The 57,671-nt window shown below is 42.8% G+C and carries 39 protein-coding genes and 1 pseudogene (2 of these 40 running past the window's edge); 24 read left to right on the plus strand and 16 right to left on the minus strand.

What is annotated here, in order from left to right:
* The 5 genes and pseudogenes from MgSA37_RS09535 to MgSA37_RS09545 all read left to right on the plus strand — a co-directional run.
* A protein-coding gene (locus MgSA37_RS09535; protein ID WP_096351494.1) for a SusD/RagB family nutrient-binding outer membrane lipoprotein crosses the window boundary here: on the plus strand, window positions 1-475 show its 3' end. Its footprint begins 1,124 nt before the window's first position; only the last 475 of its 1,599 coding nucleotides appear in the window; the start codon falls outside the window, past its left edge; it ends in the stop codon at window positions 473-475.
* 98 nt (window positions 476-573) lie between these two features.
* Window positions 574-990 (plus strand): annotated as a pseudogene (locus MgSA37_RS29715) (FG-GAP repeat domain-containing protein); the annotation flags it as partial.
* A 227-nt stretch (window positions 991-1,217) separates the two neighbouring features.
* On the plus strand, window positions 1,218-2,804 hold the full coding sequence (locus MgSA37_RS28770; protein WP_394365401.1) for a CRTAC1 family protein: 1,587 nt from the start codon (window positions 1,218-1,220) through the stop codon (window positions 2,802-2,804).
* Window positions 2,756-3,901, plus strand: coding sequence for an FG-GAP repeat domain-containing protein (locus MgSA37_RS28775; protein ID WP_232010875.1), 1,146 nt, complete (start codon window positions 2,756-2,758; stop codon window positions 3,899-3,901). Before MgSA37_RS28770 ends, MgSA37_RS28775 begins: the two co-directional genes overlap by 49 nt.
* Complete coding sequence (locus tag MgSA37_RS09545) at window positions 3,898-5,244, plus strand: vanadium-dependent haloperoxidase (RefSeq protein ID WP_096351495.1); 1,347 nt, start codon at window positions 3,898-3,900, stop codon at window positions 5,242-5,244. Before MgSA37_RS28775 ends, MgSA37_RS09545 begins: the two co-directional genes overlap by 4 nt.
* Window positions 5,245-5,391: 147 nt before the next feature.
* Here MgSA37_RS09545 and MgSA37_RS09550 read toward each other — a convergent pair whose 3' ends face one another.
* A complete protein-coding gene (locus MgSA37_RS09550) occupies window positions 5,392-8,094 on the minus strand; it encodes a bifunctional YncE family protein/alkaline phosphatase family protein (protein ID WP_096351497.1) in 2,703 nt (900 codons plus the stop codon).
* A 692-nt stretch (window positions 8,095-8,786) separates the two neighbouring features.
* Window positions 8,787-9,224: a hypothetical protein gene (locus tag MgSA37_RS09555; protein ID WP_096351498.1), complete on the minus strand. Its 438-nt coding sequence runs from the start codon at window positions 9,222-9,224 to the stop codon at window positions 8,787-8,789.
* Between the two features lie 574 nt (window positions 9,225-9,798).
* Here MgSA37_RS09555 and MgSA37_RS09565 point away from each other — a divergent pair.
* Window positions 9,799-10,467 (plus strand): O-methyltransferase, encoded by a 669-nt coding sequence (locus tag MgSA37_RS09565; RefSeq protein WP_096351501.1) that lies wholly within the window; start codon window positions 9,799-9,801, stop codon window positions 10,465-10,467.
* 260 nt (window positions 10,468-10,727) lie between these two features.
* Here MgSA37_RS09565 and MgSA37_RS09570 read toward each other — a convergent pair whose 3' ends face one another.
* The 8 genes from MgSA37_RS09570 to MgSA37_RS09610 form a co-directional block, all read right to left on the minus strand.
* On the minus strand, window positions 10,728-10,997 hold the full coding sequence (locus MgSA37_RS09570) for a hypothetical protein (protein WP_157750516.1): 270 nt from the start codon (window positions 10,995-10,997) through the stop codon (window positions 10,728-10,730).
* A 460-nt stretch (window positions 10,998-11,457) separates the two neighbouring features.
* Window positions 11,458-12,813, minus strand: coding sequence for an alkaline phosphatase family protein (locus tag MgSA37_RS09580; protein ID WP_096351506.1), 1,356 nt, complete (start codon window positions 12,811-12,813; stop codon window positions 11,458-11,460).
* A gap of 17 nt (window positions 12,814-12,830) precedes the next feature.
* Window positions 12,831-13,673, minus strand: a complete 843-nt coding sequence (locus MgSA37_RS09585) for a transposase (protein WP_096351507.1) — start codon at window positions 13,671-13,673, stop codon at window positions 12,831-12,833.
* The gene (locus tag MgSA37_RS28565; protein WP_096351509.1) at window positions 13,640-14,164 is read right to left on the minus strand and encodes a hypothetical protein; all 525 of its coding nucleotides are present in this window, start codon (window positions 14,162-14,164) and stop codon (window positions 13,640-13,642) included. Before MgSA37_RS28565 ends, MgSA37_RS09585 begins: the two co-directional genes overlap by 34 nt.
* A gap of 75 nt (window positions 14,165-14,239) precedes the next feature.
* Window positions 14,240-15,511: an alkaline phosphatase family protein gene (locus tag MgSA37_RS09595; protein WP_096351510.1), complete on the minus strand. Its 1,272-nt coding sequence runs from the start codon at window positions 15,509-15,511 to the stop codon at window positions 14,240-14,242.
* 279 nt (window positions 15,512-15,790) lie between these two features.
* Complete coding sequence (locus tag MgSA37_RS09600; RefSeq protein WP_096351512.1) at window positions 15,791-16,915, minus strand: TIGR03364 family FAD-dependent oxidoreductase; 1,125 nt, start codon at window positions 16,913-16,915, stop codon at window positions 15,791-15,793.
* Window positions 16,912-18,225, minus strand: a complete 1,314-nt coding sequence (locus MgSA37_RS09605) for a DUF5690 family protein (RefSeq protein ID WP_096351513.1) — start codon at window positions 18,223-18,225, stop codon at window positions 16,912-16,914. Before MgSA37_RS09605 ends, MgSA37_RS09600 begins: the two co-directional genes overlap by 4 nt.
* A 2-nt stretch (window positions 18,226-18,227) precedes the next feature.
* The gene (locus tag MgSA37_RS09610) at window positions 18,228-18,914 is read right to left on the minus strand and encodes an HAD hydrolase-like protein (RefSeq protein ID WP_096351515.1); all 687 of its coding nucleotides are present in this window, start codon (window positions 18,912-18,914) and stop codon (window positions 18,228-18,230) included.
* 348 nt (window positions 18,915-19,262) lie between these two features.
* Here MgSA37_RS09610 and MgSA37_RS09615 point away from each other — a divergent pair, with 348 nt between their 5' ends.
* From MgSA37_RS09615 to MgSA37_RS09640, 6 genes are all read left to right on the plus strand, one after another.
* The gene (locus MgSA37_RS09615; protein ID WP_096351516.1) at window positions 19,263-20,384 is read left to right on the plus strand and encodes a 4Fe-4S dicluster domain-containing protein; all 1,122 of its coding nucleotides are present in this window, start codon (window positions 19,263-19,265) and stop codon (window positions 20,382-20,384) included.
* A complete protein-coding gene (locus MgSA37_RS09620; RefSeq protein WP_096351518.1) occupies window positions 20,381-20,872 on the plus strand; it encodes a Crp/Fnr family transcriptional regulator in 492 nt (163 codons plus the stop codon). Before MgSA37_RS09615 ends, MgSA37_RS09620 begins: the two co-directional genes overlap by 4 nt.
* Window positions 20,853-21,737, plus strand: a complete 885-nt coding sequence (locus MgSA37_RS09625) for an FAD/NAD(P)-binding protein (RefSeq protein WP_197706112.1) — start codon at window positions 20,853-20,855, stop codon at window positions 21,735-21,737. Before MgSA37_RS09620 ends, MgSA37_RS09625 begins: the two co-directional genes overlap by 20 nt.
* A gap of 75 nt (window positions 21,738-21,812) precedes the next feature.
* Window positions 21,813-22,592 (plus strand): NADH-quinone oxidoreductase subunit B family protein, encoded by a 780-nt coding sequence (locus tag MgSA37_RS09630; protein WP_096351520.1) that lies wholly within the window; start codon window positions 21,813-21,815, stop codon window positions 22,590-22,592.
* Window positions 22,582-23,871 (plus strand): Ni/Fe hydrogenase subunit alpha, encoded by a 1,290-nt coding sequence (locus MgSA37_RS09635; RefSeq protein WP_197706113.1) that lies wholly within the window; start codon window positions 22,582-22,584, stop codon window positions 23,869-23,871. Before MgSA37_RS09630 ends, MgSA37_RS09635 begins: the two co-directional genes overlap by 11 nt.
* Before the next feature lie 15 nt (window positions 23,872-23,886).
* Window positions 23,887-24,357, plus strand: coding sequence for a hydrogenase maturation protease (locus tag MgSA37_RS09640; RefSeq protein WP_096351521.1), 471 nt, complete (start codon window positions 23,887-23,889; stop codon window positions 24,355-24,357).
* A gap of 34 nt (window positions 24,358-24,391) precedes the next feature.
* Here the strand turns inward: MgSA37_RS09640 and MgSA37_RS09645 are convergent, their stop codons facing one another.
* Complete coding sequence (locus MgSA37_RS09645) at window positions 24,392-24,847, minus strand: RrF2 family transcriptional regulator (RefSeq protein WP_096351523.1); 456 nt, start codon at window positions 24,845-24,847, stop codon at window positions 24,392-24,394.
* 70 nt (window positions 24,848-24,917) lie between these two features.
* Window positions 24,918-26,654, minus strand: a complete 1,737-nt coding sequence (locus MgSA37_RS09650) for a glycoside hydrolase family 13 protein (RefSeq protein ID WP_096351524.1) — start codon at window positions 26,652-26,654, stop codon at window positions 24,918-24,920.
* A gap of 260 nt (window positions 26,655-26,914) precedes the next feature.
* On the opposite strand from MgSA37_RS09650, the gene MgSA37_RS09655 reads away from it, so the two are divergent.
* The 7 genes from MgSA37_RS09655 (at window position 26,915) to MgSA37_RS09680 (ending at window position 40,963) form a co-directional block, all read left to right on the plus strand.
* A complete protein-coding gene (locus MgSA37_RS09655) occupies window positions 26,915-28,060 on the plus strand; it encodes a glycoside hydrolase family 32 protein (protein WP_172885307.1) in 1,146 nt (381 codons plus the stop codon).
* On the plus strand, window positions 28,036-28,404 hold the full coding sequence (locus MgSA37_RS28190) for a GH32 C-terminal domain-containing protein (protein ID WP_157750518.1): 369 nt from the start codon (window positions 28,036-28,038) through the stop codon (window positions 28,402-28,404). Before MgSA37_RS09655 ends, MgSA37_RS28190 begins: the two co-directional genes overlap by 25 nt.
* A gap of 588 nt (window positions 28,405-28,992) precedes the next feature.
* Window positions 28,993-30,558, plus strand: coding sequence for an alpha,alpha-trehalase TreF (treF, locus tag MgSA37_RS09660; protein WP_232010830.1), 1,566 nt, complete (start codon window positions 28,993-28,995; stop codon window positions 30,556-30,558).
* Window positions 30,559-30,675: 117 nt separating this feature from the next.
* Window positions 30,676-32,319 (plus strand): DUF6377 domain-containing protein, encoded by a 1,644-nt coding sequence (locus tag MgSA37_RS09665; RefSeq protein ID WP_157750519.1) that lies wholly within the window; start codon window positions 30,676-30,678, stop codon window positions 32,317-32,319.
* A 628-nt stretch (window positions 32,320-32,947) separates the two neighbouring features.
* Window positions 32,948-36,019 (plus strand): SusC/RagA family TonB-linked outer membrane protein, encoded by a 3,072-nt coding sequence (locus MgSA37_RS09670; RefSeq protein WP_096351528.1) that lies wholly within the window; start codon window positions 32,948-32,950, stop codon window positions 36,017-36,019.
* 16 nt (window positions 36,020-36,035) lie between these two features.
* Window positions 36,036-37,580: a RagB/SusD family nutrient uptake outer membrane protein gene (locus MgSA37_RS09675; RefSeq protein ID WP_096351530.1), complete on the plus strand. Its 1,545-nt coding sequence runs from the start codon at window positions 36,036-36,038 to the stop codon at window positions 37,578-37,580.
* 83 nt (window positions 37,581-37,663) lie between these two features.
* A complete protein-coding gene (locus MgSA37_RS09680; protein WP_096351532.1) occupies window positions 37,664-40,963 on the plus strand; it encodes a VCBS repeat-containing protein in 3,300 nt (1,099 codons plus the stop codon).
* 70 nt (window positions 40,964-41,033) lie between these two features.
* Here the strand turns inward: MgSA37_RS09680 and MgSA37_RS09685 are convergent, their stop codons facing one another.
* The gene (locus MgSA37_RS09685) at window positions 41,034-41,999 is read right to left on the minus strand and encodes a hypothetical protein (RefSeq protein ID WP_096351533.1); all 966 of its coding nucleotides are present in this window, start codon (window positions 41,997-41,999) and stop codon (window positions 41,034-41,036) included.
* Window positions 42,000-42,268: 269 nt separating this feature from the next.
* Between MgSA37_RS09685 and MgSA37_RS09690 the strand changes: the two genes are divergently transcribed.
* From MgSA37_RS09690 to MgSA37_RS09705, 4 genes are all read left to right on the plus strand, one after another.
* Entirely contained in the window at window positions 42,269-45,592 is a 3,324-nt protein-coding gene (locus tag MgSA37_RS09690; RefSeq protein ID WP_096351535.1) for a VCBS repeat-containing protein, read from the plus strand.
* Between the two features lie 2 nt (window positions 45,593-45,594).
* A complete protein-coding gene (locus tag MgSA37_RS09695; protein WP_096351536.1) occupies window positions 45,595-47,628 on the plus strand; it encodes a glycosyl hydrolase family 95 catalytic domain-containing protein in 2,034 nt (677 codons plus the stop codon).
* Between the two features lie 20 nt (window positions 47,629-47,648).
* A complete protein-coding gene (locus tag MgSA37_RS09700; RefSeq protein ID WP_096351538.1) occupies window positions 47,649-48,974 on the plus strand; it encodes a vanadium-dependent haloperoxidase in 1,326 nt (441 codons plus the stop codon).
* A gap of 449 nt (window positions 48,975-49,423) precedes the next feature.
* Window positions 49,424-51,985 carry a cation-translocating P-type ATPase gene (locus tag MgSA37_RS09705; RefSeq protein WP_232010831.1) on the plus strand — a complete coding sequence of 854 codons (2,562 nt, stop codon included), beginning with the start codon at window positions 49,424-49,426 and terminating at the stop codon, window positions 51,983-51,985.
* Between the two features lie 61 nt (window positions 51,986-52,046).
* Here MgSA37_RS09705 and MgSA37_RS09710 read toward each other — a convergent pair whose 3' ends face one another.
* Entirely contained in the window at window positions 52,047-53,117 is a 1,071-nt protein-coding gene (locus MgSA37_RS09710; RefSeq protein WP_096351539.1) for an AI-2E family transporter, read from the minus strand.
* A gap of 185 nt (window positions 53,118-53,302) precedes the next feature.
* Here MgSA37_RS09710 and mgtA point away from each other — a divergent pair, with 185 nt between their 5' ends.
* Window positions 53,303-55,855, plus strand: a complete 2,553-nt coding sequence (gene mgtA / locus MgSA37_RS09715) for a magnesium-translocating P-type ATPase (protein ID WP_096351541.1) — start codon at window positions 53,303-53,305, stop codon at window positions 55,853-55,855.
* Between the two features lie 30 nt (window positions 55,856-55,885).
* Here mgtA and hemA read toward each other — a convergent pair whose 3' ends face one another.
* Window positions 55,886-57,196 (minus strand): glutamyl-tRNA reductase, encoded by a 1,311-nt coding sequence (gene hemA, locus MgSA37_RS09720; protein ID WP_197706114.1) that lies wholly within the window; start codon window positions 57,194-57,196, stop codon window positions 55,886-55,888.
* A gap of 32 nt (window positions 57,197-57,228) precedes the next feature.
* Window positions 57,229-57,671, minus strand: partial view of a universal stress protein gene (locus tag MgSA37_RS09725; RefSeq protein ID WP_096351544.1) — the 3' portion only. Its footprint extends 418 nt past the window's final position; the window shows 443 of its 861 coding nt (coding positions 419-861); its start codon lies beyond the right edge, outside the window; the stop codon is at window positions 57,229-57,231.

Consider the following 57,671-nt stretch of genomic DNA (forward strand, 5'->3'; position numbering starts at 1 on the left):
GGTAAATATGTTGTTAACCTATGGCGAATCGGAATTGTTATTTGCCGAAGCAGCCAGCAGAGGTTGGAATACCGGCGTTGCAGCTACGCATTATGCAAATGCTTTAACCGCCGATATGGCTGAATTGGCTCAACTAAATGCTACTCCTACTGCTGTGGTTGCCGCATCGGATATTGCCGCTTATGTAGCAGCGCATCCATTAGTGGCAGCAACAGCGCTGGAACAAATAAATATGGAGTATTTTGTTGAAACATCCACAAGCTTTAACTTTAATGAAACTTGGGCCAACTGGAGGAGATCCGGGTACCCTGTTTTAACTCCTGTTGTTTATCCGTCACAATTTAGTACGGTTATACCGCGAAGAATGGAGTATCCCGTTACATTGCCTGCAACAAACGGCGTTAACTATGCTGCTGCTGTTGGCAAAATTACCGGAGGTGATCAATTCAGCTCCAGAGTATGGTGGGATAAATAATTTTCAATAATGTATTAATAACTAAAGGGGGATTTATAAAAGTCTCTCTTTAGTTATTTAATAATTTTAATCACTCTGGGTTTTTTCACATTTCCCTAATGCTCCGTATTAATTCCATATCCGTTAAAACCCCAAAACGATATTACAGTATTGCACTGGCGTTTGTTTGTTTTATTAATTGCGGTGCTGCTGCACAACAACCATTATTCAAACTTTTATCCCCAAAAGAAACCAATATTAAATTTAGTAATGATATTGATGAGACGGAATCACTCAACGTTTTATCTTATGAATATTTTTACAACGGCGGGGGCGTAGCTGTAGGTGATATAAATGATGATGGCCTGCAGGATTTAATGTTCACCGGCAATATGGGCTCAAATAAGCTGTATTTGAACCTGGGGCACATGAAGTTTAAGGACATTACAAAAGAGGCCTGTCCCGAATTGGAAGGAAGATCAGGCGGGTGGAAAACCGGGGTAACCATGGCGGACGTTAATGGCGATGGATTACTTGATATATACATTTGCTACTCCGGGAAAGTTGATGAGGCAACCCGCCGGAATCAATTGTTTATTAACCTGGGATCAGATAAAAACGGCGTCCCGCATTTTAAAGAAGAAGCTAAGGCCTATGGGCTTGATGACCCCGGTTATGGCACGCAGGCTGTTTTTTTGATTTTGATGGCGACGGCGATCTTGACATGTTCCTGCTGGACCACAACGTCAAAAAGATTGATAACATGGAGCTTGCCCGGTATAAAAGCCAGACTGACGAGCTTGCAAGCAATAAACTTTTCAGGAATGATAACGGCCATTTTACCGACGTATCAAAAACAGCCGGTATTGTTCAAAATCCGCTCACTTTTGGCCTTGGCGTTGCTATTGCCGATATTAATAATGACGGATGGCCTGACATTTATGTAACCAACGACTATAACGAACCAGATTATTTATATATCAATAATCACGACGGGACTTTTACCGAAAAATCGCAGCAGATGCTGCGGCATATGTCGCATTTTTCGATGGGTGTTGACATCGCCGATTTCAATAACGACGGCCTCAATGATATTTTATCATTGGATATGTTGCCGGAAGATAATCACCGGCAAAAATCACTTCAACTGGAAGAAAACTATGAGTCATTTGCATTGATGCAAAACCAGGGCTTGTATAAACAATATATGCGTAATATGCTGCAGCTGAATAATGGCGACGGCACATTCAGCGAAATAGGGCAATTAGCCGGGGTATCCAATACCGACTGGAGCTGGTGCCCGCTCATTGCTGATTTTGATAACGATGGCTATAAAGACATTTTTGTCAGCAACGGGTATTTAAGAGATTACACGAATAAAGATTTTTTGCGCTATTGGGGCGATTATAAAATAAAAAAGGCAATGGCTGCTGAACCATTCAGGTTGATGGACCTGGTTAACGCCATGCCATCAACATCTATACCGCACTATATTTTTCGTAATAATCATAACCTAACCTTTACCAACAAACAGGTGGAGTGGGGCCTGAGTCAGCCCGGCGTATCCAGCGGAGCGGTTTATGCTGACCTGGATAATGACGGCGACCTGGATCTTGTCATCAATAACATCAATCAACCGGCTTCTATTTACCAGAACATGAGCCGTGAAAATAACAATACCAATTACCTCGCTGTTAAATTGAAAGGGACAGGTAAAAACACAAATGCGATAGGGGCAAAGGTTTATGTTTACATACCTGGCAATATGCAATACCAGGAAGTAAATCCTAACCGGGGCTATTTGTCATGTGTTTCAACTACATTGAATTTTGGGTTAGGTGATAATAAAACAGTTGACTCTGTCAGGATTATCTGGCCCGATCAAACCACCCAAACCATGGCGTCGGTTAACGCAAACCAGTTATTAAACATTGCTTATCAAAGCGCTTTGAAACCGTATACGCCCGCAGTAGCCGTTAATAAACCGGTATTCAAACATGCGGACCCTGTTATTGATTTTAAGCCCGATGAAATAACGCTGAATGATTTTAAACGCCAATTGCTGATGCTGTTTATGTATTCAAAAACAGCGCCGGTAATTGCAAAAGCTGATGTGAATAAAGACAGACTGGAAGACTTGTTTGTAAGCGGTACGCAGGATAGCCCCGGTAAAATTTATCTTCAACAGCCCGGCGGTAAATTTCGTGAAGGCAGCATCGTTAGGGGAAGTACGGAAAATATCGGCACAACCGCAGCCGCTGTTTTTTTGATGCCAATGGTGATGGTTATCCCGACCTCTATATTGCAAAAGGCGGTTATTCGCTCTATGAACCCAATACCCCCGAACTAAAGGATGAATTATACCTGAACAATGGCAAAGGTGATTTTATATTATCACCCGGTGCGTTACCTGTGCTTAATGCCTGCAGCAAATCATGTGTAAAACCCTGTGACTTTGACGGGGATGGCGATATTGATCTTTTTGTAGGTGGCAGGGTAATCCCCGGTAAATACCCGCTGGCTCCAAATAGCTATTTATTAATTAATGACGGAAAGGGGCATTTTAAAGTTGATAGTACTTCTTTCGGTAAATTAGGCATGGTAACCGATGCCCAATGGATCGACCTGAATAATGATGGACGAAAAGACCTGGTGCTTTGCGGTGAATTTATGCCCATCACCATATTTATAAATACCCCCGAAGGTTTTAAGGATAAAACGAGCGATTATTTTGATACCCCGCAAAAAGGATTTTGGTTTAAGCTGGCTGTTGCTGATGTAAATGGTGATGGTAAACCTGATTTAATCGCCGGTAACCTGGGGCTCAACTCCCAGATACATGCATCAGACAAGGAACCCGCCGAATTGTATTTTGCCGACTTTGATAACAACGGCTCAATCGATCCATTTTTTAATTTTTATGTGCAGGGGAGAAGTTACCCTTTTGTAAGCCGCGACGAATTAAACGAGCAGATGTATTCCATGCGCCGGAAGTTTTCGTCGTACAAGGCTTATGCTGATGCAACTATTAATGATATTTTTAGTCCTGACGAGTTAAGCAAAGCGGGGAAATTAGTGGCCAATGAAACGAAGACTACACTGTTTATCAATCAAAACGGCAAGTTTATCGCGACCCCATTACCCGTCGAGGCGCAGTTTTCCCCGGTAACGCAGATATTGATAGGTGATTTTGATCACGACGGGCATATGGATATCCTTTTATTAGGTAACCACTCGGACAACCGGCTTAAACTGGGCAGTATGGATGCTAATTATGGTTGCTTGTTAAAGGGCGATGGTAAAGGCGGATTTGAATATGTTAGTCAGCCTTCATCCGGTTTGTCGGTTATCGGCGATGTTAAATCCTCTGTCGAAATAAATATCAATAATATTCCTTATTTGCTGATCGGTTTAAGCGACGCTCCGCTGCTTTTTTATAAAGAATGATGAAATATTTAAAGAAACTTATTTACCTGTTTTTTTTGCCGGTTGCTCATTGTTGTTTTGCTCAGCAGGAAAAGCCTTTCGCTGATTATTTACAGCCCGACCATGCCATTAATGCGGTAACGATGGTAATGATCCATGATGTGGCGAGTCCGCCGGCAGCGGCACGATATTACGCCTATTGTATGATGGGGGCCTATAATATCGTTCGGCAACATGATAAAACTATCCCGGAGATGCAAAGTTTACTGAAAAGTTATAAGCCCGACGGCGGGTTAGATTCGGTAAGTTATAAATATGACTACCGCGTTGCTGCTTATTACAGCATCCTGGAAACCGCAAGGCAATTGCTTCCCTCCGGTTTCATGCTTAAAGATGACGAAGATAATTTTATTGATCTGTTGCAAAAAACGGGGATGGCTCAGGCGGTTATTGATAACTCGGTAAAAGCGGCAAAACTAGCTACAGTAGCCACCGTTAATTTTTCAAAAATGGATCACTATAATAAACTCAGCACGCTTAAAAGGTACACGCCGTTAAAGGGCGATGCTTACTGGTACCCCACGCCTCCGGGTTATTTTGAAGCCGTTGAGCCAAACTGGAAAACCGTTCGCACAATGATCATTGATTCTGCCGGACAATTTAAACCTACAGGGTTAACTCCTTTCAGCAAGGATAGCACATCCACGTTCTATGCGCACGCCAAGGATGTTTACGACATCTCCAAACATTTAACCACCGAGCAAATTGATATAGCGCTTTTTTGGGATTGCAACCCCTTTGCTATTACCAGTTCGGGCCACATGATGATCGGCTATAAAAAGATAAGTCCCGGCGGGCATTGGATGTACATCACTGGCCTGGCCTGCAAGCAGGCCCGCTTAAGTTTCGACCGCTCGGTAATGATATTAACCATAGAAGGGTGTACCCTCAACGATGCTTTTATCAGTTGCTGGGACGAAAAATATCGCAGCAACCGCATCCGGCCCGAGACATTTATTAACAAGTATATCGATGTAAACTGGCGACCGGTTTTACAAACGCCGCCTTTCCCTGAATACACCAGCGGGCACTCCGTTGTTTCAAATGCCTCTGCCGAATTGCTCACCTATTTTTTTGGTGATAATTTTGCTTATAACGACGATACCGAGATTCCGTTTGGAAGCGGACAACGGGCTTTTAAATCTTTCAGGCAGGCAGCAGACGAAGCGTCCATTTCCAGGTTTTACGGCGGCATTCATTATATGGAAAGTATAGACAGCGGCGTAGTGGAAGGCAAAATGGTTGCCGCGGATATTATCTCAAAAATTAAAAAAGCAGGTATCCTGCCTCAATCAGCAAGGTAATTCTGAAAGTAAAGTAACCATTGGTCACAAAAAAGCTTTGGGCGGTGAGGTAGTCAGGGGCTTAGTTGAGGAGCGGTCCCGGTTGTGCCGGGACTTCCTTATTTATGTTGAAATATTTCTTTCAACCCAAAAAATCTTCGTTTGATGTCAATCATCATCCTTGCCGGTTAGTCTCGCAGGGTAAGCCTGTTTGCCTTTAGCTGCATACCATAAAATACGGTTGAGCAGGTCATCTTTGCCACCATCAACATGATCAAACTCCGGCCTTAACGATGCCCTGGCAAAATAGAGCGCTTTCCCATTAAGCACTGCAAGTTTTGGGTTGATTTGATCGAGCGCGATGTGATTGGGCACCGCCTGGTAGGTGAAATTTGATGGCTGGTCAGTAAAACAATTAAACATGGGCAGGGCAGTCGCATCAATTATATTCATCGGCGGTATACCCAAAATTTGTTCAATTGACCGCACCACACAGGTTTGATTATAATTTGTCGATACTGTTTTTTGCAAACGACTATATGGGCTAACGACAAACCCTGTGGTGCGATACGCCGATACATGGTCCCAGCCCGCTTGTGAATCATCTTCGGTTACAAAGATCACGGTGTTTTTCCAGAACTTGCTTTTGGTAACGGCTTCGATGATCCGGCCGAGGGCAAGGTCATTGTCGGCCACCATAGCTTCCGGCTTTGGGAAGCCGGGGCGTGTGCCTTCAGTATGGTCGAGCGAGAGGGCCATTACCATTAGTTCAGGCAGTTCGTCGCCGGGTTTTTGCTCGTATTCCTTCAATTCTTTTATGAAGGCCGATGCCCTGATCTGGTCAGTGATTTTCAGTTCATCAGAGCCGGGGTAGTTTTGCGACAGTATCGGCCTCACCCGCGAAATAGTGCTGGTGTTATAAAACTTAAAAGGCAAACCAGCCTGGTAATTGGCGTAAATATTTGACCAGGTTAAGCTTTCATCATAATTGGGTTTCGACGCCTCGCCGTAAATCCTGACCGTCTTGCCATGGTCTGCCGCATTGTTCCAGATAAAGCCATTGGCATCATAAACCAGCGCGTCTTCCTGCACGTGCGGGTAGCTGCGGAACCAGGCCCTGACATTCTTTTCAACATAATCTGTCACCATAGCGGCATCCGTCCATTGGTGCCCTTCTGCCGAACATTTTCCCGATGCATAATAGTTATCCAGCAACAAAAAGTTTTTAGCCAGTTGGTGCTGGTTAGGCGTAATGCTATCGCCATAAATACATAACGACGGCGCCCCATTTCCCTGCGTCATATCGCCTAAAACCTGGTCGTAGGTGCGGTTTTCTTTAATGATGTAAAGTACATGCTTAAATACCGATGGCTCGCCAATGCGTTCGGGAATAGGTTTTGGGGTGATGTTTTTGCGCGGCACCAGTTGGGCTATTTCTTCCCTGAAAGTTAAGTTGAGCGCTTTTACCTTGTCGGTATATTGCTTCAAAAGCGCCTGGCCGGGGATAGGGATAATGGATACGGTAGCCAGTTCATGATGCGAGTTATAAGCCGTTACATCAGCCGGTACATCCTTCGCTTTAAATTCCTTTGTGCTTACCCGCGAGCCTTCGCCCTCCAGGTTGGTTACAAACAAGGTGTTCCCATCAACCAGCAGTCCGCCGGGATAGGCTTCAGTTGGTATAAAGCCTTTGATTGTAGTTTTTCCCGAGCCTTTTACCGATGAATTAGCCCCCAGTTTAATTACCGCTACCGCATTATCAAGCCCGTTGGCCACATAAAGTGTGGTTCCGTAGGCATTGATGGCAAGTGCATTGGGCGAATCGCCGATATAGCCTTTTTGCCCGGGGATCAACCGAACCGGGATATTTTCCACTACCTGCAATGCGGCAACCGATATCACCGAAACATTATCGCTATTGGCATTGGCCACATATAAAAAGCGACCGTCTTTGGATGGGATGATCACATTCGGGTGCAGGCCAACCGCAATTTCTTTCACCATGTCCCCGGTAGCCGGGTCAATAACTTGTACACTGCCGGTAGCGGTGGCGCCGGTTTTTGGGTCGGTATAAGTGCTGCCGTAGGGTACGCCAGCGGTTTCTTTACCCGCCGTGTCTGTTGGCATAGGGCCGCCCCAGTTGGTGATGAACAGTTGGTTGCCAACCGGTGCAATGCCATAAGGGGCAACCCCGGTAGGTTTGGTCCATACGGTATTATTTGTGCTCAGGTTGATTTTTACGATCTGGTTATTGCCGTTTAATACCACATACAGGTAGTCCTTATAATTTTCGGTACGGATCAGCAGCTCATTAGGCAGGGCCAGGGGTGAGGGCGCGGCAGGCTTAAAGGCGAAGGCATTTTTAATGCTGATCTTCTTGCCTTCCCATACGGCCTGCATCACGTACGATTGATGGTTATCCCCGTTGGCCGCGCTCCAGAAGATCTGGGTTTCTGTGCCCGTTGTCCAGGTTTTTATGCCCGAATAGGTGCTCATCAGCCCTTTATATTGCTTGTCATCGGTATAGGTCCATTTGGCAATTACCTTGTTTTGTGTGGTATCAATCAGGGTAATGCCGTAACGGTCTTCCACGGCTAATACCGTTGTCTGCGGGATCAGCTTAACATCCAGGCTATGGTTTTCTACCTTCGGGTCGCCAAAGCGGACTACCTTGCCCGCCGGATCAATCAGCCGGTTATAGGGCATCATTACCGGCAGTATTTTATTGGTTAAAGTGCTGTCGTCATAAGCGCTGTGCATATTGGTTTGCTCCTGGTCGCCGGATAAGCCGTTCTTTTTGGCCGGGCTGCAGGCGACAATACACGCAGCCAGTAAAACAGCACCAAGGGCCGAAAATGGGTTTGTTTTCATACTATACAGAATGCGTTAAAGATAAAACTTTAGTGTTAACTGATGATGTTCGCCTATCAATTTGTTACTTCAGGACACAACATGCCTGAACAGGCCGAGAATACTTTTTAGCCCTGAAAGGGCGACAATACCCCAGCATAGGTCGAAGGCCTATGCTGAAAGGGCGATAATACCCCAGCATAGTTCGAAGGCCTATGACCCGAATAATGGAGAAATTATTTTGAAGCCCTGAAAGGGCGAAATATCGGATTGCCTTTTTGTTATGTGCATGGGTTGCATGGTGGTGCGATGGGCTATACCCATCGTTAACGTATTTTGCCCTTTCAGGGCTGAAGAACAGAAACAGGCAATGTGGTTTACTTAACACAGATACATTTTTTACCAATCGTTATTTCACTGTGGATCCGCTCATTTTGTAGCGTGCGCTACAAGTGCTACAATCTGCTACAAAGCGCTATAAAACTGAATATCAATATTTTAACTACTGACAAGATTTTGTCACTGACAAAATCTTGTCAGTAGTTTTACCGGCACTACGGCCTCGTATAACCAAAATGCCGGGCGGAACCTTAAAAAACGATATTAGCCGGCACATGCGGAAAATTCAGTAAGGGCTGGACGCATAGGTTCGGTGCATGAATATTGCATAGCAGGGCGAATGCCGTAAGTGCCGGGTAAAATTTTTTATTTACTCAAAGAGTCCTGGCAAAGTACTCCTGCATCTTATTACATATCGAGGCTGTGCTGCCGTCAATCCATTTTGTGGATATATTTAAATCATCGGTTCCATCAACCATCGCAAAGGTTATGGCAGAATAGTATCGCCCATAATCTTTTGAAATCTCTACTACATCTTTCCAATAAATAGTTGTTCCCGACAGATAGTGTTGCAATTTTTCTTCGTCGAGTTCTAAGGTAATTCGACCTTGAAGCATAGGGATAAAACACCATTTAACAAAGGCAATTAAACTCGCCAAAATTAATATCAGGGGAACGCATAGATACAGCCACTCTTCCGTTGTGTTAAGAAAGGAGATGCCGATGTATAATATGAACACGAGTAAGCCAGAAAAAAGCATAGTACCCGACCATGCAACGAACTTGCTAAAGCCAAAGGTTGTAGGTTTCATTTAATATAAAAATAAATCAAATATAATGTTCACGTTGCAGAAATACAATCATCACCCGCCCGCCGTGGAGCAGGCTAGGCGTAACAACGTTGTATAGCAGGACGAATCCCCCGCCCGCTAAAAATCATTTATTTTTTAAGTAGTATGCTTAAATTGTTGTGCGGCAAGGTAGTATTCATGGAAAGACAGAGGAGGTTTGCCTAACTTAAAACAGTTAAATAATCGTAAACACCTCTTTCTTTTAATATTTGTTTATACGCGATGACAATGTCATTTGTCTTATTGAAATTTGTCAACCTTGTTGCAATAATCTCTGTGCTTAAATGTTGAAACCGTTCTTTCAACTCATTAAGATGTTTAATATTACGTTGAGTTTTATTTGTTTTCATAAAGTGATGCCAAGATACAATGTCAGTGGGAAAATAAGCGATGCATGAAGTTAAATGAAAAAACTGATTCAGGCGCTAGTTTATGCATAGGCAAAAGCGGATAGGGAACTGGTCTCCACCGACAGGTAGCCGTATAAATCCTTTTCTTCTTGACAATTCCAATTTTTAAATCCTAATTTTATCTCATGAACCAGGAACTTTTTGAATCTGTAGATAAATACATCAGCGACCTTTTTGGTTATGAAGATGATGTGTTAAAAGGCGCCATCAAATCGATGGAGGAAGCCAATATTCCGGCCATCAGCGTATCGGCCAACCAGGGTAAATTTTTGCAGCTGATCGCCAGGATGAATGGCGCAAAAAGGATATTGGAGCTGGGCACTTTGGGTGGTTACAGCACCATCTGGCTCGGCCGGGCGCTGCCTTACGACGGCTACCTGCTCACGCTGGAACTGGAGCAGGCTCACGCCGATGTGGCCCTGCAAAATATCATCAAAGCAGGTTTGGACGAAATTGTTGAAATAAAGGTAGGCCCCGCGCTGGAGCTGCTGCCCCAACTGGTAGCCGGCGGCGAAGAGCCATTCGACATGATCTTTATCGACGCCGATAAACAACCCTATGCCGAATATTTTGAATGGGCGCTAAAACTGTCCAAACCGGGCACGGTAATTATTGCCGATAACGTGATCCGCGAAGGGCTGGTGCTGGATGATAACTGTACCGATGAACGCGTCATCGGTGTAAAAAGATTTAACAAAGCCCTGGCCGAAAACAAGCGCGTTTCTGCAACTATTTTTCAAACCATCGGGACGAAGGAGCATGATGGTATGGCAATAGCAGTGGTAAATTCATAGTATCAACACAGTATTTTTTCATTGAAACCCTCTGCGTTTGCTTTCATCCGGAGACGCTCCTCCGCTCAATTGCCGCGGAGGCTGTTACTTTTGGCTTGATCCAAAAGTAACCAAAAGATCAAGTCAGCAGATAGGCTTCTTTGCCGCCAAGGGCCTTTGCGCACAAAGCCGGAAAAACTGCGGGGGCTGCAATCTTTTTGCGGGGCTACCCTGTTGCTTCATTACCTTGCATGCAAAAATTTGCTATGCCCCAACCCACTTCACAGGCCAGCAGTTTTTCCGGCTTTCTCCCGAAGCTTATCTGCTGACGGGGAAGAAAAAAATCTCCTTTTGAGATCCGTTTCTAGAATTAAAGAAAAATGAAAAGCGGGCAAAGGCCTGACAGAAAAGCGGGCCAGGGAGTCTGGCCCGCAGCGCTGAAGCTTTTTTCTGTCTTGATTTTTTTGGTCCTTTTTTGTATCAAGACAAAAAAGGACTAGCCCCTGTGGCAATTGAGCGGCAGCGGTTAAGAGTGAAACCAAAATGCTCATAGTAAGATAGCCTGCTAACCAGGCCTGCGCGGCACGACCCCCTCTCAATAATTTCACCACACAAGGCCAGCAGTTTTTCCGGCTTTCTCCCGAAGCTTATCTGCTGACGGGAGGAAAAGAAATCCACTTTTGCGAAATGTTTTTAGAATTAAAGAAAAATGAAAAGCGGGCAAAGGCCTGACAGAAAAGCGGGCCGGGCGTCTGGCCTGCAGCGCTGAAGCTTTTTTCTGTCTTGATTTTTTTGGTTACTTTTTGTATCAAGACAAAAAGTAACAGCCCCCGCGGCAATTGAGCGGCAGCGGCTCAGAATGAAACCAAAATGCTCATCGCGGATACTGCACCGAGTGGCATCAAATGTGCAATGTCCCCGTTTGTTGGTGAAAACACCAACAAAGGCGAAGAATGACAAATCTTGCTATTGCGAGGCGTTTGCCAATATGCCGCCCCTCAGATTTATTACTTACACTTCAACCTTCCCCATAAACGGATCACTAAAACGGGTTTTCCCGGTTTCAACCCTGCCTGCATACCTTTGTTCAAAATGATCATGCCCTGCAACCTTCACACTGAAATCATACCATCCAAAGCTTTTCTCCAGGCTCAGCACTACAGTAGTTTTCCCCGATGCCGGTATTATCTTCTTTCGGGTGCCGCTTTTATAAGCATGATCAATGACCTCAATTTCAACAGGCTTTGCCGATAAGTTGGCAAGCAAAATTTCCACGTTACCGGTAAGTTTGCTGCTGCTGGTGAGGCTGCGCTGGTAATCAAAATCCGCAGTGATGTGCGGGTTTTGGGCATTTCCCTTAAACTCGCGGTAAAAGCCATTGGGGCCGTAAACCCGCAGGTGATAACTTTTGTCCTCAAACTCATTCAGCGGCCAACTGTCGGCTATGCCGTCGCCGGCGGTAAGGCCGTACGACCAGGTGCGCACCGGCTCAAAAATAGTTTCGTTACGTTTTAAATAGCTGCCCGGCGCGTAAACATTAAAAGGCGCGCCCAGGGCCTTGTCGCCAAAAACCTTATTTCCTGCTTTAAACCGGATCTCCACAGCCGTTTTATCCGCATTTAACTTTGCATCGGCATATAACTCGTAAGGCAGAGCACAGGCGGGGCGGATCCCTTTTTCCTGCTTCGGCGTAAGGGGCGATGCATGCGGATCGCGGTTGATCTGGGCGATCTCTTCAGGGCTCAGCAATTTATAATCTGTCGGCAACTTTTTAAACTGCGCTTTATGGATGCCTTCAACAAATTCATCTTTCTTCACAAACTCCGGACTGGCAATAATCTCGCCATTGTACGGCCTGAATACCGAAGTAAGGTTGCCGCAGATGGTGCGCCGCCAGTCGCTGATATTGGGTTCCACGATCTTTTTACCTGTTTTCTTACTTAAAAACTCCTCCAAAAACTGTAGGGTAGAGGTATGGTCGAAGACTTCGGAGTTTACATAACCGCCCTTGCTCCATGGCGAGGCAATGATCATCGGCACACGGTAACCCAGGCCGATGGAACTTTCTTTATCAAATTTTTCGGGGAAATCACGGCGTTCCAGCTCCTGTTCAAGGGTTACAAATTCAACACGGGTATCAATCCCTTTGGAAACCGCGCCGGTACCCGGCTTATGCGAATGCGGTGCAACAAAAGGAGGGACGTGATCAAAATAACCATCATTTTCATCATAAGTCAGGATGAAAATGGTCTTTTTCCAGACTTCCGGATTTTGGGTAAGGATATCCAGCGCTTCGGATACATACCATGCCCCGTACCATGCCGAGCTGGGGTGATCCGAAAAATTTTCGGGAGCCGTAAGCCCAATGTCATTAAGTTAAGGATTTAGTAAGATGGTTTAAAGTTTGAAAACGTCCTATGTTTGCTTTTAGATTGTTTGTTTTTCCTGACTCGTTCATAGGATCTGTTGGGTCTCACCGGTAATATATCTCTTATAAAATGAGCGTGTAATATATTCAGGATACGACCAACGTCATTATCTGTAAAAAGAGAGATAAGGTTGATCTTAAGCTTACCGATTGACTTATTTCTATTAACTTTCATAGGATATTTTCTACTTTTTGAGTTTTCGTCTATTGATTGTTGAGCATCTTTTATCAAAACTGAATGTAGATTTGCAGTAAAAACGGTAGCATAGAAGTCCTGTTCAACGGATTCAACCGTTAATCCGCTGAAAGCTTCTAGTTGAAGGATATTCTTTTGAATGGATATATTCGTCTCTACCCCCCATCTCAAGAAGTAAAGCTTTTTGAAGTCGCTATTGGGAAAACCGTCTTCTGCCCATAAGTTTGTCACTAGTACTTCTATTGTTTTTTCAAGCTCAACCCGTACTAGCCTCACTTTTAGCAATGTCTGCCTGGTGATGATGAATCCGCTTTCTTTTAATCCTTCTATGGCCGCTTTCCCTGGTGATAGATGAATAACTTCTGTTTGTTTACCTCTCGCTACAAATTCCTGTACCATACTATGATTATCCTTTCCCCTGATGACGAATTTAATTTCCTTCTCGGCCCAAAGATGTAAGGCGAACATTTTGTAACTGCAAAAATTTCTGTCGTAAATAGCCAGCATATCTTCCTCCAATTCTTCTGTTGCATCGTAGGCCATTGGCACTTCTCCATAACGATAAGGCGCTATTTTAGAATAAAGAACAAGCTGATTGAGCACGTCGTAGTGGTAAAATGTTTAGCCTGTACAAAATTGCAATTCTGATTACTTGCACCACCAAAATGGCCGTTGAGCACCGGAGTGTTTATTAAGCTTACATTAGAACCATCTGCTGCAATAACTCGTAAGGCTTTCCATTGCCTTATATCCGACCCCGCATAACAGTAAAAACTGCTGCAAAGAACCCTGTTCCAGAGACAAAAGAAGGATGGTTTTAGCTTTATGCGTTGTTGGGTAAAAGCACTTACCGAGCAGGTATTGGGGGCACCTAACTCCTCAAAAAACTTTTCCAACTCTATGCTAAGCGTCTTTTTGCAAAGCTTAACTATCAATAAAACAAGCCGTTCAAAAGGTAATTTTCTATTTCGAGTGAAGTCTTCAGGAGATCTTCGGAAATTATTCAGTAGAGCTTCATTATGTACTATCAATGAAACAAAGCTTTTTAGTTCGGAAATAATTTTTATTCCTATTTTTATCTCGGTCTTGGCCATTAGGGTTGTAGTAGTGTTTTGTGTTTTAGTCGATTCAAAACTACTTGCTGCAATCCTTTTTTGCTTGTCTTTTTCCTAACTTAATAACATGTGAGTCAATTGAGTATCGCTTAACTTAATGACATTGGCCGTAAGCCACGATACAGTAGGTAAGTTCCCAGTTTTTACATCCTCCCTGAACTGGTGAAACACGTCGCCGGCAGGAACTTGTAGTTCCCGCTCGGTACCATCGTCGTTATATTTAAGGGTGACCAGCTTGCGGTGGTCCGGGTCGTTTTTATTGGTGTCGAAGGCTTTTTTATGGATGCTTTTTTCCCTGTCGCTTAGTTTTTCAAACATGCCCTGTTTCCAGGTTTCGCGTTCTTTATTCACCCCATCCAAATAGGATTGTGTTTCCCTTAATTGTTGTTTTAATTTCTTAAGGCTTTTGTCGCCTTCGGGCAAAGCCGCTATTTGTTTCTTTAATTCGTCGATCTTGCCGGGCAGTTCAGCTGCTCTTTTTTCCAGGGCGATCAAATGCGGCTCATGCAAAAATATCTTGTACTGAGCAAAAAACTCCAGGGCGTTATCCTGAAAATTGGATAGCCAAACGTCCTCTTCTCCTTCAAAACCGGTATCTATCGCTACTTCGTTCTGATAACATTTCCACGAGACCCCGCTCTCTTCCAAACGTTCCGGGAAGGTGGGCCACTTCAGGGTGCCGTAATCCATATCGTCGTTCCACACATGCGCCCTTGAATTTTCATTTTGTTCCTCGCGGATGGTTCCGGTCCAAAAGTAGAGCCTGTTAGGATTGGTACCGGTTAAGGCCGAGCAAAAATTTTGGTCGCAAACGGTAAAAGCGTCGGCCATGGCATAATAAAAAGGGATGTCGTCGCGGGTATGGTAGCCTAAGGTTAAAGGCATATCGGCGTATTCGGGGTTGCCGTTGCGTTTGTTATCCAGCCACTTATCGTATTTGCCTTCGTTACGGGCATTTACCTGGTTGCGCCACGAGTGGGGGAGCGAATCCATCCAGGTAGCTTTAGTGTTTTTGATGTCGAGATGAAACGGCGCGTAAGTTTCCCCTTTTTTATTGGATTGCAGCCATACCTTGTTTTTATTGGGCATATCGATAGCGCGGGGATCATTAAACCCGCGAACGCCTTTCATGCTGCCTAAAGTATGGTCGAACGAACGGTTTTCCTGCATCAATATCACAATATGTTCCGCGTCGAGGTAGGTGCTTCCTTCGGGCGCGTTAATGGCCATCGCTTTTTGGATAGAGGCCGGGATCATATTGGTTAAGCTGGCAGCACCGGTTAACAAAGCTGCTTTTTTAAGGAAATCTCTGCGGGTATCAGTCATGATAGTTTTGTATTTTAATTAGAGTAACGTATTTAATGGTTGAAAATTCCGATGTCGAAAGTTATAACCAATTGAAAACATGTGTTTTATATAACTCCCCTCTTGAGAGGGGGTGTGCTGGCCTGTGTAGTGGCGGGGGTGTGTTAGCAGACATACTGGTCAACACACCCCTCCACCCCTGCCTGCCGGCAGGCAGGCCTCTCAAGAGGGGAATCGCACAGGCCCGGCTTTAAAAGCCGCCTTTTTTCTATTTCTTAATCGCCAAATATATTAGCGTAATTAGCGGTTCGCAATATATTGTTCGCACAAACCAAACGAAAGCGTCATCCCGTTGCCGCCAAGGCCGTTAATAATGGTTACGCCGGGCTCAGCTCCGGTAATAAATTCAGTTTGTCCATTGGTCATTTTTGGGTAGATGCCATGCCATGATTGCATCATTTTCCAGTCCTTAAAAATGGCAAAAGTTTGTAAGTAAGCGATTATTAAATTATTAATAAATTCTTTGTCAAAAGGGTCGTGTACCAACCCGTATTCGTGCGAATCGCCTATGGTTAGTTCACCGCTGCCGTTTTGTGATGCCATCACATGGATGCCCCATTCAAGGTAATTGCCATATTGCTCTTCGTACCGCTTGCGCAATTCCGGCAATGAAGTCGCGGCCTGGAAACCGGGGTAGTGGATCATGGATAAACCGCCGCACAGCGCCGGGCCTATGCGCCATTCGTCCGGCTGGCTCACCAGGCGCATCATCTGCAATTTACATTTGGTGATTTGCGTCTCCAGAAATAATTCCGGGTAAAGGGTTTCAAAATCGGCCCCGCTGCAAACAAATATTTCATCCGCTTTCCAGCTTCGCCTGCCCGATTTAACCGAAGGAGGTTCGATCTGGCTGATGGCCGTATTCCAGAAAAACTCTACATCATATTTTTCGGCCAGGTAAGCAGCTATCTGCCCCACAGCCACCCTCGATTCTACGATCATCTCCTCACTGCTCCATAAGGCGCCTTTTAACCGGGTCGGGTTAACCGCGGGCGACTTTTGCAGCGCCTGTTTGGCATTTAGCAGTCCGCAATCACGGTGCTGGTGGTTTGCCTCCACATATTCGCTGATCACTTGCAGCTCATCCGCACTGTATGCCAGGTGCAGCGAGCCAACTTCGTCGTGCCAGATCCTGGCTTCGGTGCATATTTCTTTCCAGATGCTGCGCGATAGCATGGCCCGTTCAAAGAGTGGCCCGGTAGCCTGCCCTATGGGCCAAACCATCCCGAAATTACGGATGGATGCCCCAACTGCGCGTTCATTACGTTCAAATACGGTTACTTTATAACCACGGATTGCCAGTGCTCTGGCTGTGGCAAGGCCAACAATGCCGGCCCCTATAATAATTGCTGATGGTTGTTTCATGCAGGTATAATGTTCAATGGTTCTTTCTGTGCGTCAACGTCTTTTTTCGCCTCCCGTAAAAAATACAACAGGGATAAGGTGGCACAAATGCCACCAACAATGGCTACCGTCATCACGCTGTTTTTAAAAAATGTGCCCCAACTGATGCTGGGTTGCCCCAGTTCTTTTACCAACAAGACACTTACGCTGCCCAGGTAGCCTATCGAGTCGGCTACGTAGATAAGGAAGCCCACGTTGCCTTTGTAATGGAAGGTCGCCAATAACCGTTCAAAGAAAACCGCGTTATAAGGCACATAGCCCAGGTATAGGCCCAGGCCCGCCATAGTCATCCAAACCATAGGGCCGATCAACCCTAATCCAAATAAAATGGTGCCGGTGCCGATGAGCAGACAGCCGGAAATGATCATGTAATGGATAATTCGGAATGCTTTAAGGTTTCGTTTCACCAGGATTAGGAAGCTGATCGCCACCAGCACCAAAACAGAGATGATGGTGTCTATTTTGGTATAAATGGTATTGTCTTTTATGCCCAGGCTGGCCCAGATCTCCACCTCAAAATTATCGCGCACATCGCGCATAATGGTAAGCAGCACATAAATCACCAGGGTTAAAATAATGCCGGGTAAAAACCGCTGTAAAAAGTGTTTCCGCTCTGCCGCGTCCATTGGCTCCCGTTTGGTACGCAGTTTGATGTCTTCGGAGGTAGGCGGGGGCATTAATTCCAGCATGAGTACAAACAATAAAAGCGGGATTACAAACAGTGCCCCGGTTACAAAAGGCATGGTAAACTCGCTGATGTGGAACGAGCCCATCAGCGTGCGGGCAACCGTTTTCACAAAACCGGATGCGAAAATCAGGCTGATGGATAACACGCCTGCCATAAACTCAGTGGATTTACGGCCTTCCAGGTAACTGAAAACCAGGCCCCAGATCAGGCCTAGCGGAAAGCCGTTTATAAATAAAAAGCCAATGTTATACGGTGCAGGCACAATCGCAAAAAACAGCAATGCTATCCAGGCCGTGCCTATCAGCAGTAAAATACTTTTGGCGCGCTGGTCGGGTTTTAATTCGGCGATGAATTTAATGCCATAGAATTTGCTGCAGGTATAGCCAATTACCTGCGCTATTACCAGCCAAACTTTATAATCAACATGAAAGTATTGCTGCCCGGTAAAAGTACCTGCGGTAAACGCCTTACGGAAAGCATACATAGAGGTATACGCTCCAAAAGCCGAGACTGCCGCCATTAAGGACAAAACAGGATAGGGCCATTTGGCAACTTTAACCCGTAATTGGTCGATAGCTTTCATAACTACTGATTGATGATGCCGATTACCTGTGCGATGTCGTCAATAATATGCGTAGGGTTATATATTTCCAGTTCTTCGCGTGTAAAAATACCCGTAGTAACGCCAATTACGTAGTGGCAACCTGCGTTTTGTCCTTCGCGCACATCAACTTCTGTGTCGCCAACTTTCATCACTTCCAGTGGGTCGGTAATCGCACAATCTTTCATTATTTTCCGGATCATAAACGGATGCGGCCGGCCAAGTTCAACTTCGTCAGAGCCGATAACCTCGTCGATTAATCCCTTTTCTATCCACTGCAGGCGTTCAACAATAGTATCCGCGATATCCCTCGAAAAGCCGGTATTGATGCCGATCTTAATGCCCATCCGGTGTAATTCGGCAAAAGTTTCTTCAACATTGGGTAGGGGAGCAATCCCCGGCTCAAACTGGTAAAAATGGATCATCTGTTTTACAAACTCCCGGTGGATGGCATCTACCAGGCTGCCAGTAATCTTTTCTTTATCCGTTTCGTGCAGCTGCAGCATTTGGGTAATCGCTTCATTTTTCTCATATCCCATCAATGGGTTGATCCGTTCGAGCGGGACATCATACTGGTATTTTTTTAAAGCTGCCTGGAAGGCCTTGCTTACGTTATGATCATCTTTAACCGTTGTACCGGCTATATCAAAAACAACTAATTTTATCGACATCTAATGTTTATTTGGGTTGAGCAATACTAAACTAAGTTTATTAATATCAAACCAATATAATATTAAGTTATGATTAATTATCGGGAAATAAACTGCACTGACGGGCAAAAAAATATTATGCCTAAGATCATTTTATTTCATGACCAAAAGCATCGCGCCCGGTTTTATATCCTCCTTAATTTTATTGTATGAATAAGATCACTTCTTCTCCGGATCTCCAAAGTCAATGCGAAGTGAAAAAGCCTGTAAAAAAGCCGGTTAGCCTCCAATATATTCACTTTGTTAATGTAAAGCCTGGCATTTGCTACGTAAATTTTGATGTAGGAAACATTTTAACAAAACCGTAAAATGAAAGTAATTGAACGCAAATTTTTGGAAAACCTTTTTGACCAGTTGAAGGAAATGGGGTATGACTTGTTTGGCCCCGTAGTTCATGATGGAGCTATCGTGTACGACGAAATTGAGTCAGCTGGCGAACTGCCCGCCGGTTGGCACGACAAACAGGAAAAGGGGACATACCGGTTGGAGAAATCAGGAGATCCATCAGTTTTTGCTTATGCCGCGGGCCCGCAATCATGGAAAAAATTGCTCCATCCTTCTGAAAACCTGCTTTGGAGGGCACAACGCACCGAAAATGGTTTTAAGGTAATCAAAGATCCTGAACCTAAAAGAAAGAAAGCTTTTATAGGTGTGCGGCCATGCGAACTGAACGCCATTTTAATACAGGATAAAGTGTTTTTAAAAGGGATTGCTGTTGACGCTTCCTACCAGGCTTTAAGGAATGATGTTTTTATAGTAGCGGTAAATTGTACCCACCCTGCAAACACCTGTTTTTGTGCCTCGATGAATACCGGTCCCAAAGCAACCAAAGGTTTTGATATTTCATTAACAGAGGTACTGGACGGAGATCGCCATTATTTCCTTGCGGAATCAGGAAGCAGCCTGGGCGACGATGTTTTAACAGATGTTACCGGCCATGATGCTTTAGACAACGAAATAGTAACCGGCAAAAAGGCCCTTGAAAATGCCGCCGGAAAAATGGGCCGAAACCTGGATACCACAAATATTAAGGAACTCCTTTATGCCAATTCAGAAAGCCCGTATTGGGATGAAGTGGCTGCCCGCTGTTTATCATGCGGAAATTGCACTATGGTTTGCCCTACCTGTTTTTGCACAACCGTTGAGGATAAAACCGACCTTACCGGCCAGCATGACGAACGCTGGAGTAAATGGGACTCCTGTTTCTCGCTGGAGTTTTCTTATATCCACACCGGGCCGGTACGGTCAACCGTACGTTCACGCTACCGGCAATGGATGACACATAAACTGGCATCGTGGATAGACCAGTTTGGCACATCCGGCTGCGTGGGTTGCGGACGCTGTATTACCTGGTGCCCCGTTGGTATTGATATAACGGAAGGGTTGGCCTCAATCAGAAATAATCAAACGGAAAAAACTAACCAAATATGAAAACCCTGGAACTGGCAATAGCCAAACACCCCTTTTTTGATGACCTTCCCGAAGAAGATATCCGCAGTATTGCCGGGCAGGCAAATATTGTAAATTTTAAAGAAGGAGATGTACTGTTTAAAGAAGGAGATGATGCAGACAAGTTCTATCTTATTATAAAAGGTAAAGTTGCGCTGGAAACATACACTCCCGGCAGGGGAGTAATTAATATACAAACCGTTGAGGATGGCGAAATGCTGGGATGGTCGTGGTTGGTGGCCCCCTATAAATACCGTTTTGCTGCAAAAGTGATAACGAAAACCGAAATGATTGTCATTAACGGAACGCAATTACGTGCTGATTGTGAAAAAAAGCCGGTTTTAGGCTACGAAATGATGAAACGAATGGTGCGCGCAATCGCCTTAAGGCTTGAACAAACAAGACTAATGCTGATGGATATTTATGGCAAACGGTATAAAAAAATTGATCATGGAGGATACTATTTATAACACCGAAGCCACAGTTGCTGACCCGATGGTGCCAACGCTTTACCGGGTTGAAAGCTATGTTAAAGAAACCAGTGATACCTTCACGCTTGCCATTTCGCCAACCGGATCAGCTTTGGAGGTAAAAACGGCAAACCAAAAGCAGCTTGGCGCTGCGCCCGGACAATTTAATATGCTTTATGTATTCGGTATGGGCGAAGTGCCCATTTCAATAAGTGCAAGCCCGGCTGTGGGAGGTTTATTAACACATACCACACGAGACGTAGGCAGTGTTACCAAAGCTTTATCGGCCCTTAAAGTCGGCGATATGTTAGGGGTACGCGGGCCTTTCGGTACGCCCTGGCCTTTAGAGCGTGCGGTTGGTAAAGATGTAGTGCTTGTTGCAGGCGGTATCGGGCTGGCTCCATTGCGCCCGGTCATCCATGAACTGCTTGCCAGGCGTGCGGATTTTGGCCGTTTGGTAGTGCTATATGGCTCACGGTCTCCGGCTGACATTATTTTTAAAAATGAACTAAAAAAATGGAAAGCGCAGCCCGGCGTGATCGTGTATATAACAGTCGACCGGGGATCGTCATCATGGCACGGAAGCGTGGGTGTGGTTACCAGGCTGATCCCGAAAATCCGCTTCGACCCGGCCAACGCTATTGTGATGATCTGCGGCCCCGAGATAATGATGCAGTATACGGTGGATGCCCTGAAACAACGGGGCGTTAGCGGCGAAGATATTTATGTATCGATGGAGAGGAATATGAAATGCGCCTTAGGTTTTTGCGGCCATTGCCAGTTTGGCGAACACTTTATTTGCAAGGACGGCCCCGTGTTCACCTACGACCAGCTATCATCTCTTTTTAAGAAACCGGAGATTTAAAAAAAAGTGTAAGCTTTAAAATAGAACGGCTCCCGGCAGAGGAAGCAATCAGTAAACGGAATTAAAAACAGTATCATGCCAAAACCACACGTCCCTAAATTAGCTGTTTGGAAATTTGCATCCTGTGATGGGTGCCAGTTGAGCCTGCTTGACTGTGAAGATGAATTACTGGCCATCGCAGGACAGATAGAAATCGCAAATTTTCCTGAAGCCTCAAGCGCTATCGTAAAAGGCCCGTATGATCTTTCGCTGGTTGAAGGTTCCATCACCACCCCGCACGACGAAGAGCGGATCCACAAAATCCGTAAAATGTCGAAATATGTAATTACCATAGGCGCCTGCGCAACAGCCGGGGGCATACAGGCCCTGCGCAATTTTAAAGATGTTAATGAATTTATTTCGCTGGTGTATGCGCGGCCCCACTATATTTCAACGCTAAGTAAATCAACGGCTATTGCTGATCATATCGAGGTGGATTTTGAGTTGCGTGGATGCCCGATCAATAAAAGTCAATTGCTGGAACTGATCAGTGCCTTTTTGCATAACCGGAAACCAAATATCCCCAATTACAGTGTTTGCGCGGAATGTAAACGCCGTGGTACAATATGCATAATGGTATCAAAAGGGGTTACCTGTATGGGGCCTGTTACCCATGCCGGGTGTAATGCGCTTTGCCCATCATATAATAGAGGCTGCTATTCCTGCTTCGGGCCAAAAGAAACGCCGAATGCTGCCTCCCTGAGCAGGTGGTTGCTTGAGCAGGGCGTTGAAAAAGAAGAACTGGTGCGGATTTTCAGAGGTTTTAATGCTAATGCGGAGCCTTTCCGTAAAGAAAGTGAATATTATGAAAAATAAAACACTAAAGATAGACATACTGGCCCGTGTAGAAGGAGAGGGGGGGCTTAAACTGAAGATCAGCAATGGCATCGTAAAAGATGTTCAATTAAAAATATATGAACCACCGCGCTTCTTTGAGGCCTTTTTAAGAGGCCGCGACTTTAGGGAAGCGCCTGACATTACCTCCCGTATTTGCGGTATCTGCCCTATTGCCTACCAGTTGGGCGCTTCGCAGGCGATGGAAGAAATTTGTGGCGTAAAAGTAGAGGGGCAGTTAAAAACGCTGCGCCGCCTGATTTACACCGGCGAATGGATCGAATCACATGTTTTGCATGCCTTTATGCTGAATGCCCCGGACTTTTTTGAGGCCGGCAGCGTAATTCACCTGGCGCAGGTGTATCCTGAAGTAGTTAAGAATGCTTTAAGGATGAAAAAGGCTGGTAACGAGATCATGATCGTACTTGGCGGGCGCGAAATACACCCCGTAAATTTACGTTTGGGCGGATTTTATAAAGTACCGAAAAAGCGTGAATTAAGGGCATTGCTTGAAGAGATCAAATGGTCGAAACAGGCTGCGGTTGATGCGCTGATGTTTATTTCTAAATTCGAATTTCCTGAATTTAAACAAAACTATGAGTTTCTTGCCTTATCAGATCCTGACGAATATGCGATTTTAGGTGGACGCCTTGTGTCAAACTGCGGGATTAATCTTCCTGTTAACGAGTATGACAATTGCCTGGTTGAAGAACATGTGCCGCATTCAACCGCTTTACATTCTCATCTAAAGGGTGCAGGTACTTGTTTGCTCGGACCTTTGGCAAGGTATAACCTCAATTTTGAACAACTTACACCGCTCGCGAAGGAAACCGCCTTTAATGCGGGGCTCGGGCGGCACTGCTATAACCCTTTTAAAAGTATACTGGTACGAATGGTGGAGGTAATTTATGCCTTTGAAGAGGCTGAAAGGATTATTGAAGCCTACGAGGAACCTGGCAGCCCGGCTATTGAAGTAAAGCCAAGGGCGGGCACCGGTTATGGCGCCACAGAAGCGCCAAGAGGTATCTGTTATCATCGCTATACGATTGACGACAACGGCATCATACAGGATTCAAAAATAGTGGCTCCTACGTCGGTTAACCAGTCGAGGATCGAAAAAGATCTGTGGGACCTGGTGCAGGCTAATGTGGGGCTTACAGATGAAAAACTTAAGTTTTTTTGTGAGCGGGCGATCCGCAACTATGATCCTTGTATTTCCTGCTCTACTCATTTTTTGACTATGGATATCGAGCGTGATTAAAAACAGAAGTGTAAAATGAAACAAGATTCATCTTCTTCAAAAGCCCTTTTGATCTGTATCGGAAATGAATTCAGGGAAGATGACGGGCTTGGCCTGTATATCGGCCGGCATGATAAGATAAGGAGTCTCCGAAACATGGTGGTCATAGAAAATTCAGGAGACGGAATGGCAATGATGGATGCCTGGAAAGATGGGGGTACTGTGATCCTGGCAGACGCCGTCCGCTCAGGGCGCCCGGCAGGTACGCTATTTCATTTTGATTTATTGAAAGATCCGATCCCCCCTGACCTTTTTATTTTATCTACACACAATATCGGGATCCCTGGATGCATTGCCCTTTCGGAAAAACTGGACCTTTTGCCGGAACAATTGTTATTTTATGGTGTTGAAGGACAGAATTTCGGACACGGCAAAAAACTATCGCCCATTGTAAAAGCTGCAACAGATGGGCTGATCGATCAAATCGTAGCTGACTTTGAGAGTTGAAATTTTAGTTTTCAACAGGTTTAAAAAGCAACAATTATTCTATCGTTTCTTCAATATCTCGTTCGTAGAGGTCTTTTTGGCGGTGAATAATCTCGGCAAGGGTAGCATCTTTAAGCATCCTTACAGTCTCCCGGCGAACATCCGAGAAGATATCCCTGATCCCGCAATGTACCTCATCTTTGCACTCCTGGCACTTTTGGTAGTACTTATGGGTAACACAGGGCAGCAAAGCAATCGGCCCGTCAAATATCCGCATCACTTCGGCCATGTTGATTTCTTCAGGCGTTAGTAAAAGGTAATATCCGCCTTCTTTTCCCTTTTTACTGTTTACCATACCGGCATTTCGCAATACCAATAAAATAGATTCAAGGAATTTTCTGGAAATATTTTCAGTTTCAGCAATAGTTCTGATCTGAACTGGTTCGTTCTGCGGTTGTTGGGCTAAATAAACCAGGGCGTTGATTGCGTATTTGGCTTTTTTGGAAAGCATATGCACAAAATTGCGTATTATTTATCAATTAAAAAAATTAATTATTGGCGGCCCTGTAAGGCCGGTTTCATTAGTCGTTTAGTTCATAAATCAATGCTTCATAGGGTCTTAACACAATATTTGAACTATTATTTACCGATGCCGCTCCATCGGCATAATTAGCTGCCAGCAATTTTGAGTTCTTTATCGCAATGCCGATATCAGTTTGCGCCGTATTGGCCGTAAAATTTAGCACGATAAGCATTTTTTTTCCTTCGCCTTCCCTGGTGTATGCATAAACATTTGGGTTCTTTTTATCCAGCAAGGTATATTTTCCGTAAACCAATACTTTGTGCTGGTTCCTTAAAGCAACCACTTTTCTAAAATAATTCAGGCATGAGTTTTGGTCTTTTTCTTCCGCTGCCACATTGATGGTTTTATAGTTGGGGTTTACCTTTATCCACGGCGTACCGCTGGTAAACCCTGCATTTTTAGTGGCATCCCATTGCAGCGGGGTGCGGCCATTATCCCGGCAGGCATACTTAATGCCGTCCATGAATTTTTGCATATCACCGCCAATATTTTGCTGGTGCTTGTACTCGTTTAAGGTTGACATGTCGCGGTAATCCTCAATTTTATCGAACCTGATATTCGTCATGCCTAATTCATCACCATTATAATAGTACGGCGTGCCGCGCATAGTCATGATAAAGGTCGTTAGCATTTTTGATGAAAGCTCCCTGAATTGGGGGCTGTCATTTCCAAAACGGCTAACCATCCTGGCCTGGTCATGATTCGCCAGGAAAATGGATAGCCAGCCTTTGGTGGCAAATACGCTATCCCAACGGCTGAACACTTCTTTAAAATGTATAACACTGTACCCTTTTGGATTACTGGGAATGTCAACCCCTTCAAAAGCGTAGGCCATATTTAATTCGTTTCGGTCGGCATCCACCATGTCATGGGCATCTTTGTAAGAGTTACCGGCCCCTTCGGCAACACTCATTACATCGTATTTGCTTAACACCTCCTTATTCATTTCCTGCAGGTAGTCATGTAAATGCGGCCCTACGGCGTAATAAAGCGAGAAATTTTTTTCGTAACCATCGGGGAATTTAGGGAAGGTAGTGTCCTTCGCCGCAAACTGGAACGCATCCAACCTGAAACCGTCAATACCCTTTTCGCACCAATATTTCATCATGTCATAAATTTCACTGCGCAGTTTTGGGTTTTCCCAGTTCAGGTCTGGTTGTTTGCGCGAGAAATAGTGCAGGTAATAGGCATTCGTTAATGAATCATAACGCCAGGCGTCGTGGTTAACATCAAATAAGCTGTATCTTGGGTTTGGTTTTCCTTTATCAGCGTTCCACCAATGGTAATAATCGCGGTAAGGGCTGGTCCTTGAGCTGCGGCTTTGTTTAAACCATTCATGCTCGTCGCTGCTATGGTTTACTACAAGGTCCATCACCAGTTTTATTCCTCTTTGGTGCATGCCTTTCAACAAGGCGTTAAAATCGTCCATCGTTCCAAACTCTTTCATGATGTTGCGGTAGTCGCTTACATCGTAGCCATTGTCATCATTCGGCGAGCTATAGATTGGGTTCAGCCAGATCACATTAACCCCCAGGCTTTTGATATAATCAAGTTTGGAAATAATGCCTTGCAGGTCACCGACGCCATCACCATTGGCATCTTTAAAACTGCGGGGATAGATCTGGTAAACCACTGCCTCTTTCCACCATTTTTTATCGGTCGATTCCTGGGCATAATTCTTTTGGGGGCAGTTGAGCAGGGTGATTGCAAAAAAGGCAATAAATAGCGTTCTCATTTTTATTATCTTCGGTAACTAATTCATAAACTTTTTAAACCGGGTATTATTTCTCTAAAAACCGGAGACCTGTTTTCTTGCGGATAGCTGCGGCACCTTGCTTTAGCTAAACTCTTCCGGAAAATAAAAATCGTTGGTTTATAAAGATGATAAAGCAAATATGTTAAAGATATTTGGTGATTAACAGAAGTATGTTTACAAATTATAAATTGTATATGGTGAATTTGAGGTTTAACACAACTGTTTTACTGGTTTTTATCATGGTATCAATATGCAGTTTGGTAACAGCCCAACAGCAAAAAACAAACCTTTATAACGAGCCATTTCGCCCGCAATTGCATTTTTCGCCAAAGGCGCACTGGATGAACGACCCCAATGGTATGGTTTATTTTAATCATACTTATCACCTGTTTTTTCAATATTATCCGGGCGGCACCGTCTGGGGGCCCATGCATTGGGGTCATGCCATCAGTAAGGACCTGGTGCACTGGCAGCAACTCCCGATTGCCTTATACCCGGATAGTCTGGGCTATATTTTTTCGGGTAGTGCCGTGGTCGACTCAAACAATACATCGGGATTCGGAAAAAATGGCAAAATTCCATTGGTCGCTATTTTTACCCATCACGACCCAAAAGGGGAGCGAGCTGGAACGGACAATTTTCAGAATGAAAGTATTGCCTATAGTTTAGATGAAGGGCGTACCTGGACGAAGTACAGCGGTAACCCGGTTTTAAAAAATCCGGGGATCAGAGATTTTCGCGATCCTAAAGTGATGTGGTATGCAAAGGATAAAAAGTGGGTAATGACACTGGCGACAAAAGACCATATCACCTTTTATTCATCGCGTGACTTAAAAACCTGGGCGAAAGAAAGCGAGTTTGGTAAAGAAATTGGCGCCCATGGCGGCGTGTGGGAATGTCCGGACCTGTTCCCGTTAAAATTGAATGGAAAACAGTATTGGGTGCTGGTTGTCAACCTGAATCCCGGTGGCCCTAACGGCGGGTCAGCAACGCAATACTTTGTCGGACAATTTGACGGCGAACAATTTGTGCCCGTTGACGATCAGATCAAATGGCTGGATTATGGCCCGGATGAGTATGCAGGGATCACCTGGAACAATACCGGCTCACGAAAAATATTTTTAGGCTGGATGAGCAACTGGAGTTATGCCACCCAGGTGCCAACTGCAAGCTGGAGGAGCGCAATGACGATCCCAAGGGACTTGAAATTGATCAGTATTGATGGAAATATTTTGCTTACTTCTATGCCGGTGAAGGCAATATTGAAATTGAAACAACAGCCAATTTTAGCCGGCAATGTTCATGTTAAAAAATATATGCTGGTAACACTAAGGCCAGCACAACTGCGGGACGGTACCTTTTGGATCTTCAAACCAACTCCTTAAATGATTTTGCGTTAGAACTTGCTAACAGTAACAATGAAAAACTGATAATTGGATTTGATAAAAATGCCAATCAATACTTTATAGACAGAACGAAAGCCGGAGTCCATGATTTTAATAAAGATTTTGCCGGTATTTTTAAAGCCCCGCGTTTTGTAGCAAACAAATCAGTTAAGCTTACCCTGGTTGTTGACAGGGCTTCGGTTGAAATTTTTGCGGATGGTGGCGCAACTGTAATGACTTGTATTTTCTTTACTGAAAAGCCTTTAAATAAGGTATCTATTTTGTCAGATAGCGCCATTCGTATCAAATCATTATCAATTGCCGGGCTGAAGTCTATCTGGTAAAAGCCTTTTTGATAAAAATAAAATAACCGCATTTGTTATTATAAGTTCGTTATGTAAACTGCCTTTAGCTGTGTTTCGTGTTCCCGCATATCAGTCGGTAAAACCAATATTTGGTTAAAATAACGTGAGTTCGATATAAGAATTTGGATATCATCGTCGTATGCTCCGCCATAAGCGGACTACCGCTTAGTAGCATGATGTTCAAACAGTATTTTTGCCGAGTCAGCGGCTACCCAATTCGCGAAGGGTAGCCACTGACGTGGCAATTATCACGGGTATTGGTTTCTACAAAGCGGTAGCCCGCCACGGGGTTGGGCAAAGGTTTTTCTTATATTGAACTTACATTGAAATAAACTAAATGTTGGATGCTTTTACCAGGGGCTGGTTTATACCAGCAAAAATAATATCAATATTTTTGTTTAAAGTATTTTTTATAAAAAGCTGATTTAAAGCTGGTTGATTTTATAACAACCTGTTTTTGATTAAATTTTTATTATATAAAATAGCTGCAGCAACCGGCATTCATATACCGCTTTCATAATGCGCTTATATTTATCCTCAACCATCAATTGCATTCCTGTTTTTATAATGAAAAAACTCCTGTTAACATTATCATTGATAATTGCGTTTATTATTGTCCGTTCGCAAAATCTAACACCAAGGCAGTTATTCCCAGGCCTGTTTGAATCTGTCCAGCTGTCCGATATTTTTCCGGACAACAAAACATTTGTTGATGCTACGCCAAAGCGCGATCCGGCAGTGATTATGAAAGATTATCTGGCGCAGAAAAATAAACCCGGGTTTGACCTGAAGCAGTTTGTTACCGATAACTTTGATATACCGGGCGGACCCAAAACTATTTTCAAAAGTGATATCAATACGGGCATCCGCAAGCATATTGATACATTGTGGCAGGTGCTTTACCGCAGGCACGATACGGTATCAAAGTATTCGTCGTTATTGCCAATGCCAAATGATTTTATAATTCCGGGCGGGCGGTTTCGCGAAACCTATTACTGGGATTCGTATTTTACGATGCTGGGCCTCCAGGAAAGCCATCAAACAAAGATCATTCAAAACATGATCGGGAATTTCGCCTACATGATTGATAAATACGGGTTTATTCCTAACGGAACACGTACCTATTATTTGACGCGGTCGCAGCCCCCGTTTTTTTCAATGATGCTGGATGTTTTGGCTAAGGACCAGGGCAAGCAGGTTTTGGTTAAATATCAGCCCGAACTTTTAAAAGAATATGCGTTTTGGATGAAAGGTTCAGCAAAACTGAAGCCGGGGCAGGCCTACCGCAATTCAGTACGAATGCCGGGCGGCGAAATATTAAACCGTTATTGGGATGAATCTGACAAACCCCGCGAGGAATCGTTTAAGAAAGATGTAAATGCTGCAAAATTAACAAAGCAGGATACCAATGCCTTTTACCGTAATATTCGTGCAGCTGCCGAGTCGGGCTGGGATTTTAGTACCCGATGGATGGATACCACCGGTAAGCTGGAGACTATTCAAACTACCTTTATTATCCCGGTTGATCTGAACTGTTTGCTTTACCACCTTGAATTGTCAATAGCGTCATCGTACCAGCTCAGGGGCGACGCTGCCGGCTATAATAGTTATTTAACAAAGGCTTTACTGCGAAAAAAAGCTATCTTAAAATACTCATGGAGTGAAAAAAACGGATGGTTTATGGATTATAACTGGAAAGAAAAACACACAACGCCGGTTGAAACGCTTGCGGGCGTATTTCCGCTTGAGTTTAACATAGCCGGCGTAAAACAGGCAGAGCAGGTTGCCTCTAAATTAAAAAGCAAGTTCCTAAAGCCAGGGGGGCTGGTTACAACCATCAACCGCTCCGGACAGCAATGGGATAGCCCGAACGCCTGGGCGCCACTTCAGTATATGGCCATTGATGGGCTTAACAATTACCATCAAACAGGCCTGGCGCAAAGTATTGCCATTACCTGGATCCAAACTAATTTGCAGGTGTTTAATGAAACCGGCAAATTGATGGAAAAGTATAACGTTGTTGACACAAATGTTAAGGCCGGCGGCGGCGAATACCCCCTGCAGGACGGTTTTGGCTGGACGAACGGTGTGTTACTTAGTCTTCTTGATCGTTATTATCCTTCTCAATTATAATTGGTTATATAAATGTTTTAACTGATTTTAGGTAGTTGATGAATATTGCTATGTAAAATCGGTTTTTAATATTAATTTTAGAGCAAAGGTTTCAGGCCTTGTCAAACCAATTTTATTATGAGGATTTTTCTACCACTATTATTTCTGGTGATTTTTGTGTGCCCTGCATTTTCTGTTGGTAAAACCGACAGTCTCATAGCCGTTTTGAAGGTTGAACTCGCAAAACGGAAAATTTATGATAATCAAAAGGAACTACGCATTAAAAACCTGAAACAAAAATTGGCCGCTGCCGTGCCTAATGATTTTAACACGCAGTACGATATTTGCAACAGGTTATATGAGGAATATAAGGTTTACCAATTTGATTCGGCCTATGTTTATGCCCAAAAACTAATTGCTATAAGTAAACGCGCCAATAACGCGGTGCATTTGAATGAAAGTAAAATCAAAATGGGTTTTCTTTTACTTTCGGCAGGTATGTTCACTGAAACTTTTGCCTGTTTAAACCAGGTAGATACACATTTGCTGGGGAACGACTCCAAATTGCAATATTACTCTATAAAATCACGTGCCTACTCCGACCTTGCCGACTATAATAACGATAAAAATTACGCACCGTTTGATCAAACAGAGGCGGTTAAATTCATTGACTCAGCTATTGCCATGTCAAAACCTAATTCTTTTGATCAGTTGTATCATCTTGGTAATAAGCAAGTTATATCTAACAATGTGCAAAAGCCATCGCCATATTATACTGAATTGATAAATCATTATAGGCTTACAGACCACCAGCGTGCCATGGTAGCAACGGGTTTAAGCTATTTTTACGAAGGGCCGTACCAATCAGAGGACCGTACGCGATTGTTGGCTATCGGTGCAATAAACGATATCCGGTCATCAACGAAGGAAACGCTGGCTATTTTTAAATTAGGGCAGCAATTATACATTAAAGGAAACGTTGAGGATGCCTATACATTTATTGAGCAGGCCATGGATGATGCGCAATTCTACGGTGCAAGGCTTCGGAAAATTCAAATCGGTGCCGTCCTGCCTATCATTGCTGCCCAAAAAATATTGGTTGCTGATAAGAAAAGCCTGCAGGCTGAAAATGAAAAGAACAGGTTCCTGGTTTATTTCCTATCCATAACAGTGTTTGCCATAGTCATCGCGCTGGTATCGTTTATTGTGTTTATTCAATTAAAAAGAGTAAAAGTAAAAGAGAAGATCATTGAAGATAAAAATGTTCAGCTCGAAAAAATAAATGAAAGGCTTATTGAAGATACGCATATCAAAGAGGAGTATATCGGTTACTTTTTCAATGTGATATCGGGTTACATTTTGAAACTCGAAAAACTTAAAAGAGGCATTGAGCGTAAGTTGTCAATAAAAAAATACGAGGATATATTGGTATCTATAAATGAAATAAATATAAAAAAGGAAAGAGATACGCTGTTTTATACATTTGACCATGTTTTTTTGAAGATATTCCCCAACTTTATTAATACTTTCAACTCTCTTTTTAAGAAGGAAGACCAGATTTGGCCCAAGGATAACGAGGTGTTAAATACGGATCTGCGCATATTTGCCCTAATGCGTTTAGGGATTAATGATAACGAAACGATTGCTAACATCCTGGAGTACTCTGTTAATACGATTTATGTTTACAAAATGCGCATAAAGGCGAAAGCGCTTGTCCCCAGCGATCAGTTTGATCATAAAATAATGGATATAAAGGCAGTCGACCTGCTAAATAAGCAGTAACTTTTTTCCCCTTTTAACAGACCGGTAAATTTTTTATTTTCCCCCGTTTTCTGCTGTCACAACGACATTTTTTCTTGCTTACTTTATAGCTGTATAAATACCACGTTCTGTTAAATTAATACACTAAAACGTTAAATTAAGTTTATATTTTCGACCTTCTTTTATTTTTTAATATATTGATATATAGTAAGTTGTAATTTTAAAAGTCTATATTTTCTGAAATTTTTAGTAAACAAATAGGTAATGCTGTAACGACCCTGTTACTTTGTATAGATAGTAATATAGGCTAACCCTAAATACTATTATACAAACCAATTTTTTTACCTGTAAAACATAACCTGTTTTATATTCTGAATTTAGTTAAAAAAACCGATTAATGATGGCGGTATGCCACTATTGGTTTCTGATTTTTTTTAAAATGTGTTATATACCAACTGATTTAAACCAAAACAAAAAACCAATTAACCATGGAACCTAATTTTAATAAAATGCCGCCCTGAATAATAATAACAGGCCTGCAAAACGTGCTGAGTGTTATAAGATAACAGGCACGGGAAAATCTAATAAAATCAACTATTATTTTTTATGATTAATTTAATCAACCCAGTAAACCTTCAAAATCAATTTTATGCAATTTAAAAATTTACTTAAAGTAAGTTTGCTTGCCTTATTCTGTTTTTTTATGGTGCCTGCAATGGCGCAGAATAAAACGATTACAGGTAAAGTGACCGACTCAAAAGATGGTTCGCCTTTAATAGGTGCGTCAATTTCAGCAAAAGGCTCAACAGCTGGCGCCATTACCGACATTAACGGTGCGTTTAAACTAACTGTTCCCGCCTCAACAACAACCCTGGTAGTATCATACATCGGGTATGTTTCAAAAGACGTTTTAGTTACATCCGACGTAGTTAACGTAACACTCGACGCCAATAACAACGCACTGAATGAAGTGTTAGTGGTGGGTTACGGTACCGTACGGAAAAAGGATGCTACCGGTGCTGTAGTGAAAGTTAACTCCGCCGACTTTGTGCAGGGTGTTACAACTGATCCATTACAGCAATTACAAGGTAAAGCAGCCGGTGTGGTAGTTGCCACAACCAATGGCGACCCTAACGGCGGGCTTACCGTTCGTATCCGTGGTACTGTTTCGCTTACCGGTGGTAACGATCCATTGTACGTTATTGACGGTGTAGAAGGCGCTGATCCGCGCGCACTATCTCCGAATGATGTAGAATCATTTGACATCTTGAAAGATGCATCCTCCGCCGCTATTTATGGTTCACGTGCTGCAGGTGGTGTTATCATGATTACCACAAAACAAGGCAAAGCAGGTAAAGCGCAGGTATCATTTAATACCTATGTAGCTTCCGAATCGTATGAGCATTTAATGGATTTTGCTAATGCAAGCCAGTATCTATCAATGTTCCAGTCATTCTATGGCCACCCAATGGCAACCTTTAACCCGGCCTCGCCGTCAACAACCAGCAACCAGGGTGCTAACACTAATTGGTATAAAGCGTTGTTACGTACAGGCTTAACTCATAATGAAAACCTTTCTGTTGCCGGCGGTACCGATAAGAGCCACTACCGGGCATCAGTAACCTATACTGATCAGCAGGGTATTGCTTTGGCCTCCGAAAGAAAAGACCTTAACGCCCGTTTTAACTTTGATCAGAAAACGCTCGACGATAAGTTGCTGATTACTATGAATTTGCAGGCAACGCATACCAATGCAAACTATACAGATGGTAACGCTTTTTCTGACGCGGCATTTGTTCCGTCGGTGATCAGCGAATATGATCCGCTTAATCCTGGTCATTACCAGTACATCAATAATACAGATGAAACCAACCCGGTTCCTCACTTAACTGATATTACCAATACTGGCGCGATTAATAAAATGAGCGGCAACTTACGTTTAGATTATACTTTAGCTAAAGGTTTAGTAATTAGTCCGTTTGCAAATGGTTCTTTAGGCAATGCAAGCTATAACCTTTACCTGCCTCCTTCAAATTTATTGAGTGCTGTAAACGACCAGTTAAATTATACGCTGAATCAAACTACAGTTCCCGGGGAACTTTTGACCGACGGTGACGTTGATAAAAGCTCTACTGCTGATTACAGTGTTACGTATGGTATCTACGCGAACTACAAAACAACGTTTGGCAAAAGCCGGTTGAATTTATTAGGCGGTTACGAAGGCAACCAGTTTAATAACACTGGCTTAAGGGTTGCCGCACATAATTTCAATGATATTACCAATTATCCAAATGAAAATATCGGTGCTGCAAACTTAGTTACCAATAAAGACATTAATTCTTATGATAACGGGTTTACACTGCAATCTTATTTTGGCAGGGCTGAATATAATTTCAACGATAAATATTATATTACCGGCAACGTAAGGTATGATTACTCAAACAAATTAGGTTTAAACAACCAGTCAGAAGTTTTCCCTTCAGTTGACGCTGCATGGGTAGTGAGCAATGAAGACTTTTTAAAACAAACTACCTGGCTTACTTCACTGAAGATCCGTGGCGGTTGGGGTAAAGTTGGTGACCAGAGTGCGATCAGTCCTTACGCTTCACAATTCTTATTCGGTTCAACAGGTAACCTTTATTATGATGGTGCTACCGGTACCTGGCTGACAAGCAATTTTTCGACCCAAAATCAAAATAATGATTTGAAATGGGAAACGGTAACAACTGTTGACCTTGGTGTTGATTTCAGCTTATTCCAGGGCCGTTTAACCGGTAATGTTGATTACTACAGTAAAACAACCAATAACCTGCTTTTTGACTACACTGTTCCAACTGGTGGTCAGTATTTCGTAGGAACTATTTTGGCGAACGTAGGTACCATGACCAATAAAGGTTTTGAATTCAGTTTGAATGGTGCGATTGCAAAGAGTAAAGATTTCTCATGGAACTTAGGAGCGAACGTTTCTATTAACCGTAATAAGATCGTTAGCCTTTCGGGAGCGCTTAATAACACCCAGTTTAATGTTACCCAGTCACAAGTTGGTTCAACAGGTGGTTTAGGTATCAGCGGCGCGGTTTCTCAAATCGGCTACTTAAAAGTTGGTTATCCAATAGGTACTTTATTATTGCCCGAATACGCGGGGCAGGATGGTTCAGGAAAACAGCTTTTTTATTATAACAAAAATGGCTCTAGACAAACCACAAGTAACATTGGCGATTTAAACATGGCTGACGATGGTACCGGCGACAGGAGGTTTTATACTACCGATCCTAAATTTACTTACGGTATCAGCAACAACTTTACCTACAAACATTTCGACCTGGTTATTTTCCTTCGCGGCCAATATGGAAGCAAAGGCTTTAACCAAAATGATATGAACTTTACCAGTTTGCAAAAGTTAGGCACTTACGCTGTTTTGGCCAGTGCTGCTAAAGACCATATCACCAGTTCATCTGAACCATCCTCATACTTCCTGGAAAGCACATCTTTCCTGAAGGTTCAAAATGCTACCTTAGGCTATACCTTTAAATTGAGTGAAAATAAATATATTGATAAATTGCACATTTATGTAGCCGGTAACAACCTGTATACTTTCACCAGCTACAAAGGTATCGACGCTGAGTTAACAACTGCAGGTGGTCAAACCGGTATCGACCAGGCTATTGCTTATCCTCGTACCCGCGAATTATCATTTGGCGTTAATCTTACACTTAAATAACTATAAATTTTAGTATATGAAAAAGAAACATTTATTGATCACTACGGCAATCCTCCTGGGGCTGAGTGTTTTTTCTTGTAAAAAACAAATAAACCCTGCTGAAGACACCGTAATTAAGACTGCCGCAGCAGGCAGTACCTCGTACCTCAAATCCATCGTTTTGGGTACTTACACCAAACTGCAGGGTTTAACGGGCAATAACGCCATGTTACTTACCGCAGAAGAAACAGGTGATGGTTTGATCGTTCCGGGCCGTATTGGTGGTGACTGGGCGGACGGTGGCGTTTGGCAGCAATTATGGCTGCACCAGTACCCTGCATCACACGGTAATATCTCGGGTGCCTGGGATAATGCTTACAGCACCATCGGCGCTATCAACATTACCATTAATCTTTTACAGGGCATTCCTTCAACGCCGGCAACCGTTTATTCCATTGCTGAGTTAAAAACCCTGAGGGATTATTTTTACTACTTATTGTTAACAAACTACGGAAATGTACCGCTTATTACTTCTTCAAGTACTGATGCGAGTACCGTAACCAACCCGGCAGGTTCAAATGTTACCGTTTTTAACTATTTAATTAACGAGTTAAAAGCTGACGCACCTATTTTAAGTAATAAAACCCCGGCACAGGATGGTGGCCAATACGGCAGGCTAAACAAATGGGGCGCATACTTTTTGCTGGCTAAATTGTATTTGAACCAAAATGTGATCACCGGTACCACTGATAACAGCGGATATATTGCTTGCTCAGCTTATTGCGATTCAATTATGACCGCCGGTTACAGTTTGTCAGGTAACTTCCTTGATAACTTCTCAAGCAACAACACAGGTTCTCCTGAAAATATTTGGGTAATACCTTATGACCACACTTATGCAGGTGGCTTAAACATCCAGATGATGACCATGCACTACAACCAGGCTGCAAAATATGGTTGGGGAAGTACAGGTGGCCCATGGAACGGTTTCTGTGCAAATGCTGACTTTTACAAAAAATTCGACAACGCAGATTCCCGTAAAAAAGGATGGATGGCTGGTATTCAATATGCAACTGATGGCGTTACACCGTTAACCACCCGTGGTAGCGATAGCTCATTAGTTTTGAACTACAGGCCGCAGGTTTCAAGTTTGTATACTGCAACAGAATATGACGGTGTTCGCCAGCAAAAATGGCAGCTTACCCCTGGTTCCGCAAACCAGGATGCTGACTGGGCTTTGTTCCGTTATTCTGACGTATTGTTAATGAAAGCTGAATGCCAGATGCGTTTAGGAAATACTGCTGCAGCATTAACCTATACTGCGCCTGTTAGATTAAGGGCAGGTGTTGCTAATTTCTCATCTGAAGCATTCAATTTAGATTCGTTATTAGCTGAAAGGGGCCGTGAGTTTGTTTGGGAAGGCTGGAGAAGAGAAGATTTGATCCGTTTCGGACACTTTGGTGATCCTAAACAATTCAAACCTGCTGCTGATGCTGATAAACATTGGGCATTATTCCCAATCCCAACTGAGGCACACCAAAAAGATCCAAACCTGGTTCAAAACCCTGGTTATACCTGGTAGATTCAGTTGATCTGATATTTTTAATGGAGTAGTAATTTTAAAATTACTACTCCATTTTTAGTTCTATATATTTGATGTTATAAATGAAAACACACCAACCCAAACTCGTATTCCTGACCCTTGCCTTTTTCTTTTTTTCCTGTCACAACAAAAATGAAGTTAATAAAGAAGATGCGCTTTTTCAATTAATGCCATCAACCCAAACAGGCATTTCTTTTAACAATAAAGTGGTAGACGATGGCGAGTTTAACGTTTTTAACTATCGTAATTTTTATAACGGTGGGGGTGTGGCCATTGGCGATGTAAATAATGATGGTAAACCTGATGTTTTCTTTACCTCAAACCAGGGCGAATGTAAACTTTATATCAATAAAGGAAACTGGAAATTTGAGGATGTCACCGCTAAGTCGGGTTTAAATGCGTATCACCGGTGGCATACGGGGGTTACCATGGTTGATATCAATGGTGATGGTTGGCTGGATATTTATATCAGTAATAGCGGTGGGCTCGGCAATGCTGACAGAGCAAACGAGTTATACATTAACCAGAAAGATGGCACATTTAGGGAAGAAGCCGCAGAATATGGCCTGGCTGATAAAGGTTTAGGCACCCAGGCCATATTTTTTGACTACGACCATGACGGCGATCTGGATTGTTTTATATTGAACAACAGCTACCGGCCAATTGAGAGTTTTGGGTATAACAAGGAACTGAGGAATATTCGCGACCCGAACTATGGTGACCGTTTATACCGGAATGACAACGGAAAATTTGTGGACGTGAGTGCCGAAGCCGGGATATATGGTAGTGAAATAGGTTTTGGTTTGGGCGTGGCGGCAGGCGACATGTTTAATACAGGTTGGGACGATATGTACATTTCAAATGATTTTTTTGAACATGATTATCTGTACCGGAATCAGCATAACGGCAAATTCAATGAAATAAGCAACGAGGCATTGGGGCATATGAGCCTTTCGTCAATGGGCTCAGACTTAGCGGACATCAATAACGATGGTTTGCTGGATATGTTTACTACAGACATGCTGCCCGAAAATGACTACCGTTTAAAAACCACCACTAAGTTTGATGAGTTTGACGTGTATGCTGCTAAATTCAGGAGTGATTTTCATCACCAGTTTACCAAAAACTGTTTACAGCTTAACAACGGGGATGGTACCTTTAGCGAGATTGCCGACCTTGCCGGTGTAAATGCCACTGACTGGAGTTGGGGCGCGCTTTGTTTTGATTTTAATAACGACGGCTGGAAAGATGTATTTGTAACCAACGGTATCAGCCGCGACCTGACTAACCAGGATTTTCTCACGTATTTTAGCAGCGACGAAGTAAAGAACGAGATTAAACATGGCGGTTTTAAAGCAAAGGCGCTTTTAGATAAGATGCCAAAAACCCCTATAAGCAGTTATGGCTTTGTAAATCAAAAAAACCTGCAATTTAAAAACGAAACAGAGACAATGGGATTTACGACCCCCGGCTTTAGCAACGGCGCCGCATATGGCGACCTTGATGGTGACGGAGACCTCGACCTGGTGGTAAATAATGAAAACGGGGTGGCGTTTATCTACAGAAATATGACTGCGGAGCGGACCCACGCACATTATCTCAAAATAAATTTAAAGGGCAGCGGCATGAATACCTTCGGTATAGGTGCAAAAGTTACCGTTTATACCAATGGCATGCAGCAGTTGCTTGAGCAGCAGCCTACCCGGGGTTTTGAAAGCAGCAGCGAACCGGTGTTAAATTTCGGGACAGGGAAATATAAAAAGGTTGACAGCCTTAAAGTGGTATGGCCTGACATGAAAATGCAGGTATTGAAAAATTTAAGCGCCGATGCAACGATTACTTTAAAGCAAACTGATGCTAATTTGACTTTTATACCAGCGTTACCGAATGCCAGGGCTTTATATAAAAATGTTACAGCAACAAGTTTTAAAGGGGACATCAATCATAAAGAAAACGACTATAAAGATTTCGACGATCAACGACTGATTCCAAAAATGCTATCGACCGAAGGGCCAAAACTTGCTGTTGCAGATGTTGACGGTGACGGGCTCGAAGATTTTTTTGTGGGGAGCGCTACCGGGGATACTGCGAAGCTCTTTATTCAACAGCCCAACGGTAATTTTATCCGGAAGAACGAATTTGCTTTTGCCCAGGATAAAAACAGCGAGAATATTGGGGCATTGTTTTTGGATGGCGATCATAGTGGTAAAAAAGACCTTGTGCTTGTGTCAGGAGGTAATATGGAGAAAGAAGGCTCAATTGACTTGCTTGCACGCTACTATACAAATGACGGCAAAGGCAACTTTACCCGCAAATACAATGGCTGGCCTTTGGTTTCTATAAACGCCTCATGCATAAGGCTGAACAATGATAATGGCGACCTGTTTATCGGCGCCCGCAGCGTTCCCGGAACATATGGTGTTATCCCGTCAAGTAAGCTACTAAGGAACGATGGGCACGGAAACTTCAGCGATGTTACTGCCGCGCTGGCCCCTGACCTGGTAAAATTAGGTATGGTTACCGATGCGCAATGGGCAGATATAGATGGCAGCGGGAAAAACGCCCTCGTGGTAGTGGGTGATTGGATGCCGGTAACTATTCTTAAATATATTAACGGCAAACTTGAAAAGACAGGTGAAATAGCAAATTCTTCCGGCTGGTGGAATTGCCTCACCGTGGCTGATTTAAATGGCGACGGAAAGCTTGACCTGGTTGCAGGCAATAATGGATTGAATTCGAAAATAAAAGCTGATGCGGCCCATCCGGCAAAAATGTATGTTTCTGATTTTGACAACAACGGGCAGGTAGAGTGCATCCCGGTTTACTATAAAACCGACGGCAAAGCATATCCTTTTAACCTGCATGATGATATTCTGCGGCAAATGCCAATTCTAAAAAAGAAATTCTTAAGGTATGATACTTATGCGGGTAAGGGTATCGATGAAATTTTCACACCCGAGGAATTGGAGAAAGCATCGGTATTAAGTGTTACTCAAACCCAAACCTGTGTTTTTTATAACAATGGCAAAGGGCAATTTACCATGCAGCCTTTGCCGGTAAGGGCACAGTTCTCGCCGGTATTCAGCATATTGGCCACCGATATCAATAATGATGGCATCACCGATCTTTTCCTGGGAGGTAATTTTTATGGTTTAAAACCCGAAGTTGGAAGATACGATGCCAGTTATGGCACAACGCTTTTAGGAAATGCAAAACACGGGTTTGACTATCTTTCGCCGGCAAACACTGGCTTGTTTATAAAAGGTGAAGTGCGTGATATCAGCAGGATAAAAACAAAAAGCGGCACTGCTATTATTGTTGCGCGCAATAACGACGCCCTGCAGCTGTTCAAAAAGAATTAAAAAGAGAGGCCCCGACTTCAACGTCAGGGCCTGTTTTTTTACAGGACAAGAATGTTACGTTTACGCCGCTTTAACGGGGCTGATCATTTGGATAGGTTGAAAAATTAACCTGCATATCAACACTATCGGTGTCGCCAACCGGGAGCTTATCATTAAAATAAGTTTCAAAAGGCATTATCGCCGTTTGGTAGGCATGATCCATAAAGTATTGTCTCAAAGCCAGGTATGCCTGGTTTCTCTTGTTAAATGGTCCCTTAAAACGTGCTGCGTAAAGCGGACCGCCCTTTGGCATCCTGGTAAAAATAATTTCTTTACCTGATGATACTTCTTTATCAATATACAAACCTACGTTAACCTGTGTAGAGTCTTTACCCTTTGGTAAGTACTGTGCTATTACGGGATACATCTGTTTAACATTATTGTCTTTTACAAATTGCTTTAAAACCGTAAGCATGCCGGCTGCCTCCATAAACCGTTTTTCTTTTGATACTTCTTTACGCATAACAATCAGGTTGCTTTCAGGCACACCGGTTGCAAAAATTTTGAACCCGTAATGCAAACTGTCATTTTCCATAAAGTTTTTTAGTAAGGCCAGGTGTTTCCCGGGAGAAGCGGAAGGCCAGATATTTTCTATCAGATAATTAATAGCAGATGTTTTTTCTTCTGAAACAACCGTGGTTTTATTATAAAACTTGTCGGCAACCGGGATTAAGATATAGCTATAACTGGCCTTTTGGCCATTGATATCCTCGTCCACAAAAAAACCACCGCTTTTCATTTGTACATTGATCTGAATGCCTGGATATTTTATTCGAAAGGAAGCATTAGCATTTTCGATGGAGACTTTAGCAGAATCGGCAACAGCCACTTTTTTTAATCCGGGGGCTAACTGTTCCCATTTAAATGGGTTGGATAAAACGCTGTAGATGATTAAAAAAGGAGACTTTACCAGGGTTGATTTTTGTTGGGTTACCGGAATAAAACATGCCGCAATAATAGCCACTGTTAATACCGGAAATAAAACTTTTTTATTCATTTCGGAGTGTTTGCAAATTGGACGTTAAAAATAGGAATAAAAAGACATTTTCGGGCCCTGGCTGCCTTGTTTTGCTGTTTTTTTATTTAAAAAAGATTGTGTTTTAATGCTGATTAATGTTGGTTGTTTTAAAGAATTTAGGTAAATTTCGACACCAAAAATGAACCAGTTTGATGTCCGGAAACGAATTTAAGTCATGTGCTATTTTTAATTCTTCAACGGAGTATTTTAAAGGGTATTAAATATTTTTTTCTGATAGTAATTGATTAATGATCTTTAAAACAGCAAAAGAGAGCCGTAAAAAGCTGTATATCCTCCATCTAATTTTACTTTTCGGTATCGTATTTACTGGCATCAATTCCTGTAAACAAAAGAGCGAAAAACCTGCTGTTTTTCAATTGCTTGATTCAACGCAAACTAATATTTATTTTAAAAATACATTAAACGATACTGATTATCCCGGTATTTTAAACTACCTCTATTTTTATAATGGGGGTGGAGTTGCCGTCGGCGATATCAATAACGATGGTTTGCCGGATCTGTTTTTTACTTCCAATAAAAAGGGCGGCAACAAACTTTATTTAAACAAAGGTAATTACCAGTTTGAGGATATTACAGGAAAAGCCGGCGTTGCCGGTACTGCTGATTGGTGTACAGGTGTTACCATGGCCGATGTAAATAATGATGGTTATCTGGATATTTATGTTTGTGCAGTTTCTGGCAAACTTGGTTTTACAGGGCATAATATGCTCTATATCAACAATCATGATGGTACATTCACAGAAAAGTCTGCTGAATACGGGCTTGACTTTTCAGGTTATTCAACACAGGCAGCTTTTTTTGATTATAATCACGATGGCAGGCTGGATTGTTTTCTGCTTAATCAATCCAACCACTCGGTTGATACCTATGGCGACACCAGTTTGCGGCGAAAAGTAAATAAACTTGCCGGCAGCCGCCTGTTTTTAAACAATAAAGGGCACTTTGAAGATGTAACGTTAAAAGCCGGAATTTACAGCAGTGCCTTAGGCTATGGGCTTGGGTTAGGGATTGCTGATTTAAATAATGATGGCTGGGAAGATATTTATGTTGGTAATGATTTTCATGAAAATGATTATTACTACATCAATAATCATGACGGAACCTTTACTGAATCAGGCGCTAAGCATTTTAACCATTACAGCAGGTTTAGCATGGGTAATGATATAGCCGATTTTAATAATGACGGTCAGCTGGATATTATTACCGCAGATATGCTTCCACCTGGGGAAAATATCCTAAAATCTTACATGGGGGATGAATCTTACGATCAGTATAAGTACAAGATCCTGGATAACGGATTTCAATACCAGTATTCACGCAATTGTTTACAAAAAAACCTGGGCAACGGAAGCGCCTTCAGCGAAGTAGGGTTGATGGATGGTGTTTCGGCAACCGACTGGAGCTGGAGCCCCCTGCTTGCCGATTTTGATAACGATGGGATAAAAGACCTGTTTATTGCCAATGGAATAAAGCGAAGACCTACCGATATGGACTTTATAAGCTTTATTTCTAATATATCGGTACAGGGTTCACTCCAAACCGGCCACGGGACCGACAACCTTGCGCTTGATAAAATGCCAACCGGCGTAACTCATAGTTATGTTTTTAAAGGAACAAAAGCTGAAAAGTTTGTTGATCAAAGTGCTTTATGGGGTTTGCGCGATACCCTATTATCAAACGGTGCGGCCTATGCTGATTTGAATAATGATGGTAAACTTTCCCTGGTGGTTAATACCCTGAATCACCCGGCGTGCATCTACAAAAACTCATCGTCGGGCAGCCATTACCTCAGCATAAAATTTACTGGCAGCCAGGATAACCACTTCGGCATTGGTGCAAAAGCATATGTTTTTTGCAATGGGCAAATGCAATATGAGCAGCTCATGCTCACCCGGGGCTTCCAGTCGTCGGTTGAGCCTAAGCTCCATTTTGGTTTGAATGATCAAAAAAAAGCAGATAGCCTGTTGATCGTTTGGCCAAATCAAACTTTCCAGGTGATCAAAAATCTTAAAAGCGACCAGCTATTTGTGGCAGATCAAAAGAATGCGAAGGGGCATTTTGATTATGCCCAATTCTTTCCCGTTTCCAAACCAGTTTTTAAGGACATCACTGCTGACATAAACTTGAATTGGAAGCATCAGGAAAATGATTTTGTTGATTTTGATGTGCAACCATTTATTCCGCATATGCTTTCAAAAGAAGGGCCACGGATAGCAGTTGCTGATGTAAATAACGACGGCCTCGAAGATTTTTACGTTTGCGGCGCAAAGGGACAGCCGGGAGCTTTGTTTATCCAAAAACCCGGCGGTGGTTTTAAACCTTCGCCCCAATCCGACTTTATTGCCGATAAAGCATGCGAAGACGTTGATGCCGTTTTTATCGATGTAAATAAAACCGGGCACCAGGATCTTTATGTAGTAAGTGGTGGAAATGAATTAAAAAATGGATCGCCCGAATTGGCTGACCGCTTGTATATAAATGACGGTAAAGGTCATTTTAAACGATCGGACGCGAATCCGTCAATCAAAGTCAATAAAGCTGCGGTTGCGGTTGCCGATATAAATCATGATGGTTACCCGGACCTTTTTGTGGCGGGTGCACCTGAAGCTGCTAAATTTGGTGCGATACCGGAATCATACCTGTTGATGAATGATGGTCATGGACACTTTCAAAAAGCGCAAATCCCCGGTGAGCTCAAATATGCCGGTATGCTCCGGTCTGTCGCTTTTGCTGATCTTGATAACGATGGCTGGCCCGACCTGGTGGTAGGCGGAGAATGGATGCCAGTAAAAGTATTCATGAATAAACATGGTAAATTTGTTGAACAGCATTATGCCGGAATGGATAAGTTATCAGGATGGTGGCAGCGCATTGTTCTTGCTGATGTTGATGGGGACGGTAAAGTGGATATCATCGCTGGCAATTATGGCCTCAACTCCAAACTTAAACCAAGCGGCCAGGACCCAGTAAAACTGTATTTAACTGATATTGATAAAAACGGGACTGTTGACCCGCTGCTTACCTACAGTATAGACCAAAAAGATTATACCTTTTTAGGCAAAGGTGATATCGAGAAACAGGTGCCTTTAATAAAAAAGAAGTTTTTATATTATCATGATTTTGCCGGGAAGACGGTGAATGAGCTTTTTGGCGATTCACTGACCACTACAAGGCCGTTAACCGCTAACTCTTTTGTATCCGGCGTTTTCTTTAATAAGGGGGATGGGGATTTTCAGTTTAAACCATTCCCGTCGGCCGCCCAAACTTCACCGCTTTTTGGCTTTGCCAGTATGGCTGCACCTGGTAAAGGTATCCTGGCGGGAGGGAATTTCTCTGGCGTGATACCTTTTGAAGGACGCTATGATGCCGATTTTGGAGATATGATAATACCGGATAAAAAGGGCGATTTTAGCTGGCAATCACCGGTTAGTTCAGGTTTTATTTTACGCGGAGAAGTTCGGGATATTAAAACGATAAAAACCGCTAAGGGGATAATTTATGCAGTAGCATTTAATAATAACGCGATCAGGTTTTTTAAAATAACTAATTAGATATGAATAGATTACATACGATAATAATTGTAATTACCTTGCTTTTTTCAACTTCGGCAAATGCCCAGGATGAATGGGTAATAAAAGCTGATAAAATTGATCCGGCCAATTATTACGGAATAACGGTGGTAAACGGTATGATCGGCATCGTGTCATCACCGGAGCCTTTCAAAGTTAAAAATGTTGTTTTGGCCGGAGCTTATGACTTGTATGGAAGGGGGAGGGTCAGCAATTTTTTAAACAGTTTTAACCTGCTGAACATGTACCTGGAAATAAACGGTAAACGGATAGATGCAGGTAATATCAGGAACTTTAAGCAGCAATTGGATATGCAAAGCGCTGCCTTTACTGCCACATTTGATTATGGCGATGAAGCATTGGTAAAATATACCTACTACTCTTTGAGGCAATTGCCCTTTACCGTGTTGATGGATATTGCTATTACTGCTAAAAAACCGATAACCATTACCGCAGCAAGCGTAATGGAAGCGCCCGACGCTTTAAAGGATGTTCAAAATTATTATAATGAAATTGACAGGCCGCATGTAACCATCAGTTTATTAACTTCTACAGCCAAAAGCCCAACCGGAAAATTACAATTATGTGCCTCAAATACATTTTTGTTTAACGAACCGCATGGGCAGGAGCCAAGGGTGATTCACGAAATGTGGGATAACAATATGCACCTGATGAAATTCAGTAAAGTAATAGCAGCCGGCGAAACCTATAGGTATGGCGTAGCAGGTTCCTCCATAACATCGGCCCACGATGCTGACCCATTGAACCAGGCCGAGCGTTTAACCATGTTTGCCAAACTGGAAGGTAGCGACCGGTTGATCCAGTTTCATAAAAATGCCTGGGCGGACCTATGGAAAAGTGATATAAAAACTGAAGGGGATGCGCAGGCGCAGCAGGATGTACACAGCATGTTGTACCATTTGTACTCTTTTTCGCGGGCCGGAACCGCTTATTCGCCATCGCCCATGGGGCTTTCAGGCTTAGGTTATAACGGTCACGTTTTTTGGGATGCCGATTTGTGGATGTACCCGGCTTTGCTGGTATTACATCCCGAGATTGCGAAATCATTGGTTGACTACCGTTTTCAGCGCCTGGGTGCTGCCAAACAAAATGCATTCTCCCACGGATATCAAGGGGCCATGTTCCCATGGGAAAGTGCGGATAGTGGGTTAGAAGAAACACCTGTGTGGGCTTTGAGCGGTCCGTTTGAGCACCACATAACTGCCGATGTCGCCCTCGCCGCATGGAATTATTACTGTGTTACGCAGGATAAACAATGGCTGCAGGAAAAAGGATGGCCTATTTTATCAGCCACTGCTGATTTTTGGGCAAGCAGAGTTGAGCGAAACGGCACAGGACATTATGATATTAAAGACGTTGTTGCGGCAGATGAATGGGCCGAAAATGTAGACAATAACGCGTACACCAACGCTGCTGCAATCGCTAATTTGAAGGCTGCAACCGCAGCTGCTAAAGTCTTAGGTGTAAAGGCTGATCCGGATTGGGATTTGGTTGCTCAAAATATTCCCATTTTGAAAATGGCAAATGGTGTAACAAGGGAGTTTGCTAGCTATAACGGCGAAGGCATTAAGCAAGCTGACGTAAACCTGCTGGCCTATCCTTTAAAAACCATAACAGATAATATGCAGGTAAAAAAAGACCTGGAGTACTATGAAACCCGCGTGCCAAACGAAGGCACACCGGCCATGACCCAGGGGATATTTACACTGCTTTATGCACGGCTGGGCAATGGCGATAAAGCCTATCATTTTTTTAAAGACGCCTATGAACCAAATTTGAATCCGCCTTTCAGGGTGATTGCTGAGACTAAGGGTGGAACGAATCCTTATTTTGCAACAGGCGCCGGAGGCATAATTCAGAGTTTGCTGATGGGTTTTGGAGGACTTGACATTACCCCTGAAGGAATAATGCAAATCAAAAGCAAATTGCCATCTAATTGGAAATCGTTAACTATTACCGGCGTAGGTCCCGATAAAAAGACTTATGTGATAAAATGATCAATTTTAAACTATTTAATATGAACCGTTTATTGTTTTCTATCCTGGCTATAGCCCTGTTTTTTGCTTCTTGTAAAAACCCCGACTATCAGAAAATATTTAATAACCCTGCACTTTATAGCGCTACAGTACATGAGCTAAATGGTGTGGTTATGGGTAATAATTTTTCCCCGGTTGTCGCATCAAGAAATTATGCATATGCCAATGTTGCAGCCTACGAGGTTGTTGCTGCAGGTGATTCCGCACATTATCAATCGCTGGCAGGGCAATTGAATGGATTGAAAACGGTCCCAAAACCTTTTAAAGGAAAACAGATTGATTATGAATATGCTGCGCTATTGGCTTTTTGTAAAGTAGGCGAAGCAGTTACTTTTCCGGAGGGTAGTCTTAAATATTACACAGATAGCCTGCACCAGCTTGCTGTGGCGCATGGAATGCCGGCTGAGATGATTGGAAATTCTGAAGATTATGCGAAATTGGTTTCAGCAGCTATAATGAAATGGAGTAAAAAGGATAATTATTTGAAAACCAGGAGTGAATCAAAATTTGCCATAAACGATTCGGCGGGAAGATGGGTGCCTACGCCACCGGCATATAGCGAAGCAGTTGAACCGCATTGGAATGAAATAAGGCCAATGGTAATTAATCAAGTACCGCCTATTGCTGTAGCGCTGCCGCCTGCATTTAACATAAAAGATACAAGCAGTAAGTATTACCATGAGGTAATGTATATAAAAACCACCACCGAGCATCTAACACCTGATCAAACCCATATCGCTGAATTTTGGGACGATAACCCCGGAAAATTGAATGTATCCGGCCATGTGATGTTTATCACCAAGAAGTTTTCGCCACCCGGGCATTGGATGAGCATTGTAGGGATTGGCGCTGAAAAAGCAAAGGCCGATTTTAACACCACCGTGTGCGCGTATGCAAAAACAAGTATTGCTATTTTTGATGGTTTTATCCAATGCTGGACGGAAAAATATGCTTTTAAAACCGTAAGGCCAGAAACCGTGATCAATAAATATTTTGACCCAAGCTGGCGCCCGCATTTGCAAACCCCCCCGTTCCCTGAATATACCTGTGGACATTGTACTAACTCAGGCGCTGCAGCCGAAGCGCTTTCAAGCGTTTTGGGTGATCATGTAGCTTACACAGATACATCGGAACTTGAATTTGGGATCAAAAGCCGTTCTTATAAATCTTTCAGGGATGCCGCCAACGAAAATATTTGGGGAAGGTTTTACGGAGGAATCCATTATTATAATTCATGCGTGGTATCGCATGAATACGGAAAAGAAGTGGGCGATATTGTTGTCAAACTGCTAAAAATGAAAAAATAAATTTTAAGAGAGATAATTAAACTTATAAAAAAGTAATTCTAAGTCTGGTAACTTCTTAAAAAAACGATAAATTAACTTAGTTAGGTAAAAAAATCATATATAATCGTTGGTTATTTTTTTTTTAAATACTTGAATATTAATTATTTGAAATATAAAAACCCCTGTTTTTTTTAAATTTTCATTATAAAAGACAGGAGCATTTCGCGCAGTCGGTTCTGCATGTTTAACAAGTTGTATATTTATATATCTCAAATACCTTAATGTTGTAGATTGAGTATAATATAATTGGTTTGACAGGTAGCCGCCTCATACGGCTACCTTTTTTTATTTAAAGGAGTTTAAAACAATAAATATCCGGCTGCCTGTTAGCTTAAATAAATGCTATTGATGAAAGTCACTATTTGTGCTGACATTCGTCACAATATGCTTCATCCTGTTAGCCGAAATTTGTGGTATTATGGCCGGGGTATGCCGGGGGACAGATCTCCAATAGCTATGATAACACTGCTATGCCTGTAAATAATTTCAATATTCAAGGGTTGTCTGATGATCAGGTTGCCAGGTCAAGGGAACAGTACGGATCTAACAGTCTTTCGTACAAAAAAGAGAATACTTTTTTTAAAGCTATTAAAACGCTTGCCAGTGAACCGATGGTTATATTACTGTTGGTTACCTCCGGCATCTACTTTATAAGCGGCAACGCAGCCGATGGCATCTTTCTTGCTTCATCTGTCGTACTTGTATCTGCAATCTCATTATTTCAGGATTCAAGGAGCCGGAATGCCTTAGAAAAACTTAAGAATTTTACCCAGCCGCATTGCAAAGTTATCAGGAACGGTAAAACGATTGAGATAACCAGCGAAGAGCTGGTTGTGGGCGACGACCTTGTCGTTGAAGAGGGAAAATCTATTACGGCCGATGGTACGATCATTCACTCCAACGATTTTTCCGTAAATGAAGCAATACTTACCGGCGAATCTTTTTCAGTTTATAAAGATCGCGATTCCGAAAATAATGTCATCTTTCAGGGCACTACGGTATCCAGTGGACTGGCCATCGCCAGTATCACCGCTATCGGGAACGAAACCCGCTTAGGGAAAATAGGCAAAAGCCTTGAAGCGATCAACGAAGAACCTACGCCTTTGGAGATGCAGATCAATAATTTTGTTAAAAAGATGGTGATTGCCGGTGCCCTGGTTTTCGTTATTGTGTGGGTTTTAAATTATTTTCATTCCTATAACCTAACGGACAGCTTAATTAAAGCCCTCACTCTTGCCATGAGCATATTGCCCGAAGAAATTCCGGTAGCCTTTTCAACTTTTATGGCATTGGGCGCATGGCGGTTGATGAAAATGGGCGTTGTTGTAAAACAAATGAAGACGGTTGAGACACTTGGAAGCGCCTCGGTTATCTGTACTGATAAAACCGGGACATTAACCGAGAATGAAATGAGCCTTGCCAAAATTTTTGTTCCGGGCTCCAAAATCACCGATGCTGCAGGCGCCTTGAATGACAATGAAAAGGCGATGATCAGGATGGCGATGTGGGCAAGTGAGCCCATTCCGTTTGATCCGATGGAGATAGCGTTACACAGGGCCTATTCCAAACTTGGCATAGCTGATGAAAGGCCGCATTACAAAATGATCCATGAATATCCAATAGGGGGCCGGCCGCCGATGATGACTCATTTATTTGAGTACAAAGGCAAGCGTATTATAGCTGCGAAAGGGGCGCCGGAGGCTTTACTAAAAATCAGCGGCCTGAATGATGATGAAAAAAACAAAATAGAATCTGTTATAAAAACATTGACAGCAGATGGCTACCGGATACTCGCCGTGGGTGAGGCCGATTTTCCGGGGAATGCTTTTCCTGCTACACAGCAGGAGTTTCGCTTTGTGTTTAAAGGATTAGTGGCTTTTTACGATCCGCCGAAAAAGAATATTGGAGCGGTATTGCAGGATTTTTATAACGCGGGAATCACTGTTAAAATAGTAACAGGTGATAATGCGGCAACCACAATGTCAATTGCTAAACAGATTGGCTTTAAAGGTTATGAGAAATGCATAACCGGCGAAGAGTTAATGAAGTTGAGCGACCGGGAAGTGCAGAGAAAAGTTGAGGATTCAGATATCTTCTCGCGAATGTTTCCGGAGGCTAAATTGAGGATCATCAATGCTTTTAAAGCGAATAACAAAATTGTAGCCATGACCGGTGATGGCGTAAATGATGGACCTGCTTTAAAAGCAGCGCACATTGGTATTGCGATGGGAAAAAGAGGTACTGAAATTGCCAAGGAAGCGGCTTCTTTAATATTAATGGAAGACGACCTGTCGAAAATGGTGGACGCCATAGCGATGGGCCGGCGCATTTATACCAACCTCAAAAAAGCTATACAGTATATCATTTCTATTCACATACCCATTGTGCTAACGGTTTTTCTGCCATTAGCCCTTGGCTGGATTTATCCTAATATTTTTTCTCCTGTACATATCATTTTTTTGGAACTGGTGATGGGGCCAACCTGCTCTATTATCTACGAAAACGAGCCCATGGAGAAAAACACAATGGTTCAAAAGCCCCGGCCGTTTTCTGTTACTTTTTTTAATTGGAAAGAGCTTACCACAAGCATTATCCAGGGGTTAATGATTACCTGCGGCACTTTAGCTGTTTATCAATACGCTGTATATAATGGATATAATGAACAAATAACCCGGACAATGGTGTTTACAACATTGATAGCCGCGAATGTTTTCCTCACGCTGGTGAACAGGTCATTTTACTATTCGCTGTTTACAACTATCAGGTACAAAAACAACCTGGTATTGCTGATCATCAGCATAACCGTTGCTATAACAGGCGCGCTGCTATATGTGAGGCCTTTAGCCATATTTTTTGGATTCAAGGCACCCTCTGTTCAGCAAATAGGCATTGGAATCGGCATCGGTTGTTTGTCTGTTGTTTGGTATGAAATTGTAAAATTTATTAAGAGGAGACGCCAGGCAGAAAAATAGGATGCCTTGTCTTAATATATCCATTAGTTGAAGATTTAAAAGTTATTAAACAGCGTGAAAATTATTTCGCGTGGTATCCCTCTGATCGGTTTAACAGAATGTTAAGGGGCTTCATCGCCGGAACATGATCTGTAATTATCTTCAATATTGCCAAAAAGGGTGACACTAAAACCATACCCGCAATACCCCATAATAAGGTAGCAGCAATAATAGCCACCAGCGTTGCCCAGGTACTTAAATTAAGTTGATTACCTACTACCCATGGAAAAATGACATTAGATTCCAGGTATTGAATAAATACAAATATCAAAACTACACCAACCGGATACCATATGGAGTCCTTGGTAACAAGCGCAATTGAAACAGGAATTGCAGCACTAACGAATATTCCGATATAGGGAATTACCATCATAAAAGAGGTTAGTATCCCATATAACAGTGCATTCCTGATGCCTAAAGCAAACAGTCCGATACAATTAAGCGCGGCTACAATTGAATAAACATAGAAATTACCCTTTATAAATTTAAAATAGGAAATAACGCTTTCATGCAAAATTTGCTCCAACTGGCCTCTGTACTTGTCGCCAACAATGAGCGCAATAACGCGGACAAAAGTTTCCCTATGGTATAAGAATAGCGCTGCATAGATGGGAATCATGACCAACATAATCAATGTGGAAATAGTAGTATTTAATAACCCTTTCAGGAACCCGGTAACATCATCATCAAGGTTAAGAGACATTTTATGAAGCCATTCAGACTGGGCGGGAGGGCTGATGTGAAAGGTTTCTTCTACCCATTTTCCCAGGTCAGGAGATAATTCTGACAAACGTTTAGAAATCAGGGGGAAGTCACTTAAAAAAATGTTGATCTCTAAGCCCAATAACCAGCCTAAAGCAATAAAAAGCAGAATGATGGACGTTAATAAACAAGCAATTGACAGGCTGCGAGGCATGCCCCATTTTTCCATTTTTTTGCAAATAGGAAATGTAATCAGCGCTATCAAAAGGCCGAATAATAAGGGCACGAACAATACCTTACCAAAATACAGGATCAAGGTAACAAAGAAAACGGCCTGAATCCATTTTAAGGCGTTTGAAATGGAAGCCTGGTGTTGATTTGATGACGCCATAATTTGTGTTTAAAGGTGATCGGGAGTAACAATTATAGCAGTTCTCATTTGAATTATGAATGACCCTGTGGCTGTGAAATACTGATTCTTATCACTTTTTATGGTTTGTTATTAATAGCCTGTTTCATCCGTCAATTTTAAATAACTATCTTTAATCCAATTCTTATCAATAAAATTCCGACAAATTGGACGATCAAAATACCCCCGGACTTGACACTTTCTGGCATTTAAACAGCGATGAGGCAACAAAGAAATTATCATGCAGCCAAAATGGCCTAAATGCCAGTGAAGCCACTCAACGTTTAAAACAATATGGCCCTAATACCTTAAAGGCCAATACAAATACTTCGGCAATCCTGTTATTTTTATCGCAGTTTAAAAGCCCGGTTACTTTATTGCTGATCGTCGCCGCGTTTTTATCTATCGGATTAAAAGATGTTACTGACGCCATAATCATTTTGATTATTGTGGCCATTAGCAGTGTATTGAGCTTTTTACAGGAAAGAGGGGCCGCCAATGCAGTTAATGAGTTACTTAAAATGGTACAGCTTCATTGTACTGTTTTTAGAGATAGCGAAGAAAAAGAAATTCCCGTTGAGAATGTTGTACCGGGAGACATTGTTATCCTGAACGCTGGCGACATCATTCCCGGCGATAGTTTGATCCTTGAATCGCAGGAGTTGTTTATTGATGAAGCCGCGTTTACAGGCGAAACCTACCCGGTTGAAAAAAGTGCCGGTGTTTTGGAGGCCAATATCCCGATCTCCAAAAGAACCAATTCGCTTTTTATGGGCGCCCATGTCATCAGCGGGAAAGCCAAGGCGCTCGTCGTGAAAACCGGGAAACAAACTGAGTTTGGAAAAATATCAGCAGCCTTGCAACTAAAAACGCCTGAGACTGATTTTGAAAGAGGCATTCGCAGATTTGGCTATTTGCTGATGGAGATAACACTTATCCTGGTGATCATCATTTTTGGCATTAACGTACTGCTGCATAAACCTCCGCTTGATTCTTTTATGTTTTCGCTGGCGCTGGCAGTGGGGCTGACGCCGCAATTATTACCAGCTATTATTAGTGTTAACCTGTCAACCGGCGCAAAACGGATGGCAGCCAAGCAGGTAATCGTAAAGCGGCTTTCCTCAATCGAAAACTTCGGCAGCATGAACATCCTTTGTTCCGATAAAACGGGAACAATAACCGAAGGGAAAGTTAAACTGAAGGATACGATTGATATTGATGGCAACCACAGCGATAAAATATTGAAGTACGCCTGGCTCAACGCATCCCTTCAGCAGGGATTCCATAACCCGATTGATGATGCTATAGCTGCAAACCTGAAAGATAATAAAAGCACCTATACAGTACAGGCTGAAATACCTTATGATTTTATCCGGAAAAGGTTAACCATTCAAATAAAAAATACCACAGAAAACCTGGCGATCACTAAAGGAGCAGTAAACAATATGCTGGCGATCTGCGACAGGGTTGAAACCGCCTCCGGCCAAATTATAAAAATAGCTGATAAAAAAGCCCAGATCCTGAAACAATATGAGCAATCAAGCAACGAAGGGTATCGAACGCTGGGTGTCGCCTATAAACCGGCTACAGCTGAGCATAATTTTGTGAAGGATGATGAAGCCGGTATGATCTTCCTGGGTTTCGTTACCCTGTTTGATCCGCCCAAAAAAGATGTGCAGCAAACTATTGCCAAACTAACCGATCTTGGCGTAAAATTGAAACTAATTACCGGCGATAATGCCCTGGTAGCTAGAAGTCTGGCAGGGCAGGTAGGGCTTTCAGATCCTAAAATACTTACGGGCTCGCAAATGCAAAAAATGAGCACTGCAGCTTTGGCCCATCAGTGTGTGCTGACGGATATTTTTGCCGAAGTGGAGCCAAATCAAAAAGAACGGATCATCGTTATGCTAAAAAGAGCAGGCAATGTGGTTGGTTTTATGGGGGATGGCATTAACGACGCTCCGGCGCTGCACACCGCGGATGTTGGGATCTCGGTAAACACCGCCGTTGATGTAGCCAAGGAGGCTGCAGACATTGTTTTGCTTGACCAGGACCTGGATGTTTTGTACGAGGGCATCATTGAAGGCCGTAAAACCTTCACTAATACCATGAAATACATTTTTATGGCTACCAGTGCCAACTTTGGCAATATGTTCAGCATGGCAGGGGCATCGTTGTTTTTACCCTTTTTACCTTTGTTGCCAAAACAAATTCTGCTAACCAACCTGTTGACCGATTTCCCGGAAATGGCGATTGCTACCGATAGGGTAGATGCCATCAATATTCAAACGCCCCAACGCTGGGATCTTGGTTTTATAAAGCGCTTTATGATCATCTTCGGCCTGTTAAGTTCGGTATTTGATTACCTTACCTTTGGCGTGTTATTGTTAGTGATGCATGCAAAAGAAAAGGAATTTCAAACAGGTTGGTTTGTAGAATCGGTTATCTCGGCTATATTAATCGTACTGGTGGTACGTACAAGGCTCTCTTTCCTTAAAAGCCTGCCCGGTAAATATCTATCCATCGCAACCGTCCTTGTTTTTGTGTTCGTTATTGCCATCCCCTTTACGCCTATGGCCAATTGGTTTGGCTTTACGCAACTCCCTTTAAAATATTATGGCTTAATGGTGCTGATCGTAACCGCGTATCTTTTATCGGCCGAATTTGCCAAAAGACTATTTTACCGGAAAATGTTGAGCAAGATTCACTTGTTTAAGTGATTTGAAGCCGCGATAAGGCGTAGATTATTATCAATTGTTGACGGAAACAATAAAATCGTTAATGGCTTCAATGTAGTTACAGCCATGTTGTTTTTCCTCACGCATTTTACCGGCTATTCCATTAATTACTTTCTGGATCTTTTTTTCAGCTGCCATCACCGGGCATTTGTCGGCATCGCCTTTTATATCCGAAAAGTGCTGCATATACAGGTACACCAGCTTTGATTTTATGGCATGAAGCGCAGGTGCATTTTTGCGCATCATATACCAATCCATAAAGCCAGCCATGTTTTGTGCTATAATGCATTTTACTTTTGGTATCTCGGCCCTGCGTTTCATCAGGGTGTTATCGTTGATCTTTGATAGCGCGTCGACGTTCACAAGGGAGACATTTGGTAATTCGCCGGCCGAAGCTTCTACATTATATGGGATGGAAAGGTCCACAACCAATTTGGTGTTTTTGCCTTCAAGGTGCGATTTTAAAACAATGGGCTCTGCAGCATTGGCAGCAACCAGTATCACGTCGGCGTTTTTAATTTCAGCCGCCAGGTCTTCAATCGGGGCATAGGCTAAACCTAATTCGGCTGCCAGTTCGGCTGCCTTCTCTTCCGAACGGTTGATGAGTGTGATATTTGTTGTTCCTAAATAATCAACCAGGTTTTTACAGGTATTGCGGCCAATTTTGCCTATTCCGATAACCAGTATTTTTCGCCCTGCACATAAGTTAATGTTCTCCTTAATATATTCCACGGCGGCATATGACACCGACACTGTGCCGCTGCTTAAAGCAGTTTCATTCCTGATCATTTTTGAGGATTGAAAAACGCTGTTGACCAGTCGCTCTAAAAAGCAATTGATAAAGTTATACCCTTTTGCAAATTTAATGGATTGCTTCAATTGCCCGGTAATTTCGTAATCACCCAGTATTTGCGAATCTAAGCCCGCGCCAACTTCAAATAAATGCTCAACAGCGTCCGCGCCATTTTTTATGTAAGCCAGGCGGTTAAATGTTTCGCTATCGCCGGTAGTTTGGGTGCAAAGTAAATTAATCAGTTGGCCAACGTTATCCGCGAAGCCATAGATCTCGGTTCTGTTACAGGTTGAAATAATAAAAAATGAATGAAGTCCGGATTCAGGCGCAATCGTCAGGATATTGGCATATTGGTCATTGTTGATCGCAAACATCCCCCTGATAGCAGCATCTGTTTTTTTATAATTGATGCCTGCAATAAAGAATTTTGAAATATCTGCCTGAGATGTATGATCCATTATTTTTTCAATAGTAATTATTCCGGTGTAAAGATTCGCCAAATACATCGGCCACACCTTGATAAGCATCATGATGTTTTGTGATATTTATCACTTTTTGTAACTCATTTCATTTTTGAAGGGAAAATCATCAAAGGTACTTCCTGGTTATCCAGCAGTTTTTTTGTGGTGCTTTGGTGAAGCATCCGCATAATAAATGAGTGCTGGTGGTGTATCATAGCCAACAAACCTGCACCGCTTTCTTTATAAATACGCAATATATTTTCAGCAACATCATTTCCTTTTATATCATGATAGGTGACACTCGGGTATTTTAATCTCGAAACTTGTTCCTCAAGTTCTATCTCTTTCTGGCTTTTTTCTTTTCCGGATTTATCCGGGTGGATGATGTGAATGATTTCAAGCTCGAAATTTAATAATTTGCTGAGTTTGGCAAGATAGTGTATGGCCAGCATATCTGATTCATCAAAATCTGTCGCAAATACCACTTTTTTTAATTCCTCAAGGTTTATTTTTGAGGGAACGACTAAAACGGGGCGACTTGACT

This window comes from Mucilaginibacter gotjawali, from assembly GCF_002355435.1.
Classification (GTDB): Bacteria; Bacteroidota; Bacteroidia; order Sphingobacteriales; family Sphingobacteriaceae; genus Mucilaginibacter; species Mucilaginibacter gotjawali.

Coding starts and splice junctions, on each gene's coding strand:
- MgSA37_RS28770 (WP_394365401.1), top strand. CDS start 1,218: ATGGAGCTTGCCCGGTATAAAAGCCAGACTGACGAGCTTGCAAGCAAT.
- MgSA37_RS09545 (WP_096351495.1), top strand. CDS start 3,898: ATGATGAAATATTTAAAGAAACTTATTTACCTGTTTTTTTTGCCGGTT.
- MgSA37_RS09550 (WP_096351497.1), bottom strand. CDS start 8,094: ATGAAAACAAACCCATTTTCGGCCCTTGGTGCTGTTTTACTGGCTGCG.
- MgSA37_RS09555 (WP_096351498.1), bottom strand. CDS start 9,224: ATGAAACCTACAACCTTTGGCTTTAGCAAGTTCGTTGCATGGTCGGGT.
- MgSA37_RS09565 (WP_096351501.1), top strand. CDS start 9,799: ATGAACCAGGAACTTTTTGAATCTGTAGATAAATACATCAGCGACCTT.
- MgSA37_RS09570 (WP_157750516.1), bottom strand. CDS start 10,997: ATGAGCATTTTGGTTTCACTCTTAACCGCTGCCGCTCAATTGCCACAG.
- MgSA37_RS28565 (WP_096351509.1), bottom strand. CDS start 14,164: ATGGCCAAGACCGAGATAAAAATAGGAATAAAAATTATTTCCGAACTA.
- MgSA37_RS09595 (WP_096351510.1), bottom strand. CDS start 15,511: ATGACTGATACCCGCAGAGATTTCCTTAAAAAAGCAGCTTTGTTAACC.
- MgSA37_RS09600 (WP_096351512.1), bottom strand. CDS start 16,915: ATGAAACAACCATCAGCAATTATTATAGGGGCCGGCATTGTTGGCCTT.
- MgSA37_RS09605 (WP_096351513.1), bottom strand. CDS start 18,225: ATGAAAGCTATCGACCAATTACGGGTTAAAGTTGCCAAATGGCCCTAT.
- MgSA37_RS09610 (WP_096351515.1), bottom strand. CDS start 18,914: ATGTCGATAAAATTAGTTGTTTTTGATATAGCCGGTACAACGGTTAAA.
- MgSA37_RS09615 (WP_096351516.1), top strand. CDS start 19,263: ATGAAAGTAATTGAACGCAAATTTTTGGAAAACCTTTTTGACCAGTTG.
- MgSA37_RS09620 (WP_096351518.1), top strand. CDS start 20,381: ATGAAAACCCTGGAACTGGCAATAGCCAAACACCCCTTTTTTGATGAC.
- MgSA37_RS09625 (WP_197706112.1), top strand. CDS start 20,853: ATGGAGGATACTATTTATAACACCGAAGCCACAGTTGCTGACCCGATG.
- MgSA37_RS09630 (WP_096351520.1), top strand. CDS start 21,813: ATGCCAAAACCACACGTCCCTAAATTAGCTGTTTGGAAATTTGCATCC.
- MgSA37_RS09635 (WP_197706113.1), top strand. CDS start 22,582: ATGAAAAATAAAACACTAAAGATAGACATACTGGCCCGTGTAGAAGGA.
- MgSA37_RS09640 (WP_096351521.1), top strand. CDS start 23,887: ATGAAACAAGATTCATCTTCTTCAAAAGCCCTTTTGATCTGTATCGGA.
- MgSA37_RS09645 (WP_096351523.1), bottom strand. CDS start 24,847: ATGCTTTCCAAAAAAGCCAAATACGCAATCAACGCCCTGGTTTATTTA.
- MgSA37_RS09650 (WP_096351524.1), bottom strand. CDS start 26,654: ATGAGAACGCTATTTATTGCCTTTTTTGCAATCACCCTGCTCAACTGC.
- MgSA37_RS09655 (WP_172885307.1), top strand. CDS start 26,915: ATGGTATCAATATGCAGTTTGGTAACAGCCCAACAGCAAAAAACAAAC.
- treF (WP_232010830.1), top strand. CDS start 28,993: ATGAAAAAACTCCTGTTAACATTATCATTGATAATTGCGTTTATTATT.
- MgSA37_RS09665 (WP_157750519.1), top strand. CDS start 30,676: ATGAGGATTTTTCTACCACTATTATTTCTGGTGATTTTTGTGTGCCCT.
- MgSA37_RS09670 (WP_096351528.1), top strand. CDS start 32,948: ATGCAATTTAAAAATTTACTTAAAGTAAGTTTGCTTGCCTTATTCTGT.
- MgSA37_RS09675 (WP_096351530.1), top strand. CDS start 36,036: ATGAAAAAGAAACATTTATTGATCACTACGGCAATCCTCCTGGGGCTG.
- MgSA37_RS09680 (WP_096351532.1), top strand. CDS start 37,664: ATGAAAACACACCAACCCAAACTCGTATTCCTGACCCTTGCCTTTTTC.
- MgSA37_RS09685 (WP_096351533.1), bottom strand. CDS start 41,999: ATGAATAAAAAAGTTTTATTTCCGGTATTAACAGTGGCTATTATTGCG.
- MgSA37_RS09690 (WP_096351535.1), top strand. CDS start 42,269: ATGATCTTTAAAACAGCAAAAGAGAGCCGTAAAAAGCTGTATATCCTC.
- MgSA37_RS09695 (WP_096351536.1), top strand. CDS start 45,595: ATGAATAGATTACATACGATAATAATTGTAATTACCTTGCTTTTTTCA.
- MgSA37_RS09700 (WP_096351538.1), top strand. CDS start 47,649: ATGAACCGTTTATTGTTTTCTATCCTGGCTATAGCCCTGTTTTTTGCT.
- MgSA37_RS09710 (WP_096351539.1), bottom strand. CDS start 53,117: ATGGCGTCATCAAATCAACACCAGGCTTCCATTTCAAACGCCTTAAAA.
- hemA (WP_197706114.1), bottom strand. CDS start 57,196: ATGATGCTTATCAAGGTGTGGCCGATGTATTTGGCGAATCTTTACACC.